Below are 46,993 nucleotides of genomic sequence, written 5' to 3'. Positions count from 1 at the left end.
CCGCCGGGCAATTTAAAAAGTTCAGTAAATACTGAGCTTTTTTTGTATTATTTTTCGACTCTATACTAAATGTGGTGGTGGCCATTGTCACAACAATCATGTTGCCGTTTCGATGAAGTTACCTGGCTCGAGCCATGCCCCTGCAAAAAAATACTGCGATAAGCGACCGTAGGGAGCATGAGCAGATGTTGCACCTGTGCCCTGCGGGTGAAAGCGAAGCATTTTGATGTAGCGATGATAAATGTATTCGTTAAAAGGGTAATAAGTGGATGGTGTAAAACATTACACCACCACATTTGAAACAGAATCATTAATAATACAAAAGCCAAAAAACCGAGAACATCGCAAGATGTCCTCGGTTTTTTCATTACTCTTCTATATAATTGGTAGCTCGTTGTGCTGAATTTAAGCCAGCGATATAGCCGGTGGAGAAGGCAGCAGTAATATTAAATCCTCCAGTATAACCATGAATGTCTAGTACTTCTCCACAGAAATAGAGTCGATCCATTATTTTGGAAGCCATTTCACTTGGTACTATTTCTTTTAAGGAAACGCCACCACCTGTAATAAATGCTTTTTCTATTGGTAATGTACCATTGACGTTTAACTCAAAATTTTTCATGTTATGAGCTAAGCTTATGACTTTCTTTTTCTCTAAGTGATGATAGGTTGTTGATGGATCAAGTTGTGCAAGTTCCATTAAATATAGTAAGACACGTTCTTGTATCATCGGTTTCCAAACCTGTTTAACCGATTTATTAGGTGATTGTTTGGATGCAGACATAAGTTGCTCTACTAATTGTTGTTCATTTATATCAGGGAAACAATCTATTGAAACCTTTAACTCATCAACTTTATGTTTTTTCAAAGCTTTAACAACGTATTGGCTTAACCTTAGTGCCGCTGGACCAGAAACGCCTTCATGTGTGAAGAGGAGATCCCAACGGTGAGTTTTTATTGGTTTACCATTTGGTTTTAGTGCCGTTATCGTTACATCTCGTAATGAGATCCCTTGTAATATCTTTTGTTTTATGAAAGGTTCATTTGATGTCATCGGAACTTCTGTCGGATATAAATCGGTAATTGTATGTCCTGCTTTTTTTGCCCAGGCATAACCTTGTCCTTCACTGCCGGTATGTGGTACTGATTTTCCTCCTACTGCAATGACAACAGAACTTGTTTCTATTTTTTCTCCATCATCTAATATAATCGTGTGATGATCTTCACCATAATGTATGGCATCAACTTTCGTGTTAAGCTTAGTGTTAATATCGTGTTGGTCGATTTGTTCTAATAGCCTGTTGACGACAGTGATTGCTTTATCATTCACTGGGAACATTCTACCTTTATCTTCTTCTTTTAGTTTAACTCCAAGAGATTCAAAGTAATCAATAATAGAATAATTGTTAAAGATCGAAAATGCACTGTATAGAAATTTTCCATTTCCAGGAATGTGTTCAATTAGTTCTTTATCAGGTAAGACGTTAGTTACATTACAACGTCCTCCACCGCTGATTGCTAGTTTTCTACCTAGTTTTTTCCCTTTTTCTATTAATAAAGTGTTTGCCCCATGACGGCCAGCTGTAATTGCAGCCATTAAACCAGAGGGTCCACCACCGATTACAACAACATCATATTTCAAATTTATTTCATACCCTTCTGCTCGTTATTTTTCTCCCTTCTATATGATAAAATAAAAGAGTTAGAAAGAACAATAATTGTAGGTGAAAATATGTCACAGTCAAATATATTAAGAGGCACGATGATGTTAACAGGTGCCAATTACTTATCAAAAGTACTAGGGTTATTATATGTTATACCATTTTTCGCTTTAGTAGGTGATACTGGAGGAACTTTGTATTCATACGCCTATAACCCTTTCCAAATATTTTTAACCATCTCATCTTTAGGCATACCTATGGCCATGTCTAAATTTGTTGCGAAGTATAATGCTTTGGAAGACTATCGGACGAAGGAAGTTATGTTTAAATCAGGTTTGTTTTTTATGTTTATAACAGGTTTGGTTTCATTTTTAATTATGTTTTTAAGCGCAGAGTGGTTAGCACGTATATTTGTCCCAGCAGATGGCAATTTCTCGAATTCATTAAGTGATGTGACGTTTGTTATTCAAATGGTTAGTTTTGCTTTACTTATTGTCGCTCCAATGAGTATCGTAAGAGGTTATTTCCAAGGACATGGTTCAATGGGGCCTAGTGCGATCTCGATTGTTGTCGAACAAATTGTGAGAATCGTTTTCTTATTAGCTGCAGGTTTTGTTGTGTTAAGAATTCTCGATGGTACGATCACGATGGCAGTTGGACTAGCTGCTTTTGCTGCATTCATTGGTGCGCTTGCTTCTAGCCTTGTATTAACGGCAATCTATCGAAAGCGAAAGCCATCAATCGAACGACAAGTAAATCAATCACGTAAGCGTGCTCCGAGTATTCCTCGGCGTGATATGTATCAAGAATTACTTTCATATGCAGGTCCATTTATATTAGTTGGAATAGCTACACCGTTATATCAATTAGTTGATCAAGTTACATTTAATCGAACAATGAGTAGTATCGGTCTTAGCGAAATTTCTGAGTCACTTCTTTCAGTCATTATTGTCTATGGTCATAAATTAGTGATTATCCCTGTTACGCTTGCAATTGGGTTAGCAATGGCATTATTACCGTCGATTACACATGCTTTTACACAAAATAATCATCAGGAGTATCAAAATTATATAAGTAAGGCATTCCAAATTGTTATGCTTTTAATTTTACCTGCATCTGTTGGTTTAGCCCTTTTATCAGACCAGGCTTATGGTACTTTATATTCACCTGAGGAAGTTGTCTACGCTGGGTCCATCTTAGCAGTGTATGCACCAGTGTCACTATTTTTTGCACTTTTTACTGTCAGTGCTTCGATGTTACAAGGTGTTAATAAGCAGAACTTCACATTAATTAGTTTAGGGATCGGCCTTTTAGTTAAAATAATTTTAAACGTACCACTCATAACCGTTTTACAAGCAGAAGGTGCTGTTATTGCGACAGGGATTGGTGTGTTAACGGCTGCAACGTTAAATGTCGTTAAGTTATACAAAGAAACGAAATTTGAGTTAAAGCCGTTGTTAAAAAAATCGTTGCTCATCATTATTTTAACGGCAATAATGGCGATCATTGTTGTCATTACGAACTGGCTATTAGGATTGCCATTTACTGACGGTACGCGTCTACAATACTCAACCCAATTATTTGGCTCTGTAACCATTGGTGCCTATGCTTATTTATGGTTAGCATACAAGACAACTTTACTACAACATTTACTTGGAGAAAGAGTTAACCGCTTTTCAAAACTGTTTATATAGGAGTATGATTTATGCGTTTAGATAAATTGCTAGCAAATGAAGACTTCGGCTCACGTAAAGAGGTTAAAAAATTAATTAAAAAAGGATCAGTTCAAGTTGATGGGGAAGTCATTAAAGATGTTTCCCATCATGTTGACCCTAATCAATCTGAAGTCGTTGTGAATGGAAACGTCATTGATTATCGAGAATTTGTTTACATTATGTTAAACAAACCTAAAGGTGTAATCTCTGCAACAGAGGACTCAAGACATGAATGTGTAACAGATCTATTAGACCCGTTTTATGATAAATTTAATTTATTTCCAGTTGGAAGGTTAGATAAAGATACAGTTGGCTTATTATTATTAACGAATGATGGAGAATTAGCTCACCAGCTTACATCTCCAAGGAAAAAAGTCGATAAAATATATGAGGCAACTATTAATGGGGTTGTTACAGAAGAAGATGTACAAGCTTTTAAAGAAGGTGTCATATTAGATGATGATTATGTAACGAAACCTGCTGAACTAGAAGTAACAGAAACAACTGATGAACACTCTTGGGTCGTTGTGACGATCTCAGAGGGAAAATTCCACCAAGTTAAACGTATGTTCCAAGCGAGAGGCCACGAGGTGCGATTTTTAAAACGACGTCAAATGGGAAGCTTATCATTGGATGAACAGTTACCATTAGGTGAATACCGCGAGTTAACCGAGCAAGAATTAGACCAATTAAAAACATAAAAGTGGTGATTTCTAGTGAACCATTATTTCATTGGTATCAAAGTGCCAAACCGAGTGGCATTGACCTTATCTCAATGGCAACAACATATCAAGCCTTATGTTAGTTATCGAGGGTGGGTTCATGAGTTAGATTTTCATCTTACGTTAAAGTTTTTAGGGCCTGTTTCAGAACAAAGTGTGGCTCAATTAGAAGAGTACCTTCAAGATATTACGGTTCCTCAGTTTGACATAAGCATTAATGGACTTAGCTATTTTGGTAAAAAAGAGCAACCGAGAGTATTGTTTGCAAAAGTTCAACTTGTAGAGCCGTTGAGTGATTTAAAAGAAAAAGTCGAAAAAGCAGCTGCAGCGCTTAATTTTGATCAAGACAAACGGTCATACAAACCACATATTACACTAGCTAAAAAATGGAAAGATAAAACGGTTTTAAGTACAAGTTTAAACAATAAGATTAATGATCCGATCAATCATTTTAGAGTTGAAGAGTTTCAACTGTTTAAAATTCACCCGCAAAATGAACCGAAATATGAAATCGTCAAAACTTTTACATTAAAGGAAACAGGTGAATAACATGGCACAGTTAGTCAAATTACAAGATTATATATCACGCTATGAAACAGATGTGTATCGTTACCCAGGACAATTCATTCGCCTAAAAAAAGAAAATTACGATGCCATTTATAATCAGTGGTATAACCAACAAGAACCGGTCGATGAAGAGGTTAATTACGAAGAAGAACAACCGCGTTGGAAGAATTGGTTTAAGCGTCATCATGAACCTGTAGAGGAACCAACAACTAAATTACCAAAAACTGAAGAAGAGTTGAAAGTGGAGTTTCTCGACAAAACATATCAATTTCAATTGAAGTGGGCTTCTAGTACATTACAAGAAGTATCATTTCTTGATCGAACGTATGAAATAGATCAGCGGCTCAAATATTTTTTAACTCGATTTCCTGACACTTATTTATTGATGTATTTCCCAATTTTTAAATTAAAGCATGCTCTCTTAGAAGCAGAAATCATTTTAATTACGCCAACTGAAGTTCTATGTATTAATTGGCTTGATGATGAAAGTAACAGTGTGTATGAGCCAGTAGATCAGCGAAAATGGCTTAAGAAAACTGATGAAACTGAGAGGATGATTGTTAACCCTAATATTGCTTTGAAGCGTATGGAGAGTACAGTAAGAACGATGCTAGATTATCATAATGTAAGCTTTGATATTAAAAAGTTAGTTTTTACTAGTCAAGGTGTGATTCATTATAATCACTTACCTTATCAAACAGAGTATGTTGATCGTGAAAACTATCAATCTTGGTTTCAATCAATGCGAGAAAGCAAAAATCCATTGAAACATAATCAGTTAAAAGTAACAGAGACTTTGTTATCTTATACTCAAACAACATCTATTAAAAGGCCTGAATGGGAAGATGTTGAAACTGATGAACAGTTTTGATGTGTTATTCACAAAAAGTATTCAAGTGTCGTTAAAGTAAACTTGAGGAGATCGAAAAATGTATGCATTTATTATTAATTATAAAGCAGGAAGCCAAAAAGCTTCTTCTGTCTATAATTACATAAAGGAAAGACATCATAACAAAATCTCACAACATAAAACTTACTATACACAGTATGAAGGGCATGCAACAGAGATTACTAAAACGATTGTGAATAGCGGTGAAGTCCAAACAATTATAATTATTGGTGGAGACGGAACAGTATACGAAGTTTTTAATGGCCTAAAAAATAACGACATTGCCATTGGTCTTATTCCAACTGGTTCTGGCAATGATTTTGCTAGAGGTTGTGGAATGGAACTGAACCCATATAAACAAGCTGATTTACTATTTCAACAACCTGAAAGCATGCTCTATTGGCTTGGAGAATATGAAGTTAGTGGAAATCAATATGTATTCGCTTCAAGTATTGGCTTTGGTTTTGATGGTGAAGTGGCCCAAACAGTTGATCAGTCTTCGTTTAAAAAATGGTTGAACATTTTCCGTCTAAAGCAACTAATTTACGTTTATGGCCTTATTAAAAACGTATTTACATACAAACCGAAAAATTTGTCTTTAAATGTAGATGGTGAATGTATTAAAATGGACAATACATGGTTAATCACGGTCAGTAATCACCCGTATTTCGGCGGTGGGATGAAAATAGCACCTAATGCTGAAGTGAATGATCAACATTTTACTATAACAACAGTTAGTAATATATCTAGAATGAAAATACTCTTACTATTTATAACGGTATTCTTCGGTAAACATACTAGCTTAAAAGAAGTAGATTGTTTTAATGGTTCAACGGTGTCTATTTCGAGTGATACCCCGTTAATTTACCAAGCAGATGGCTTTACGGACGAGGTTGATCAATGTCATATTCGTAAACACTTACAATCATTTTGTATTTTAAAATAAGTTTATTTTTATATTCTCTTGAAAAAACATACTAAAATAGGTTATTCTATTCTAGTCTGACTATTTAATAGAACTTGGACGACACGCAATAAAGTAGGTGAGTGAACGATGGAACAAGTACTAGGTTCCGATTGGTTAATAACGCCAGCTGGAGGAAGCTCGGGAGAAGCATATTTAGCTGAAAATAGTGACCAACAGAAATTATTCTTAAAAAGGAATTCCTCTCCGTTTTTAGCGATATTATCTGCTGAAGGGATTGTACCTAAACTCGTTTGGACGAAACGTTTAGCGGATGGGGATGTTATAACAGCGCAAAAGTGGTTAGAAGGACGCGTATTAACTAAGCCAGAAATGCAGCAAGATGAAGTCGTTCAACTAATTAGTAAAATTCACCACTCATCTGAAATTTTACACCTATTTATGCGCATGGGTAAGAAGCCGCTAGAACCTTGGCATTTACTTGTTAATCTACATGAAAAAAGTAAAAAACTATCAATTTCAGAAACTAGTATTGTGAAACAAACCGTTCAGTTTTTGACGAATCATATAAGCATTGTTGAAAACCATAAAAAGGTTGTGTGTCACGCAGACCTTAACCACGAAAATTGGTTATTAGGAGAAGATGACCATTTATACTTAATCGACTGGGATAATGCAGTATTAGCTGATCCGGCAATGGACTTAAGTATGTTACTATATCAATACATTCCAAGGTCTAACTGGGAACAATGGTTAGATCAATACGGCATCCAGCTAAATGATCATTTACTCGCTCGTTGTCAATGGTATATGACAGCACAGTCGTTATCATTTTATTTATGGCATTTAGAACGCGGTGATGACGAAGAAGCAGAGAAATGGAAACAGCAATTAACTAGCAATCAGCAATTATTTATAAAATATTAATCTATATCTATATCCTTGATTAATCTTGGATATAGATATTTTTATTGTATAATGGAAAATGAGACAAACATGAAAAGAAAGGTGTCATTATGAGACTACGAAATAAACCTTGGGCTGAAGGATATATTAAAGAAAATAGTGCAATAGTTGAACAAACACCATATGAACGAAAAGGTAGCTGGAATTCAATCTTCGATAAAGAGCAGCCAATCGCTTTAGAAATTGGAACAGGTAAAGGTCGCTTTATAGAAGGAATGGCGATGAAAAATCCTGACTTTAATTTTATCGGAATTGAACGCGATAAAAACGTTATAGTAAGTGCAATTGACAAAATAAAAGAACAGGAAATAATCAACGCGAAGTTAATGCATGAAAATGCACAAGATTTGCGGGATATGTTTGCTGAAAACGAAGTAGATCGTATTTATTTAAACTTTTCAGATCCGTGGCCTAAATCACGCCATGAAAAAAGACGCTTAACTTATCACACATTTTTAGAGCAATATAAAAGTGTTTTACATGATGAAGGTCAAATCATTATGAAAACGGATAATCGCAAGTTATTTGAATATAGCTTAGTTAGCTTTTCGCAGTTTGGAATGAAACTTGAAGATGTCACCCTAGATTTACACGCCTTAGAAGATGAGACAAATGTTATGACAGAGTATGAAGAGAAATTCTCTAACAAAGGACAGCCAATCTACCGTTGTATTGCATCTTTTAAATAAATGATATTGTATACAAAAGGGTGAGTGTATGGAACAATTAACAATTGGTCAGTTGACGTTAACATGGTTAAATGGCGGTGTGACGCACATGGATGGTGGTGCGATGTTTGGTGTTGTGCCAAAGCCACTTTGGAGCAAAAAATACCCACACAACGACTTGGAGCAAATTGAATTAAGATGTGATCCTATTTTAATTCAAGTAAATAACCGTAACATTTTAGTAGATTCAGGTGTTGGGTTCGGGAAGTTAAATGAAAAGTTAAAACGTAACTTTGGAGTTTTAGAGGAATCTCACGTCGTTTCATCATTGGAAGTTTTAAACTTAACGGTACATGATATTGATACGGTTTTAATGACACATTTACATTTTGACCATGCAAGTGGCTTAACCTACATTAATGATCAAGGTGAGCTTGCTTCAACTTTCCCTAATGCAACAATTGTAACATCAGAAATTGAATGGGAAGAAATGAAGAATCCTAATATGCGTTCAAAAAACACGTATTGGAAAGAGAATTGGGAGCCGGTGCAACATCAAGTTGAAACTTTTCATGGCTCATATGAAGTGTTTCCTGGCTTTACAATGAAGCATACAGGTGGTCATAGTAATGGGCATTGTGTCATTCATTATGATGGTCATGAAGAATCTTTCGTTCATATGGCTGACTTAATGCCAACACATGGACACCAAAATCCACTTTGGGTATTAGCTTATGATGATTACCCTGTTACGAGTGTGCATGAAAAGAAAGAATTGTTAGAAGAAGCATACGAGAAGAATCGGTGGTTTATTTTTTATCACGATGCTTATTATCGTGCAATTCGCTTTGATCAAGAAGGACAAATTGAAGAGAAGTTAGAACGTAAGCGATACGAATATACTAGTGAATAAGTAGAAACCCGAGCATGACCAATATACACGGTCGATGCTCGGGTTTTTTGGGTATAAAATATTTGTTGAGGTAGCTGTACAATTTCACTTAAAAGGTAGGGTGCTTTTAACTAACCGTTGGTATAATGTGAACCGCTCTCGGTGAAAGCTTTTACCTACAGGGAACAAGTATAATATCTGTTTAAACTCCCTACGGTTGTTGTTTAGGCACTGTTTTCTATGCAGGGGGCACGGTTTCAGTTAATTCGGGTGAGATGTTAATCCCAGTCGTTGGGCACAGGGCGTGGTTTTAGCCGAACTGGCGTAGCCTTATCGTACGTCAAATTCAGCTTTGGGAAAAGGATGAGGTTAAAAAATGCATAGGAAAGAATCAACTAAAATAAAATTATGTAGTCACTTTTGTGTTAGGTGAGCTGTATTAAGCGGAATCAAAATGCGTAGACTCCAGCGGGAATAGCACGTGTCTCGAGACCCCACAGGCCCCGTTCTTTGGGCCGAGGAGGCTCGAGCCGTGCCCGCGGAAAGCGAAGCATTTTGATGTAGCGATTATAAATACATGAATTAAAAGGGTAATGTAATAAGTAGATGAGATGTTATAAATATCTACACCACCACATTTGAAATAGAATCATTAGATTAAATAAGAGTCTAGTAATTGACCTGTTGATGCATCAACATAAAACTTATAATGTTGAGTCTGTCCATCAACTGTTCTAGAAATGCCACCTTGATAAGCTATATGTTCTTGCCCGTCTTTTTCATAGACTTCTTTTTCCATTAAGATCCAAGAGCCACTGATCGGCCCATCTTGTTTAAATAGTTCTTTAACGTGCTTTAAAGCGACTTCAGGCACGATCCATTGTTCTTTGATTTTTTTGCCAACATAAGCTCCGACAGTAGCCCCTACGGCTGCTGGTACGATTAGTTTATACCATTTCATGTTTAGACCACTCCAAAATTGTTTGTTTCTTACATTATAAGCTTAATAATCTAGAAATTAAAATAGCTTTCAGCAAACTATGATGGATTAATGTTAATTTTCTGTTAAAATAAATATAAGTAATCTAAAACTTGGAGTGATACATAATGAATCAAGAAACGAAAGATTTATTTAAGACTTTAACGGAACTACCAGGTGCACCAGGTCATGAGCATGAAGTTCGTCAATTTATGCGTCAAGAATTAGAAAAATATTCTGATGAGGTCGTTCAAGACAAGCTTGGTGGCGTATTTGGAGTTCGTCACGGTGAAGGACCTAAAGTGATGGTTGCAGGCCACATGGATGAAGTCGGTTTTATGGTAACGCAAGTAACGAAAAATGGTATGTTACGCTTTCAAACGTTAGGTGGCTGGTGGAACCAAGTCATGCTAGCACAACGTGTACAAGTCATGACTGACAATGGTCCGGTCGTTGGTGTAATTGGGTCAATCCCTCCACACAACTTAACACCAGAACAACGAAAGAAACCAATGGAAATTAAAAATATGTTAATTGATATTGGAGCAGATGATGAAGAGGACGTTAAAAGAATAGGCGTTAAACCAGGTCAGCCAATTATTCCTGTATGTCCATTTACAGAAATGGCTAATGAAAAGAAAATTATGGCTAAAGCTTGGGATAATCGTTACGGTTGTGGATTATCAGTTGAATTATTAAAAGAGTTACAAGGCGAAAAGTTATCTCATACATTATATTCTGGTGCAACAGTGCAAGAAGAGGTTGGACTAAGAGGTGCACAAGTTGCTGCTAATATGATTGACCCAGACATTTTCTTTGCGTTAGATGCTTCACCTGCTAATGATATGGAAGGTGATGAAAATGAGTTCGGTCAGTTAGGTAAAGGAGCATTATTACGTATTTTTGACCGTTCAATGATTACACACCGTGGTATGCGTGACTTTATTTTAGATACAGCTGAAACACATGACATTCCTTATCAATACTTTATTTCACAAGGTGGAACAGACGCTGGACGCGTTCATACTTCAAATGATGGAGTACCTTCAGCAGTTGTTGGGATTTGTTCTCGTTATATCCATACAAGTTCATCTATTATTAATATCGATGACTATGCAGCGGCTAAGGAATTACTAACTAAATTAGTTAAGTCAGTTGATCAATCAACAGTTGATTCTATTAGACAAAACGGTTAAATTAAAAAGAGAGATGAATAGGTCGTTAGTCCCTATTTCATCTCTCTTTAATTATGTTTATTGGAAAGTATAAGCTAGTACATCAATTGCTTGATCGGTTGTTTCAACAGTGACATTCGCTTTATTGGATAACTCTTTTAACGGATGGATTAAAGAGTCAGGACGAATTAGAATTAATGGTTTATTAAGTCCAATCGCAATACCAGCATCCATTGCGGTGTTCCACTGTTTATATGTTTCGCCAAAAAGTGCAATAACGGCATCTGATTTTTGCATCATTAATTCTGTTCTAAAATTATTAATACCAGAAGCGGCATCATCACGGTATAGGTTGTTAGGTTGTTTACCTAACACATTTTCACCTATATCATCAGATAGACTATGATTTTCTTGAGGTCCGTAGAAGTTAATGTTCAAACCTTTTTGTTCAGCTTTGTGTTTTAATTGTTCGCGCCAATCATCATGAATTTGTCCTGCTAAATAAATTGATAAGTTCATTGAATGACCTCCTTACAATTTTTTTGTTATATTTAATAATGAATAGATAGCTAGATTTTGTCAAATATATAAGCTTTATTTTTTAATATAATTGGTAGCGTAAATAGTGTTTAATCAGATAATTACTTTATGATCTTGGGGGGGAAAGAAGTTGAGTTATATTAAAGCTTTACTTCTGATGTTGACTGTTGCTGTTGTAGCAGCATGCTCGCCATCAGCAGAAGAAGCATTTAGCCAAGCTGAAAGTGAAGTGAGGAGTGTCGTCTTATCTTCAGAGGAAATAGAGACCAATTATTCATTTGATAGATTTGATGCCTATAAACCAGATGATTTTCAAGTTACAGACGCGAATCCTCACAATGTCGTTTTTAATGATGGTGGTCAACCATATGTATTATTCGTAAACGAGTTTGAAGCACCTAACAGTCAATGGTTTTATAATCGTATATCAGATGAGGGTGTATATTTAAGAACAATTGAAACTGAAGATGCATTTGCATACATTCATGCGATTGAGCATGGCGATGACCAATACGAGGTTCATTTAGGCATTGGTGGCATAAAGATGTCTACCATCACGAGTCTAAGCCAAGTTGAAGACGATGCGAAACTTATGATCGAAATTATTAGCTCAGTTGAACAAATAGAAGAAGATGAAGGTGAAGATGAAGAATAACTACTGTCGGAGGTTAGTCCTGTGAAAGCATTTTTACAGAAAAAAGGCGTTAATCCATCGTTTCATCAATATTTTATTACCGCATTAAGTTATATGGCATTAGGGTTGTTTGCTTCTTTAATCATCGGTACGATTATTCAGACGTTAGGAAGTGAAGTACCTTTCCTACCTGATGCATTTGTACAAATTGGTGATTTTGCTACTCAGCCAATCATTTATGGTGGTGCTATTGGAATTGCTGTCGCTCATGGTTTAAAAGCACCACCTTTAGTATTATATAGCGCGCTTTTTGCTGGAAGTTATGCAGCAGATATTGGAGGGGGTCCTGCTGGAAGTTTTATCGCAGCATTGCTAGCTGTTGAAATAGGTAAGCTAGTGAGCAAAGAGACAAAATTAGATATCGTCGTCACGCCGTTTGTTACAATTTTAGTCGGTTTTTTTGTAGCCTCATTTGTAGGACCGCCAATTTCAGCCTTTTTGGAAGGTTTTGGTGCGATTATTAATTGGGCAACTGACTTAAGACCATTTTTAATGGGAATGGTTGTTGCTGGCTTAATGGGCCTAGCCTTAACAGCTCCAATCTCTAGTGTAGCGATTGCTGTTATGTTAGATTTGCAAGGTTTAGCAGCAGGGGCAGCGACAGTAGGTTGTGCAGCACAAATGGTTGGCTTTGCTGCAAGTAGTTATCGTGAGAATGGCATATCGGGTGTTGTATCACAAGGGATCGGAACTTCGATGCTGCAAATTGCTAACGTTGTTCGAAAGCCTATAGTTCTCTTAGCGCCAACAGTGGCAGGAATAATCTTGGCCCCCGTTGCAACCGTGTGGCTACATTTAGAAAATAATGCAATCGGTGCTGGTATGGGAACGAGCGGACTTGTTGGACCTATCATGGCATTTGAAACGATGGGCTTTTCATTAGAGTTATTAATAATCTTAATCATGTTGTTGATCGTTGCGCCAGCAATTATTAGTGTGTTTATTTCTGAATTGTTAAGGAAAAAAGGTTTCATAAAAGATGGTGATTTAAAGTTAGATGCTTAATTCTTCACCCCAATAAGCCGTTAGCTTTTCTCGGTCAGTAATACATGGTAAAATAATGGCTAGTGTGCTTCGATAAAGGGGGCAAAATAATGAAAATGACAAGTATTAAAATGAAAAAGAAGCTAGAAGAACAATTTAATCGTGATGAATGGAAGACGATTTTTGATAAAGATCAAGATACATTTAGAGTAGAGTGGAAGCATAGTGGACAAGGTGTAACCATTTCATTACCAGGTGTTATTTCCAAGTGGGAAAACCGAAAAGATGAAGCAGTCGATGAGCTTGTGTCACATATTACAGAAGCATTGAAAATCATGAATGAAGAACAAACATTAGAAGGGAAAGAAAATCAAATCTTTCCTGTCATACGTTCAGGTTCATTTCCGACTGAATCAAATGATGGTGTACCACTTGTGTATACTGAACATACAGCCGAAACAAGAGTTTATTATGCATTAGATTTAGGTAAATCTTATCGTTTAGTTGATGAAGAAATGATGAAAAGAGAAAACTGGGAGTATGAGCGTATACGTGAAGTTGCTATGTTTAATGTGAGAAGACTTCCAACAGACATGAAGCAAGATGAAGTCGCTGGCAACACTTTTTATTTCTTATCGACTAATGATGGTTATGATGCTAGTCGAATCTTAAACGAAGCTTTAATTGAAGAAATGAAAGCGAAAATTGAAGGCGAATTAGCAATCGGTGTACCACACCAAGATGTTATAATTTTTGCTGACATCCGTAACAAAGTCGGTTATGACGTGTTAGCTCAAATGATGATGCAGTTTTTTGCAGAAGGTCGAATCCCAATTACATCTTTACCTTTCTTATATGAAGGTGACCAATTAGAACCAATCTTTATTTTAGCTCAAAAAAAACGTGAAGATGATAAGGAGTAGAGAAGATGCAAGTAGTATATAACCGTGAAGGTATTGGAGATGTATTAGTTTTAACACTTAAACAAACAGAAGAGAAGATTACAACGACTTCTTACGGATCTGTGACACGTATTGCGATTGAAGATACAAATGAACCGGTAGCTTACAATATTTTCGGCATTTCTGATTACTTAGAAGTTAACCGTTATGATCTGCTTAACATTAATCAAAGCTTTGTTGACCAATTAGAGACGATTTTTAAAGAAAATGGACTTGATGAAGAACTTCATATTGATGTATCACCTAAGTTTGTCGTTGGTGAAGTAGATGAAGTGAGTAAACATGAAGACTCTGACAAGCTAAATGTTTGCCAAGTAAATGTTGGCGATGAACAATTACAAATCGTATGCGGTGCTCCAAACGTGGCAGAAGGTCAAAAGGTTGTTGTAGCTAAAGTTGGGGCTATTATGCCGAGTGGAATGGAAATTAAAGATTCCAAACTAAGAGGTGTACCATCAACTGGAATGATTTGTGCAGCTAGAGAGTTAAATTTGCCAAATGCACCTCAAGAAAAGGGGATTTTAGTATTAAACGACCAAGAAAAAGCTGGCGAACCATTTCAAGTGACTATGTATGAAGTGTAATGTTGTTTGATTGATTAATATTAGTGGATGAGGGGTCTACGATGAAAGAATTCGAATTAAAGCAACAAGGTAAAATTAAACGCTTAACAAATAAAACCTTCAAGTTTGATGATCGAATCAAAGACGGTTGGTTCTCAGCAGTATATTTTTTAAAAACAAAGAAAATTGTTGAAGAACACCTTGCTGACAATGTTGTAACAATGCAGTTCTTCCAAAAGCAAGATGCAGTTTTATGTGGTACAGACGAAGCAATTGCTTTATTACACAGGTTTGCCGACAACCCAGAGGACCTAGAAATCTATTCATTACAAGACGGTGATAAAGTTAGTCCATATGAGTCTGTATTAACTGTGACGGGCCGTTATCAAGACTTCGGCTACTTAGAAGGTATAGTTGATGGGATTTTAGGTAGGAGAACGTCTGTAGCGACTAATGTATATGAGGTAGTTAACGCTGCAGGTATTTCTGGTAAACAAAAACCTGTCATTTTCATGGGTGATCGTGATGATCATTATACTCAGCAAGCTGGTGATGGATACGCTGCATATATTGGTGGTTCAACTGCCCAAGCGACTCATGCTATGAATGAATGGTGGGGTAAGCAAGGTATTGGAACGATGCCACATGCTCTTGTTCAAATGTTTAAAGGTGACATTGTGAAAGCCACACAGGCGTATAAGGAAACGTTTCCTGATGATGAATTAATTGCTTTAGTTGATTATAATAATGATGTCATTACAGATTCACTAAAAGTAGCACGAGAGTTTAAAGATGAATTAAAAGGTGTGCGTGTAGATACTTCTAAAAACATGGTTGATAAGTATTTCTTTAGAAATCAACATCTGATGGGTTCATTTGATCCAAAAGGTGTTAATCCCCAACTTATTTTTGCTTTACGTAAAGCGTTGGACGATGAAGGGTTCAACCATGTGAAAATCGTGGCTAGCGGTGGGTTTTCTGAAGAGAAAATTAAACGTTTCGAGTCATTACACGTCCCAATTGATATGTATGGGGTAGGAAGCAATTTACTTAAAATGAAAATCGGCTTTACCGGGGACAATGTGCTTCTAAATAATGAACATGAAGCTAAGCAAGGTCGTAAGTTTTCTCCAAATCCACGGTTAGAAAAAGTTGATTATACGGGCGAATGATTGTGTTTTCAATCATTCGCTTTTTTATGTGGGTTAGCATAATTGGATTACGTGTTTTCATAGGTTTTAAACAGAAGAATTAGGAAATAATATTAGTAATTAGGTTATTATTATCAAATGTAAATAAAACGTAATATAGATGTTATAACAATTGTCAAAATACATACTGGATAATCGTAATAATTCTGCTATAATGAAAAAAGCAATTTCATAAAATAGACATATACTAATAACAGAATGAAGACAAACGGGGGTTCGATTCATGTCGACTTACCATTTTATTGGCATAAAAGGAACAGGAATGAGTGCATTAGCACATATCTTGCATGATTCAGGTAAAGTTGTGCAAGGCTCAGATATTGAAAAAACCTTTTTCACAGAAGAAGCTTTAAGACAAAAAGACATCAGTATTTTCCCATTTAGTGAAGATCATATTCAAGAAGGTCAAATTGTAATCGCTGGTAATGCGTTTAATGACGAACATGAAGAGATCGTTCGCGCTAAACAATTAGGTGTCCCATTTTATCGTTATCATGAGTTTTTAGGAGAGTATATACAAAATTATACGAGTATCGCAGTAACTGGAGCACACGGAAAAACATCGACAACTGGTTTATTAGCACATACGTTAAGTGAAAATGTCCCAACTTCATACTTAATTGGCGATGGAACTGGACGTGGTCGTGCAGACAGTCAATACTTTGCATTCGAAGCTTGTGAATACCGCCGACATTTCTTGGCATATGAGCCTGACTATGCAATTATGACTAATGTGGACTTTGATCACCCAGATTATTTTAAAGATCTAAATGATGTGTTTGCTGCATTTCAAGAAATGGCATTAAAAGTTAAAAGAGGAATTATCGCGTGTGGTGATGATGAGAAGCTTCAAGAAATCCAAGCAAAAGTACCGGTAGTATATTACGGTTTCTCTGATGAAAATGACTTCCAAGCAAAGAATGTCAAAGAATCAGAAGAAGGTACGACGTTTGATGTTTTTGTAAGAGGAACTTTTTTCGATACGTTTATCATTCCAACTTACGGTAATCATAGCGTACTAAATGCTTTGAGTGTCATTGCTTTATGCGACTATGAGAAGTTTTCAACAGAACAAATTAAAAGGATCTACACTTTTGAAGGAGTTAAGCGCAGGTTTACTGAAACACAGTGGAAAGATGGCCAAATCATTATAGATGATTATGCACATCATCCAATTGAAATCGACGCAACGATTGATTCTGCGCGTAAGAAGTATCCGAATAAAGAAGTCGTCGCTGTGTTTCAGCCACACACGTATACGAGAACACGTAAATTTTTAGATGAGTTTGCTGAAAGTTTATCTAAAGCAGACCACATTTATCTATGTGATATATTCGGTTCGGCACGTGAAAAGGTCGGTAACTTAACGATTAGTGATCTACAAAAGCGAATTGAAGGCTCAGAAGTCTTACCAGAAAATAACACTGAAACATTACAACACCATAAAAACAGCGTTATTTTATTTATGGGTGCAGGTGATATTCAAAAGTACCAAGAAGCTTTCAAAGCTTTAGCGTAATTAAATGAACCAGCTAGTGAACTTATAAAAGTGCTAGCTGGTTTTTTGTTGTTGCATGCAAGGGTTTATCGGCGTTCGCGGGAGTGTTATCAGCGCTCGCAGCAGATTTATCAGCGATCACAAAAATTTATCAGCGCTCCACTCAAAAATAAAAAAGGGAGTGAGCCTCAGCTCACTCCCAATCATTATGCTTTTAATTGATCGGCATTTAGTCCTTCTAATTCCGGAATGACGAAACGGCCATCTTTTCGAATTAGTTCACCGTCGAAATACATTTCGCCGCCACCGTAGTCTTCACGTTGAATATTAACCATATCCCAGTGAATGGAAGAATCATTCCCGTTATAGGCATTTTCATAGGCTTGTCCAGGTGTGAAGTGGAAACTACCATCGATTTTTTCATCGAATAAAATGTCTTTCATCGGGTGTTGAATATAAGGATTGATCCCAATTGCAAACTCGCCAATATAACGTGCACCTTCATCTGTATTAAACACTTCTTGAATTCGTTTAGAGTCATTCGCTTGCGCGTCGACAATCTTACCATTTTCTAATGTTAACTGAACGTTTTCATATGTGAAGCCTTGGTAAGGTGAAGGTGTATTATAAGTAATTGTTCCGTTTACTGAGTTTCGAACTGGTGCCGTATACACTTCACCATCAGGTATGTTCATTTCTCCTGCACACTTAATGACGGGTATATCTTTAATAGAGAATGTTAAGTCAGTACCAGGGCCAGTAATTTTAACTTCATCAGTTTCTTCCATTTTCTTAACTAAAGCGTCCATAGCTTTATTCATTTTCTCATAGTCTAATGTACAAACATTGAAGTAGAAGTCTTCAAAGGCTTCTGTACTCATTTCTGCTAACTGAGCCATTGACTCATTTGGATAACGTAGGACGCACCATTTTGTTTTTGGTACGCGGATCTGTCTATGAACATTCATAACAGTTTGGCCAAAGATTTTATTCTTTTCGCTTGGTACATCAGAGAGTTCATTAATATTATCACCAGAGCGAATGGCTATGTAAGCATCCATGTCTTCCATAACAGTAGCTTCGTATCGCTCCCAAGCTTGCATTTGTGTTTCATTTGCACCTTTTAGTAGTGTGCGCATAATCTTAGGATCTTTTAATTCTACAAATGGGTGTCCACCTGCTTCGTATGCTTTTTCTACAATGGCAGCTACTAGCTCTCTTTGAATTCCTGTATTTTCGATTAAAAGCTTTTCACCTTCTTGAAGTTTAACAGAATAGTTTACGAGCAAATCTGCTAGTTTATTAATACGTGGGTCACGCATAATTCGTTCCTCCTCTACAAAGCGTTGTATGTTATGATACCATTATACTTAAATAAGAAAATAAATTCACTAATAAGTTTGACAAGAATAAAATCCGGGTATAGATTAAATATAATAAGTATTAATGGAAGGGGCTGAATCAGTTGAATTTATTACATATTGCTGCACTTATCGCTGCTATTGCTTTTGCTATCGGATTTATTGTACTTGTATATTACATTGTAACCACATTAAAGTCAGTTAGACGTACGTTACACCATACGGCGAACACGATGGAAGGCTTCGAGAAACAAATGGAAGGCATTACGAAAGAAACCGAGTTGTTATTAAATAAAACAAACAGACTCGCAGAAGACATAACAGGTAAAACTGAAAAAGTAGATGTTTTATTTGATGGGATAAAAGGAATAGGATATACTGTGAATCAATTTAATGATTCATTACAGAAATTGTCTGATGAATTACAGGAACAAGCTAATGAACATGCCGCCCAAACTTCTCAAACGATTAAATGGGGAGAGGCTGCAATTCATTTGTGGAAGAAATATAAAGACAAATAAAACAAGGGTCTAAGGAGGAATTGGAATGAGCGAAGAAAAACAAAGAACAGAAGAGAACATTAATAGTAAAGACTTTATGATTGGTACATTAATTGGTGGTATTGTCGGAGCATCAGTTGCATTATTATTTGCACCAAAATCAGGTAAAGAACTAAGACATGATATTAATACAGGAGCACAACAAGTTAGAGAACGTGCAGATGAGTGGAAAGACGTAGCTTATGAAAAAGGTACAGAATTCCAAGAACGTTTTTATGAGACTAAAGAACAGCTTCAAGATAAAGTGAACGAACTGAAAGATCAAGCATTAAACGAAGGCGAAGATGTTGCACAAGATATCGCTGATGCAATTGAAGAAGCAACAGAAGAATTAGAGCGCCAAGAAGCAAATGAACTGTATGAACGCTCTCAACAAGGATAAATATAATAAGGGTTGTTAGTTGACAAAACTAACAACCCTTTTATATTTTAGTTTTAGTGAGACAAAAAAATTAGGGGGCAACAATCATGACAGTAAAACAAATTACGGCTCAAGATGAGTTAAAGAACATATTAGAACAAGAAGAAGCTTTATTACTTAAGCATAGTTTAACTTGTCCTATTAGTAGTGACGCTAAAAATCAATTTGAGAAATTCACTGGACAAACTGAACTACCGGCTTATATTATTCATATTCAAGAGAATCGAGAACTTTCAAGCTTAGTTGCAGAACACTTTGATATTAAACATGAATCACCACAAGTGTTTTATATTAAAAATGGCGAAGTTAAATTCCATGCTTCTCATTTTGATATTACAGCTAAGAAGTTAGAAGAAGTAACAAAATAAGCATACAAAATAGACGCCAATATGTGCTGCACATATTGGCGTCTATTTATTCTTTATTACTATTGCGTTCTTGAATCGCCTGTAACGCTTTTAAACGCTCAGAGTCCTCTTGGAAGTATTCAACTAAGTCACCTATTCTGAAGATACTATCCCAACTTAAGTGATGTTCAATTCCTTCCACTTCTTCATAAATACTATTTTCTTCCGTACCGATAATTTCAAGAAACTGTTCTAACAATTCATGTCGATAGACTAACCGTTTTCCGATCTTTGTACCTTTATCTGTTAAAACAATCCCTCGATATTTTTCATAGTGAAGATAGTCTTTTTCGTCTAATTTTTTGACCATTTTCGTAACAGACGATGGGTGGACAGATAGACGTTCAGCTATATCTGAAGCTCTCGCATATCCTTTTTGATCAATTAATATGTATATTTGTTCAATATAATCTTCCATACTAGGAGTTGGCATGTTGTACCTCCAAATGAATAGTTCATTACCTATTATTTTAGCAAACAAAAGCCGATAGCAAAAGTTTTTTCCTTAAGCTATCGGTTTTATAAATTTGTTATGAATGTGATTGAGTCATTTCTACCCATTTAATATTTAATTGATCTCCGTCAAAAATTGGTTCTGTAAAGCCGACCTCTTCGCCATTTCGATATAACTTAAAGTGTTTACCTTTTGTCTCATTCATATCAATATCGATAAAACGAAACAAGTCTTGGAAAATAAATTGTTGTTCATGTTGTTCTTTAACCTCGATTTGATCATTTGGATGAATTAGTGCGTCTGTGCTCAATGGTTGATCTTGACGAGTGATCGTTGATAATTGGTACGATAGATTAACTGGTTGACCATCATATATAACGGTTATAGAATCTTGTAAATTAACTTCTAAAAGCTCTAATAAATCATGCACTATAATATGATCAGTTAATTCATAATTAATTTGGTCAAAGTCTTTAATCGTTGTATCAAGTTGTGCAGGCTTGGCGTTATGATATAACGTTAACATTTGATCCTTTATGAAGTGACCTTTACCGTTCACCTTTATTTTAAAGGGGTGCACCTTTTCATGTATGCTAGAGTCAACGTGTTTTAAAAGGACATCTTGAACTGTTGTTTTCGGTTGCCAGTATATTTCGTCACCATCTTGAAGTAAATCACCGAAGTTAGCTATACGACGATTTAACTTTACTTCTTGTGGCATCTTTATTTTTTCATTATTAAGTCGAATCGTTAGGTCTTCTAAAGGTCCAGTTAAATCTTGGACTGTAACGTTAGGTGTTTCACCATCTTCACCTCGTATAACTTCGATTTCATCACTGTGAGAGATGGAATCTTGGATTGAGGCTAACTTTCCATTAATCTTAATCGTTGGTGCAGTTCCATATGTTCCTGGAAGTGTGATCGATTTGCCGTTAAATGTAACGACGATTCCCATACCTGGTTTTCCGTAAAGTTTTTTAAGTTCTATTCCAGCTGCAAGTAAGCAATCACCAATCGTTAACTGCTTAATATCGAATAATCGGACCATTCGTTCATTAACCGTTACACTGATGTAATGGACTGGACTTTGTTGTGATGCAATAGCAATCCCAATAGGTGTTACATATTCAGGACTACTTGGTAACTGCTCTTGCCCTTTTAAGTCTTTAATTGCTTCAATGCCACGTACTGCTACTCTATTTGTAGGTAGTTGTAGCTTTTCTGCTATGAATTTTGTTAAATTTGGTGTTAAACTACCGCCACCAACTAACATAACCGCTTGTGGTGACTGCTTGTTAAGCTCAATCACTTGGTTACATATAGAATCAGCTAATTGATCGACTGCATACTGAATTTCTTTTGTTGCATCTTCAATTGAAACTTCAGAAGTGAAGCCTAATATATCTTCAATTTCCATTTTATTTTCTTCTACTAATTGCCTTTTTGCTTCTTCTGCCTGATGGAAGTCTAGTAAATATTGTTGACTTAATGCTTCTGTAATTTCATCTCCAGCTTTAGGAACCATTCCATAAGCAATAACCGTTCCATCCTTTGTGATCGCTATGTCACTCGTTCCAGCACCGATATCAACTAATGCAACGTTTAATTTTCTCATAGATTGTGGGATCAATACTTGAATTGCGGCAATTGGTTCTAATGTTAAAGCTTGCATTTCTAATCCAGCTCGTTGTAACGCTGACAATAAAGACTCGACAACAACTTTAGGAAGGAAGGTCGCGATAATATCCACTTGAGCTTGTTCACCTTGTTGGTCGATTAACGAGCCGATCTCTTGTTCATCTAAGTGGTAATGTAAAACTGAATAACCAACACAATAGTATTGTGTACTAGAGGCTTCTTCCTCCTGTTCAGCTAGTTGATATTGAGCTTGTTGTACCGCTGCTAATTCTAAATGAAATATATCATCAGATGTCATTAACGGTTGTTCGGAAATGTTAACTGTAACAGAACTATTCATTGTCTTTAAAGCACGCCCGGCAGCTGCAACGCACACTTCATTTAGTGTGCCATGCTTGGCTTCTAGTTCATTTTTAACTTCTTGAATAACATCTGATACAGCAATAATATTATGTATTTGTCCATCTACCATAGAACGTTCTTTATGCTCGCGTGAAACCATATCAATAACACGATAGACATCATCTTCTTTTTGTAAGATTAGACCTACGACAGTACGTGTTCCAATATCTAGTGCAAATAAATGGTTCATACTAGACCACCTCTTTATTAAATACAATATTCAAAGCTTTAAGCTGAGAGAATGACAAGTCTTCAGTCGTTCGATATAATGATTGTATATTATCACTTTGAATCGTTGAATTTAGCGAATTTTGTATAAAAATAACGTAATTAAGGTTAATGTACCATAAAAGTTAACGTATATAAACTAAATTTGGAGGCACGCTTTCATGAGTAATCATTTAGATCAATTAAGAGAAGAGCTCGATCAAGTTAATATAAAAATTTTAGAACTAATTAATGAACGTGGTCGTCTCGTTAAAGAGATTGGTGACATTAAAACATCTCAAGGAATGAAAGCATATGATCCTGTAAGAGAGCGTGAGATGTTAAATCATATTGTAGAACAACATGAAGGCCCTTTTGAATATTCAACTATTGAGCATTTATTTAAAGAAATTTTTAAAGCGGCTAAAGAACTACAAGAGGATGACTATCAAAAAACGTTGCTCGTCTCTCGTGAGAAAAAGCCTACCGATACGGTTGTTAATGTAGGTGATGTATCAGTTGGGAATGGTCAATCTCAATTCGTAATGGGACCATGTTCTGTCGAATCTCAAGCACAAGTAGACACAGTGGCTAAATCTGTGAAAGAGCAAGGTGTTAATATTTTAAGAGGTGGTGCATTTAAACCACGTACTTCTCCTTATGACTTTCAAGGATTAGGAGAAGAAGGTCTTAAAATATTAAGAAATTCTGGTGATCGATACGGCTTGAAAGTTGTAAGTGAAATTACGAATCCTAAAGATATCGAAGTCGGTTCACAGTATTTAGACATTATTCAAATAGGCGCACGCAATATGCAAAACTTTGATTTATTGAAAGAAGCAGGCAAAGTGAACAAACCGATTCTGTTAAAACGTGGATTAGCGGCTACAATTAACGAATTTATGAATGCGGCGGAGTATATTGTTTCACAAGGTAATAGTGACTTAATTCTTTGTGAAAGAGGTATTAGAACATACGAAACAGCAACTAGAAATACGTTAGATATTACAGCAGTACCTGTATTAAAACAAGAAACTCACTTACCAGTTATGGTTGATGTGACTCATTCTACAGGGCGTCGAGATCTACTTTTACCTGCGGCTAAGGCAGCGCTAGCAGTAGGAGCTGATGGTGTGATGGCAGAAGTACATCCAGACCCAGCTGTTGCTCTATCAGATTCACAGCAACAAATGGATATCCCAACGTTTGAATATTTCATGGAACAATTAAAACAACCTAATGTAACAGCTCATAACATATAAATAGTTTTGTTTAAAAAAGGTCGTAGCGTAGTATACACTTCGATCTTTTTTGTTTTGTAGCCAAACATTTATTGAACCTTGAACGTTTTTCTTTTATAATTGCATAATTGTTCGGCCGTTTTGGCGAGTTTAATGGTGTTTAACGAAATGACTATGCGGTTAGAAAATTCAATGGAATAAGTTCAATTAACGTTATGAATGGACTATGTTTTCATGTATAATAAGAGAAAATTATGGATTTCATAAACATGAAAAAATAGGAAAAACTATTATTATATGTTGACTATTTTAGCTCTGTAAAGCCTTACAGAGCTTTACTAAAAGTTTATTTTACAAGGAGTCGTTGAAAGATGGGTGTAACAATATACGATGTAGCCAAAAAAGCTAATGTATCAATGGCAACAGTATCTCGAGTAATTAATGGAAACACAAACGTAAAACCGACAACTAGGCAGAAGGTGTTAGATGCTATTAATGAGTTAGGGTTTAGACCGAATGCCGTTGCACGTGGTTTAGCAAGCCGTAAAACGACATCAGTTGGTGTTATTATTCCTGATATTTCGAACCTTTTCTTTGCAGAACTTGCACGAGGTATTGAAGATATAGCATCAATGTATAAGTATCACATTATTTTAAGTAGTTCAGATCAGCAGAAAAATAAAGAGCTTGATTTACTTGATAATATGTTAGAAAAACAAGTTGATGGTGTAATTTTTATGGGGTCATCAGTTACAGATGAACATATTGAAGTATTTAAACGTGCTAATGTTCCCGTCATATTGGCAGCTACGGTTGATGAATCTCAATCATTAGCTTCAGTTAATATTGATTACTACCAAGCAATGAAAGAAGCGGTTCAGTTTTTAGCTGAACATAACGATGAAGTAATTGGCTTTGTCACATCTCCATTGAATGCAACAATTAATGAAATGAAAAGACAAGGTTATGAAGATGCATTGAGTGATAAGGGATTAAATTTTAATCAGGATTTAATTTACGCTGGTGACGATAGTTATAATTCTGGAATTGAAGCGGCTAATTATTTTCTAAGCTTACAAAAACGTCCAAAAGCAATTATTACGTCTTCAGATGAAATGGCGCTTGGTGTTATTCATGGAGCGCAAGACCAAGGTGTTAAAATCCCTGAAGAAATTGAAGTGATTGGTTTTGACAATACGAGGTTAGCTAATATGGTTCGACCGACTTTAACAAGTGTTTTACAACCGATGTATGATATTGGTGCTGTTTCAATGCGTTTACTTACAAAATTACTTCGTGGTGAAGAAATTGAACAAGAACAAGTAACATTACCTCACAGAATTGTAGAAAGAGACTCAACAAAATAAAAAATATGTCGATATTCATGGTAGACAGGTTAATAGAAATAGGGTGAGAGGTAATGAAAAAAAGAGATTTATTAACACCGATTGGAATAGCCCTTGGTGCAACCATGATTTTGTTTGGAATTTTCTTTAATGACGGAATTTCAGGTGTCAGTTCATTTGTTCAAGTTAGTTCATTTATCGTTGTAATCGGGGGATTGTTAGGAGCATTATTCGTTAACTTCAATCTTAATGAGATGAAGCTTTGTGCTAGAGTTTTTAAAGAAGCATTCAAAGATGATGATTACAACCTTAAAGAATTAATTCAATTGTTCATTTCATTATCTGAAAAAGCTAGGCGGGAAGGGCTACTAGCTTTAGAAAGTGAAGTTGAACAACTAGATGATCAATTCATTAAAAAAGGCGTGTACTTGGCTATTGATGGTATAGAGCCTGAAGTAATTAATGACATTATGAATGCAGAAATTGCAGCAATGGAAGAACGCCATAATAAAGGGCGGTCCATTATTGAAAAAGCGGGTGAATACGCGCCAGCTTGGGGAATGATCGGTACTTTAATTGGTTTAATTTTAATGCTTAACCATTTAGATGACCCAGGTACTATTGGTCCGAGTATGGCCGTTGCCTTATTAACAACTTTCTACGGAATGCTTCTAGCAAACTTGGTTTTCCTTCCAATAGCAGGTAAATTAGTTTCTAGAACGGAAGAAGAAGTGTTCATGAAACAAGTAATTGTTGAAGGTGTTTTAGGCGTTCAATCTGGTCAGAATCCGAAAATTTTAGAGGAAAAATTAAGTGCATTTTTGTCAAGTGAAGATTTGAAGGAAAAGAATCAAGAGGATTTTGAGGCAGAGGAGATTCAAAATGAAACCTAAAAAAAGAGCGCAGCCTAAACGTAGTGCTCCTATTTGGATGGTTACATATTCTGATATGGTGACATTAATTTTAGTGTTTTTTATTTTACTATTTTCAATGTCACAGATTGATGCAGTGAAATTTAATGCTGTAGCTGAATCTTACAGACAAAATGTTATTTTTGACTTTATGCCTTCTGCTGTTCCATTAGAAGATCCAACAGACTATGAAGAAGGTGATATGCCTGAAGAAGATGAGGACGAGGATGTGGCAGAAGAGGAAGAAGTCACCGAAGCAGAGGATCAGGAAAACTTAGAACAATTGTATGAAGAAATTCAAGATTACTTAGATGAACATGAGTTGAATGATGTTATTACAGCGAGCCAAACTGATCGTGGTGTCGTTTTAGTTTTACAAGAAAGAGTGTTATTTAGTTCGGGTGAAGCTGAGCTCATTGATGATTTTCTACCATTTTTAGATAAAGTTGCAGTACTGTTAAATAATATTCCAAATGATGTAGAAGTCGAAGGGCATACAGATGATGTGCCGATTGATACTTACCGTTTTCCATCTAATTGGGAACTATCTACAGCAAGAGCTAGTAGTGTTATACGATACTTTATTGATCAACACAGCTTAGATCCGACGCGCTTTCAAGCTACAGGGTTTGCTGAGTTTAAACCAGTCTCAGATAACGCAACAGAAGAAGACCTACAAAGGAATCGTCGTGTCGAAGTAATTATATTAGAATTAAACCAGGACTAACAAATAATAGACCGATTAACTGTTAAATAGTTAATCGGTCTATTTTAGTTTACAACATATATTTTTGTTCATTGCGTATAGGTTCGAGTAACTTATTAACGAGAATTGCATTTTTCTCCGTAATCTCTTCTTTTCTTGGAATCGGTTCATAAATACTGGATTCATCATGCCATGTTGTCGGTAAATTGACAGGGCTCTCGTTTTGCCACTGATCAAGCCAGCGTTTTGGAACTGAGCCTGAGAATGTTTTGCCATGGTTATTAGCTACAGACCAAATTTGCGCCCATGCTCTAGGTACGACTCGCCAAATATCATAACCACCACCACCTAATGCAACCCATTTACCGTCACAATACTCATTAGCTAATTGATAAGCTAACTTTGGAATTCCTTCATAAATTTCCATCGTACAACACAAATGAGATAACGGGTCATAGACATGTGCATCTGCGCCGTTTTGAGTTACAATTATATCTGGCTTAAAGTGTTCTGTAATTTCCGTTAGAGACTCTTTATAAGCGTTCAAAAATGACTCATTTTCAGTAAAAGCATCGATTGGAATATTAAATGACGTTCCGTAACCGTCGTTGTGTCCACGCTCATTAATGTTACCGGTTCCAGGAAATAAGTACCTACCTGTTTCATGAATCGATAAAGTACAAACGTTTGGGTCATCGTAAAAAATCCACTGCACACCATCACCGTGATGGGCATCTGTGTCGACATAAAGTACTTTGTAGTCAAATTTCTCACGAATATATTGAATAGCAATAGCCGCATCATTATATATACAAAAACCAGAAGCTTTACGGCGGAATCCATGGTGCAATCCGCCACCAAGGTTTAATGCTCGTTTAGTTTGACCACTTAATACGGCATCTACAGCTGTTAATGTGCCTCCGACTAGCTGGGCTGCAGCTTGGTGCATATCTTCAAAGATCGGCGTATCTTCTGTTCCTATTCCATACTCTAAACTCTCTTCTTGAGCTAGTTTATTATCACTAGCTCGTTTAACAGCATCAATATACTTTCTGTCATGCACTAGAGCAATCTCTTCATCTGAAGCAACTCTAGGTGTTATAATTTGTTGATCATTTAGAGCATTCATAGATTTTAGTAAATCATATGTTAGTTCTACACGTTTTTGATTAAAAGGATGATTATCACGAAATTTATAATTTTTGAAGGCTTCAGTATAGACAAAAGATGCTTCATTAGTCATTTCGAAAGCCCCGGTATGTTTGGCCATATAACTTCATAGCCATGTTGTTTTAGTTCATCAATTAACGGCATAGGATTCATGGTCTGAATGCGTAGAACGATAATTTTTTCGTGATAACTATCCTGATACGGGTAAATAAAGACTGATGATATGTTTGTATTTCGATCACTTATAATTTTTGTAACGTTAGGTAAAACACCAACTTTGTTTGGTACTTTAACTTCAATTTGTGAGCTTTGTTCATGAATCCCTGTTAGTTGAATTAGACGATAAAGTAAGTCTTTTTCTGTAACAATACCGACTAGCTGATTGTTTTTCGTTACAGGGACACATGCAATTTCATGCTCATAAAATATCGTTGCTATATCTTCTATGAAATCTAATGGATGTACTGTAATTACTGGTGTTGTCATTATTGATGAAACTTCATGCTGTAAGATCTGTCTGTTTTGGTTTTCTTCAAGAATTGATGGTGCTGCATCTCGAATGTCACGGTCTGACAATATTCCTACTACTTGTTCATTTTCACTAACGACAGGAATGTGCCTAATCTTATGTTTGTTTAGTAGTTCTAATGCTTCTTCTATACGATCATTTGAATTAATTGTTACAAGTGGTTCTGACATAATTTCTTCTACTAACATAATCTCACCTCACTATAACCAGTAATCGTTTCGCCCCATAAAACGAAGGGAATCAAACGTTTTAACTGAAGATTTGGGTACGTTTTTGCCAATTCGAACGAGCAAACAATTGGCAGGGTGTGAAATAATCTCTGGATCATCTGTGGACATTGGCTTAAGTCCACCTTTTCCCATCATCTTCTCCATAATTTTTCGATATTCCCACACGTTAAGTCCTGTTGATTTCATATCCCAATGCCAATAATATTCAGTTGTAATAATAATATAATTCTCCATTTGTGGGTCTTTCATGGCTACTTTCAATATAGAAGAACCGACACTCATACCACGGTATTCATTCGATACTTCAATGGCACCTAGTTCAATTAAGTCTTCCATTTTTATTTCTGACCACCGCTCTAGTGGATCAGGGTGCAAAAAAGTAGCATACCCAATTATTTTGTTCTCATCTCGTGCCACAACGACACGGCCTTCTTCAAAATCAGCAATTGATTTGACCGCTTCATATTGTTTTTTCGGTGGACGAAAAGCTGTAAGGCCCTCATCGAAATAATAGTCGTCTAACTGACTTGAAGTTAGTGGACCTTCTACTATGACGGATTTTCCGTCTTTTTTAATTGTTTTTTGATGATATATTTTTGGATGTTTCAATGGGACACCACCTAAAAATCATATATATCAACATTATAACATGGAATAAGATTGGACTAATATATATAAAAGCCACTGATTTAAATAATCAGTGGCTTAGAAAGTCTTATCTATTCATCATTTTCATCGTCGTCATCATCTTCACCGTTTTCATCGCTATCATCGTTATCTTCATCTTCGTCTTCGTCATTATCTGAATCATCTTCATCGTCGTTGCCATCTTGTTCATCACTAGCTTCTTCGTCTTCCTCGTCATCCTCATCGTCTTCTTCACGAGCTTCATCGTTTTCTTCCTCTTCTTCGTCCTCTTCATCTTCAATTGTACCGTAGATGATCGAGTCAGATAATCCAGATTCGTGACCATATAGGCTTACAGATGATACAGCGTATGCATATCCTTCTGATGGTAAATCATATTCTGTTTCAGTTGTATGACCAACCTCCTCAAAATCACCATCTTCTTCATCTGATATATAGATACGGTAACCAATCACTTGACCGTCAGCTTGGCTCCACGTAAGTGTGCTACCTGAAGTTGATAGGTTGCTAGGAGAGTCAGGTGTTCCGTCGTCTTCAAGTTCATCATCACTAGCAATCATTAAGTCAGACCAATCACCACTACCTAATACATCTTCAATGTCAACTGGATTAGACCAGCCAGAGCCTAGACGGTATGTTGATCCCCAACCAAGTTGATCAATAAAGTCTTGGTCAATCGACATTCCTTCGCTTGTGAATTCTTCAGGTGTTTCTTCAACAGCCGCAAAACGTTCGCCATCAATTTCTACAAAACGGCCTGTCGTGAAACTGTCATCCTCTTCTGAAGGAGCATGTTCAATGTTGAATAAATCGGTTTGGACTAAACCTAATTCTTCACACATATCACTTGGTAAATTTCCAGATAGTGCACAATAGCTTCTAGACACGATTCCTCCTGGCGTTGAAAAACGGTCACTTGGTGTGACAAGATCCGATTCAACATCAGCAGCACCGTTTACGAGTTCTGACCAGAATCGTAAGTTATTTGAGCTATAATTATCTTGATTAAGGGTTAATTGGGCTCTGTTTTCATCATTATGTCCATAATATCCCATCCAAGTACCTACAGTGATGTTAGGATTAGAGGCGACAAACCATGCATCTTCAAAGTTATCAGATGTACCAGTTTTTCCAGCCCAATCTACACCAGGATTATTTAAGAAGTTATTAATACTAGTGGCTGTACCGTTATTAATAACATCTCGCATCATATCGATCATTAAATATGATGTTTGAGGTGAGAAGACTTCCTCTTCTTCAGGTTCATGTTCATATAAAGTTTCTCCGTCACGGTTAACAATTTTATCAATCATGTAAGGTTCTACGTAGTTACCTTCATTAGTAAATGTAGCATAAGCAGCAACATTTTCTTCGACAGTTAAATATGGAGAACCACCCAGTACGTTGGAAGGTACATTTTCACCACCAGAGATTCCCATACCATCTAAAAATCTTGTTGGGTTACCATCTTGTTCAATAATATTTATCATTAATCTTGCTATTGGAATATTATCAGAATCAGCTAAAGCTGAGCGTGCGTCAACGAGTCCACTAGGTTGACTATAATCAATAAAGTTAGTTGGTGACCAAGGACCACCACTAGCATGATATTCAAATGAAACATCCAATAATGGAGAACCAGGTTGAATCATACCTAATTCCATACCTACTGCATAACCGAACAATGGTTTCATTGTACTTCCAGGTGGGCGTGTGTCACGGGTTGCGTTATTAACCTCACGACGTTCAAAATCCCTTCCTCCGACGAATCCTAAGATTGCTCCAGTGTTATTTTCCATCATAAGTGCTCCAGCTTCTACAGGGACTTCTTCTTCAACTCTTTCACCTGTATCTGGGTCTTCATAGCGAATAGTCTGTGTTGTTCCGTAATTTTCATAAGCATTTTTAATCTCTTGGAATCGATCATGAATATCTTTGTTAATCGTCGTATGAATTTCTAAACCATCATGTCTTAACTGATGACGAGCTAAATCTTCATAGTGGCTTTCTGTAGCACCAACATTTTGGTACTCTTCTAAGTCACCAGCTTCTTCGGCTAGCTTTTCAGCAAGTATCTCTGTGGCACGCTTTTCTACTTCATCACCAACCCACGGATATTCATCACGAATTGATTCTCTTTTATCTGTAAAGTCACCAACGAGATCATATTCTAACGCTTCTTCATATTCTTCTTCAGATATTTTTTCAGCGGACAGCATACGGTTTAAAACGGTTTGCATACGGTTTAAGCCAGGCTGTAGTTGTTCTTCTTCTTTAATAGTACCACCAACTCCATATGGTGTATAAGCATAAGGGCTTTGCGGTAAGCCAGCGATATACGCAGCTTGTGGTAAGTTAAGCTCATCAGCATCAACGTCAAAAATACCTTGTGCTGCAGCTTGAATACCAGCTACGTTTCGTCCAGTTGAATCACGTCCAAATGGCACGACATTTAAATAAGCTTCTAAAATGTCTTCTTTTTCAAAGAAGTTTTCCATACGAAGTGCAATGAAAATTTCTTCCGCTTTACGTTCAAATGAAACTTCATCTGATAAAATTTGGTTTTTAACTAATTGTTGAGTTAGCGTACTACCACCAGTCTGGGTAGCTGCACCTGTAAATTCTTGATATAAAGCGCGCATAATCGCTTTAGGTACAATACCGTCATGTTCTTCAAAGTACTCATCTTCTGTTGCAATCAAAGCATCAATAAATACGTCAGCAACATGCTCTGTTTCAATTTCTTCGCGGTGGATGTCACCACGTACAGGACCTAAGTATACGTCATTAGCAAAATAGATATCAGATGTTTCTTCATAGTTATAAACCATCTGCTCCATTTCTTCAGCTTCACTTACTTCAACATCTTCTACAAGGGATGCCATGTATCCTAATCCTAATCCACCTGCAAAAAATGCCGCTATTAGACCAATGATTAGGAAGAATAGTGCGACATTCCATACAATATCAAGTGAAATTCTATTAATCTTAGGGAATTTACCACCTTGGAAAAATGCAAGGAATCTATTTTTTGAATTATTATGACTCATTTCCGAACCTCCTAAAATATCGACTATATTATAGCACAGATTAATTAATAGGCATATTGTAAATATTCTTTTAAAGTTGCATTTTTATTGAACTTATGATAAAAATAAATATCATAAAATGAAACGTGAATACGACATGCAACGAGTAGTTGAAGTAGGACTATGTCCAATGCAACAGAGAGCTAGTGGTTGGTGGAAACTAGTGCAAGGCATAGAACGAATTACGACTAGGAGCATTCTCTTGTAAAGAGACGGGTAATACCGTTAACTAATGAAGTGGTGACTGCACAGGTGTAGTTACAACTAGGGTGGTAACGCGAGTCCCTCGTCCCTATGTGGATGAGGGGCTTTTTTGTATTTTATAGACTAACTTTAGGAGGAAGAAACGATGAATATTATTGAAGATCTAAGAGCGAGAGACTTAATAAATCAAATGACAGATGATGAAGGGTTAGAAAACCACCTTAATGAAAGCCGAGTTACATTGTACTGCGGATTTGACCCTACAGCTGATAGTTTACACATTGGACATTTATTACCTATTTTAATGTTAAAAAGATTCCAAGAGGCAGGGCATCGTCCGATCGCATTAGTCGGCGGAGGTACAGGATTAATCGGTGACCCAAGTGGTCGTAATGAGGAACGCCAGTTAAATGAAGAGAATGTTGTCCAAGAATGGGTTAAAAATATTGAAGACCAACTATCTAGGTTCATTGACTTTACAGATGATCAAAAAGGGGCAAAGGTAGTCAATAACTATGATTGGCTGTCTAAAATGTCAATAATCGATTTATTAAGAGATGTCGGTAAGCATTTCAGTGTTAATTATATGTTAGCGAAAGACTCGGTTGAATCAAGAATTGAAAACGGCATCTCATACACAGAATTTACTTACATGTTACTGCAATCTTTAGACTTCTTACGTTTGAATCAAGAAGAAGATGTCTCTCTACAAATTGGTGGTAGTGACCAATGGGGGAATATTACAGCTGGACTTGAACTGATTCGACGTACTAGTCAAGAAGGAGAAGAGGTTAAAGCATACGGATTAACAGTTCCTCTTATTACGAAGGCTGATGGGTCTAAATTCGGTAAAACAGCAGGTGGCGCGATTTGGTTAGATGAGAAGAAAACGAGTCCTTATGAGTTTTACCAATTCTGGGTTAACGCTGATGATCGTGATGTCGTTAAGTTTTTGAAATCCTTTACTTTCTTACCGTTAGAAGAGATTGACGAACTAGCAAAAGAAGTTGAGGAACGTCCTGAACAACGTGTAGCGCAACGTCGCTTAGCTGAGGAAATGACGAAAATGGTTCATGGAGAAGAAGCTTTGAACCAAGCACAGCGCATTACTCACGCATTGTTTAACGGAGACATTAAAGAATTAACGAAAGAAGAAGTTGAAGTTGGCTTTAAAGATGTTCCGACTTTTGAGCTTGAAGAGAGTGAAAAGGGCTTAATTGACCTGTTAGTTGAAGCAAATATTTCTTCTTCAAAACGCCAAGCACGAGAAGATATTTCAAACGGTGCGATCTACATTAATGATGAAAGACAACAAGATTTAAAATACTTCATTGATGAAAATGATCGAATTGATGACGCTTTTACAATTATTAGACGTGGAAAGAAAAAGTACTTTTTAATTAAGCATGTATAATGAAAAACAGGCTGTCCTAAATAGTCAAAATTGACTTTCAGGACAGCCTGTTTATTTTGTTAGTCTATTGTACCTAAAAGCTCTTCAATCTCATTCATAATTTGACCTGCACCTTCCCAGTCACCTCTTGAAAGTGCATTTTGATAATCGTCAAACAATGTTGATAGTTCATTCAAAGTGTCTTCTGCATCACCAGGAATGCCTGGTAATTCTGTTTCAGTATCTTCTTCAAAGTCTATATCTTCATCAATGTCTGCATCTTCATCGATATCACCAATTTCATCATCCATATCAATATCATCATCGACATCTGGCATATTACCAGGTACACCTGCTTCAATTAACTCAAGAATACGCTCTAACGATTCTTCGAAAGTAGCTTCCATTACGATGTAATCTCCATAAGCAACAATGACTTGTTTTACTTCTGGTAGAGAAGTAGCGTTGGACGATTCGATATATATTGGTTCAACATACATTATGGTATCTTCAATTGGAATCGTTAATAAATTACCTCTAATAACACTCGATCCACCTTGAGACCATAAGTTCAACTCTTGTGATATTCGACTGTCTTGGTTAATACGGTTCTCGATTTGTTGTGGGCCATAGATGTTACGCTGTTTAGGAAATTCATATACCATTAAGTCTCCGTAATTTTCTCCATCGTTACGAGCACCAATCCAGGCAATCATATTTTGTCTATTTCTTGGTGTATAAGGTGTCATTAAGACAAATTCTTCAAAATCATTTCCTGGTAGTTGCATCGTAATATAGTATGGCTCCATTGTTATATCATGCTCAAAGTAACGTTCTGTCGCAAATTCCCATGCATCTTCACGGTTGTAGAACACTTCTAAGTTACTCATATGATAAGTTCCATACATATCCGCTTGAATTGTAAATAAATCAACTGGATAACGGAAGTGTGATTCAACATCTTCTGGAATATCATAAGTGAATAGGTCTGGGAATATGTTCTCGTACGTCTGTAATAACGGGTCATCATCTTCAACGACAAAGAAGTCAACTTCACCTGTATAAGCATCCACCATGACTTTAACTGAGTTTCTAATGTAGTTATGGTTTCCGTCATAAGCTTCAGAGTATGGATAGTTTCCTTCTCGTAAGTAAGCATCTATAATCCATGCTAAACTTCCATCTTCTCGGACGAAAATGTAAGGATCTTGATCATACGTTAGAAATGGTGCAATTCGTTGAACGCGATCCATAATGTTACGAGTGGCTAGTAATTGACTCTCTTCATTCAATTGATCTGACACTAACATTCTAAATGACCCTTCATCTAAAGAAAATAATAAACGGTTAAGGCCACTTAGTGATACACCTGAATCAGCACTATAGCGATATGACATATTTTCATCACCAGTTGGGTAATCAAATTCATCTACTTCAGTATTAACGATCACGTTGTTCGAATGCTCTTCACCGAAATAGATTTGAGGTCGTGTTACTTCAATGTCACCTTCAGGCGGTAAGTCTTGTAAAATATACTCTGGTTGACCTTGTTCCGTTAATTCATTAACATGACTCATCGTTACACCATAGCCGTGAGTATAACGTAAATTCTCGTTCACCCAAGTTCTAGCTTGGTCAGGTAAGTCTGAAGTATTTAACTCTCTAGCACCGATAAATACTTGTTGGTACTCTCCATCAATGTGATAGCGGTCTATATCGACATCGTTAAACTGATAATAATTTCTAAACGTTTGTAGTTGATTGTACACATCAAGAATTGGTCTTGAATCATTAATTCTGACATTGTCGATTGTCAGCTGATTTCGTTCAATCATATCAGCATCTAATGATTGGTTTCCTGGGTGTTGTTCGGTAGAAATATCATCAAGGTCATAAGCTTCTAGCGTGTAATCTAGGTTATGTTGTAAATAAGGCTGTTCACGGTGAAATTCATTCGGTGAAACAACATAGTTTTGTACGGCAGCTGATACTAATTGACCAGCTAACGCAACTGTTATATATAGCGCGATAGGAATAGCCATCCAAATTAAATTACCTTTAATTAATGCGACAATTAGCATGATCACTCCAAGAATCGCGACACCAGCTAAAATATAAGCTTTAGGAATATTAATGACATCATCTGTATAACTTAACCCGTGCACAACACTTGTTTGAAACACGTTAACTTGATTCGTTAATAACGTGTTATAAGGATCAAGTAGGTGATTAGCAGCTAAAAATACTCCAATCAATGAAATGCTAATTCCTAAATGCAACTGAGCTAAACGACTCTCACGATACATATTAAAGACGGAATAAGCTAATGCGACAATGACTGTCATAAATATTGTTAAGCCTAGCAATAAGTTTACAATCAGTTCTAAGAAAGGTAGCAAGAAAATGTAAAATGAGATATCTAAATTAAAATAAGGATCAGTTTGTCCAAAAGTCTCATAGTTTAATGCTTTTAACGTTGGCTCCCATCCAATACCTTGTACCATAGATGTACCGATCAAACCGAATACAATTGAAATACTAAATACAATAGCATAAGCTGATTTTTTATTTAGTAGTATGTTCGGTATCATGGAATGGTTTAAAAAGTGTATATACGATTTATGGATCCAATATAAAGTTATATAAGCAACAACGAAATATAGCACAAACCCAACACCACCAAGTGCGGCACGACTGAATAGGACTGTTGTAAACACTTGTTCAAATCCAAGTGAACCCATCCAAATATATTCAGTAATCCAGCTTAAGCTTAGTAGCCCGATTACAATAATGGGTATGATTATAATCGCTAACCACTTAATAGGTGTTAGGAATTTCTTTAAGTTTTCTTTTTGTTTTCTGTTTAACTTCGCATGGAAGTCTTCCTCTCTCCCCATCTAATCCCCCTCTATAATTATTCCTATAAAATTATATCAAATAAGTGCTTTGGATTATAGTTAAAGACAACTATATTTTCATAATAAATTGCACATAATAAAATTGGTTCAATTTAATCAGTTTTATCTATATCAATTTAGGTAAATGTTTTAGTACAATGATACGCACACTTTTCTATTAGGAGCATAATAACTATGGTTGAAGCCAAAAAGATATTAAGTCAATTAGAATATGAACATATATCAGAAACTGTTGACCGTATCAATGTGGTTAATATTGTTGATGATTCGCGTAAGGTGAAAGAGGGCTCAATTTTCGTTGCTGTAAAAGGTTATGCTATTGATGGCCATGAATTTATTGAAGAAGCGGTTAACAAAGGGGCGATCGCAGTAGTTGGTGAGGAGAGTCTCAATCATCTTACCGTCCCATATATAAAAGTGAAAAGTAGTCGTAAAGCGTTAGGAGAGCTAGCGAAGCAATTCTATGACAATCCATTAAAAGGGAAAACCGTAATAGGCGTTACTGGAACTAATGGTAAAACGACAACGAGCCACTTAATTCATTATTTACTAGAACAAAGTAATATGAATACTTCCTTGATTGGTACAGCAAATTGTATTATAAATTCTACTGTTTATGAGAATGCTCAAACAACTCCGAGTGTTTTAGAGTTGTATAAGCATTTCTATAATAGTAAAGATGATGTCATCGTAATTGAAGTTTCATCTCATGGTTTGGCACAACACCGTTTAGCGGGTGTGGAGTTTGATTATGCGGTATTTACAAATTTAACGTATGAACATTTAGATTATCATGAAAGTATGGAAGACTATTATCAAGTAAAGAAAAAGTTATTTAACCAACTCAAGTCTCATGGTCAAGCAGTAGTGAATGTTGATAATGAATGGGGAGCACGGTTGTGCCGAGAATTGAATGCAAAAGATTTAAACTGTACAGGCGTTGGGAAACAGTTAAGTTCAAATGTTGTGATGAAAGACTTAGTGAGCGTTGGTGAACCTAGTGTTACCGTGCATTATAAACATAAGTCTTATCAATTAAATTGGCAGATGCTTGGTATACATAACTTATATAACCTCGCTCTAGCCTATACGACAGTAGATCTCATTGTAAAATCCCCAGCACAGTTAAAAGAAATCGTGTCTAATTTCCCTGGAGTCCCAGGTAGATTTGAACAATCTAAGTTACCAACAGGATCAAAAGTTGTTGTCGATTATGCACACACACCTGATGCGGTAAAAGAAGTCCTACTAACAATCAATGAAGCTAAACCAAATAAACTAATTCATGTACTTGCTTTTAAAGCGAACCGTGATGAGAGTAAAAGAGAAGATATGGTTAAACATTCATTGGAGCAAAGTGACTTAACAATATTGACTACAGGTGATTTAGATCATTTAACAGAAAATGAAATGAATGAAGAGCTTCATAAGTATCAAATTGAGTTTGGTTCAGATCAAATCAAAGTATTGACTGGGCGGGTTAGCGCAATTAAAGAAGCGGTTTTGAAAGCAGAAGAAGGTGACTGGGTCGTCATCACAGGCCAAGGTCATAAAAGTTACCAACAATCTAATGAACTTAATACGAATACAGACCAAGAAACGATTGATTATTTAAAGAAGCTATTATCAGTAGAACAGTCTTATTAGTATTAAATAACTAATAAGACTGTTTTCTTTTTAGTAACTAACAAAATTTTGAATATTCTCATATTCAGTATTTGAGTATTAATGGTATAATATCCCCAAAAAAGAGGTGATAAGTGTGAGGAAAGTTGTAATTTCGGGCCTTGTTGTTGTGATTATAACTACCCTGTTAATTATTATTTTTCAAGGTGAGCCTAATTCTGAAGAAGTTCAGGATGCAGATCTACATAATGAAGATGAAGGTGCGAGTGAAGAGGACGAAGAAAGTAAATTAGTCGACTTTGAGTATGACCCATCAGATTTTATGATCAGAGCTTATCGCCCATTGATGAGAAGTGATATATTCGAGGAAGATGGGGAAGGCTGTTATGAAGTTGATGAAGTTATTGAGCGGGGAGATTGTTTTTTAGAGGTGATTAATGACCATTTATCTTTTGATTTAAACTACGATCAAACACAGTTTTATTTTCCAATCCAACAAGAGCGGGATGATTGGGAAGATGTTTTTTATTTCGAAGTTGGTGATGAAGGTGACTTGGTCGATTTAGAGCTTTTAGATTATGCTGAAGAATATGAGGACGAGTTTGCGGGACCACAAGATGATTTAGCGAGAGGGAAAGAAACGTTAATGGCGTATTGGTATGTGTTCTCTTCGGTCATCCCAAACGAATTCAGGCCTACATTAGAGCGAGTATACTGGTTAGATGCACAAGAACAACAGTTATTAGCGATCTATAGACCACCTGATGACTCTGAAATTCTTAGTTTAGTTCTTTCACAATATGTCGGAGATTATGATACTCCTGTGAAAGTAATTTTAATTCATGAATTTGGTCATTACTTAACACTTAATAGTAGTGAAATTGATTATAGTAATGGACTTTATGAAGATGACCCTTCCTTATGCGAAGAGTATCTCACTGTTTATGGTTGTGCAAAAGAAGATAGTTATATGAATCAATTCGTTGGTTTATTCTGGTCAGACCTGCTAGAAGAGTATGAAGCTATTGACTGGAGTGAAGAATCGGATGACTACCGAGAGTTCTTTGAGAAGAATGAAAACCATTTCTTTAATACGTATCAAGGCACAGCACCTGAAGAAGATATTGCTGAAAGCTTTGCGTTTTTTGTATTTTTAGACAGCGATAGAGTTGAAACAGGAGATAGAGTGAAATATGACAAGGTTAGTTTCTTCTATCAGTTCGATGAGCTTGTTGAGTTAAGAACTGAGATTTTAGAGAACTTTTATAACTTATCATTAGAAGATGGGAATAGGTATTAAGATAACAAAAAACATCCAAACCATCGAATGGTTTGGATGTTTTCGTTGTAAGTCTTATCTTGAGTACCACTCAACGATAAGAGCTTCATTAATTTCTGAAGAAAGCTCAGAACGTTCTGGGTAGCGGTTGTAAGTAGCTTCTTTCTTATCCGCATCTAACGTAATATATTCAGGTACGAAGTTGTTAACTTCTAGTGCTTCGTTGATGATGTCTAGGTTTTGTGATTTTTCACGAACACCAATTACAGTACCTGGCTTCACACGGTAAGATGGGATGTCTACACGACTACCATCTAAAGTGATGTGACCATGAGTTACAAGCTGACGAGCTTGACGACGAGTACGAGCTAAACCTGAACGGTATACTAGGTTGTCTAAACGTGATTCTAAAATAATCATGAAGTTTTCACCATGTACACCGCGCATTTTTGCTGCATCGTCAAAAATACGACGGAATTGACGTTCAGTTAAACCGAACATATAACGAAGTTTTTGCTTTTCTTGTAACTGAAGACCATATTCAGTAAGTTTTTTACGCTGAGTAGGACCATGTTGGCCTGGAGCGTAAGGGCGCTTTTCTAATTCTTTACCTGTACCTGAAAGAGAAATGCCGTAACGGCGAGATTTCTTCCAAAGAGAGCCTGTGAAACGTGCCACGAGCGTCTCCTCCTTTTTTTATTTTATTTGCATAAAATAAAAACAGTATACCGTGTCCCGGACTATGCGCATTTTGCTTTCATGTACCTTCGCTCCAGCAGCAGAGAGTTACGCGATACACCTCATTTCCTAGAGGTACAAAATGCAAGACATAGCAAGTCCACCGAGGCTGCCTTTTATTTTACACAAAAGATATTATATGATGTATTAAGTTTATAGTCAAGGATTTAACTATAAAACTTATAATTAAATGTGTTTCTTTAGCGTTTCAACAAATTTCTCTAAATACTCTTGATCGACTTCATCAAAGCGATTTTTAATCGGGGCATCGATATCTAGCACACCAAAGATCTCATCGTCTTTAATAATTGGAACAACGATTTCAGATTGGCTTTGAGCATCACAAGCAATGTGTCCAGGGAATTCATGTACGTCTGGTACTAGTTGAGTAGATCGTTCTGCTGTAGCTGTACCGCAAACGCCTCGTCCATTAGGGATTTTGACACAAGCTGGAAGGCCTTGGAATGGACCTAATACAAGCTCTCCGTTTTCCATTGTGTAAAAGCCAACCCAGTTAACATCGTTTAGAAACTGATTTAATATTGCGCTCGCATTGGCTAAGTTAGCAGTCACGCTATCTTCACCTTCTAAGAGTGCATTTAGTTGATTGATCAGTTGTTCGTAATTTTCTTCTCTCGTTCCGTTGTAATGCTGTACTTCAAACATAGAAAAATCTCCTTTTTTGTTTAATTTTTAAAAGGTTTTTTGCTAAAATCGTCGAATAATAGGTTATAAGAGGTGATTGCATGTCAGAACTAACTAGTAAAGATAAGATCATGCAAGCAGCTAGTCAGCTGTTTTATTATAATGGTTTCAAAGGAACATCGACACGTGCTATTACCGAACAAGCTAATGTCAATGTATCTTTGATTAGTTATTACTTTAAAAATAAACAAGGTCTACTGGAACAAATGACGGTCGACTATTATGAGAATTATTTAGCAATACTAGATTATTTGATGGAGCATCAACCAATTGATACACCAGAAAACTTGTATCAAGTAATTGAGGAAATTATACATTATAAGGAACGCCATTTTCAATTCACTTGTTTCATTCAACGAGAATTATCTTTGGATAACATTTTTATTAGAGAGCTGTTTTCAACTTATGTGGCAAAAGAGACTTATTTCTTTAAGTGGATTGTCGAACAAATAACAAAGCAATATAATTTTAATACAATGGAGAAAGAAGCTTTTTACATACAGTTTAAAAGCCTGATCAATGCACCATTTACATTCGGCAATGAGTGGAAGAAAGACTATGATTGGGATGCTAGTCGTCCTGTTTTTGTTAATGCTTACATTGATGTATTAAAAAAATGGTTTATTTAATCAAATGTTTGCCGATATACTCGTTAGACATAATTTCTTATAAATTTACAATTATTTTAGCAAATCGCGTTTTAAACATGATATTATATGGTATATAAGTATATGTTCGGAAATGATTTGTGAGGGGGGCTTTCGATGGAGTACATCATAGGTATACTAGTAGTTGTTATTGCTTTTATATTAGTTGGCGTTATTATGAGAAGGAAAGTGTATAACAGTGTGGACAAGCTAGAGCAATGGAAAGTCCAACTGATGAGTCGCCAAGTTGCTGATGAATTAGGGAAAGTTAGACATTTAAATCTAACTGGCGAAACAGAAGAACTGTTTGAGTCTTGGCGTAATGAATGGGATGAAATAAATGATTATGTGTTTACTGAAGTAGAAGAGTTTTTGTTAGATGCTGAAGAAGCAGCTGAAAAATATAAATTTGGCAAAGCATCCCGTACATTAAAAACAGTAGAACAAAAGTTGTATAAGGTTGAACAAACAATTGATGACATATTTGAAGAAGTTGATCGTTTACTTCATTCAGAGCAAGACAGTCGAGAAGAAGCGGAAAAGCTCCACCCTCGTATTAGTGAAGTTCGTAAAAAAGTTCTTCAAAATGGATATCAACTCGGTAAAGCTGAAGTAGTATTTGAAGTTGAATTAGATGATTTACAAAACGATATGAACCAGTATGAGGAATTGACAAACTCTGGGAATTATACAGAAGCTCAAGAGCTAATACATAATGTGAAATCTCGTTTACACGAATTGGATCGTAAAGTTAACGTGTTCCCAGATCTATATCGAATGTGTAAGCACACATTACCTGAAGAACTAGATCAACTACAAAATGGTGTTAAAGAAATGAAAGATGATGGGTTTAGAGTTCAACACCTTGGGGTGGAGAAAGAAATTCAAACTCATCACGAAACATTGCTTGCAATAGTAGAACAGTTGAATAAAGGGATCGATGACGGCGTTGAAAACCAAATCGAACAAATTAGGTCGAGAATGATTGAGATTTATGACCAACTTGAAAAAGAAGCGTTTGACAAAAATTTTGTTATGCAAAAGCAGCCGTTACTTGATGAGAAAGTAGATAAAGCTAATGAATCTTTTGCAGCAACCAAGGAAAATGTAATGGCTGTAAAAGAGAACTATCACTTAAAAGATGAAAAATATGAAGAACAGTATGAGCTTGAAAAAAATCTAGACCAGTTGAGTAAGAAGGCAACAAGAATCAAGTCAATGATTACACATGAAGAACAACCTTACTCTTCTATTAGGTTAGACCTAGAAGAGTGGCAGAAAGATTTTGAAGCTTGGGAAGAAAAGCAATCTAAGTTTGACGCTCACCTTTACAATTTAAGAAAAGATGAGTTGAACTCTAGAGAGCAAATTAATGATCTAAAACAAAAAATAATTAACGTCCGTCAAAAATTACAAAAAAGTAATTTACCTGGAATACCGAATTATATTATTGATTTAGTTAATCAAGCACGTGATCTAATTGAGCAGTCCAATGAAAAAGTAAATGAGCAACCGCTTGATGTGGATGAGGTATCCAGAGTGTTAGAAGAAGCGGATAAATGTGTCGCTAGGGCAGTAGAACAAACTAATCTAATCTTGGAACAAGCTGAGTTTGCTGAATATGTCATTCAATATGCAAACCGTTATAGAAGCAGTTATCCTGTGTTAGCTGCAAAAATTGCAGAAGCTGAAGACCACTTTAGAAGAAATGATTATGAAACAGCTTTAGAACAGGCTAGTCAAGCATTAGAAGAAGTGGAACCTGGTGCTCTCAAAAAGATTGAGGATCAGCTAAAGTTAACTGCATCATAAATAGGAGTGATGTAGATGGAACGAATAATTGTCGTGTTAAGTAGTGTTTTATTTTTAGCGACTTGGGCGGTTGTTATTGTGATGTGGGTCGATGTCAACCAACCGACATATACTGCTAAAAATCATCATATTTCCAAGGAAATAACGTTAAGTTATAAAATGAGCGACAAAGCATTGGTGTTAAATGCTAATTTAAGTACGCATGAACCGAGCGAGAGTGAAGAGCATGGCACGTTAAATAATGAAATTAGACATGAATTAGAATTAATTGATGATTCATCTCTTGACCCTTGGAGAGGTTATTTTAGTACTGAAGAACAAAATGTTTCAATTGATGATTTACTTCAAATATTTGAAGAAGTTGATGAAGCCGTCTCAGAATTTTAAGAGGTGGCTTCATCTTTTTACACCTACCAATTAATTGAATATTAATCCTTTATTATGGTATGATTACTCGATGGATACTGACTAAAAGGGGTTTATCGAACCGATGATATATTTAGACAATAGTGCTACTACAAAACCTCATGAAGATGTTTTAAAGACGTTTCACACCGTGTCTTCGAAATATTTTGCAAACCCTTCATCAATTCATCGAATGGGTGGTCAAGTAGAAGACTTGTTAACAAAATCACGTCAACAAATAGCTGACTTATTAGGAGTTGGATCACAAGAGGTTGTCTTCACTTCAGGGGGCACTGAAAGTAATAATTTAGCAATCAAAGGCGTAGCAGAACAATATAAAAATCGTGGAAAACACATAATTACGACTCAAATTGAACACCCATCAGTATTAGAAACTTGTCGCCATCTTGAGCAAATGGGTTATGAGATTACTTATTTGCCAGTAAACGACAAGGGTGAAGTGTCAGTAAATGATGTTAAAGAGGCGATTCGTCCAGACACTATTTTAATTACAATTATGCATGTGAATAATGAAATTGGAAGTGTTCAACCAATAGAGAAACTAGCTGAAATAGTTGAACAATATCCTACTGTGTTATTTCACGTTGACCATGTTCAAGGTTTTGGTAAAATTACGATCCCTTATGGTCATAAAGGAATCGATTTAATAACAATTTCAGGTCATAAAATTCATGGACTTAAAGGTTCTGCGTGCTTAATAAAAAAGCAACATATCAGCCTATCACCATTACAACATGGTGGCGCTCAAGAAGATCGTGTTCGACCTGGGACGGAAAATGTAGCTAATGCAGTCTCCTTAGCTAAGGCGATCCGTTTAGCATTGGAAGAACAAAAAAACTATCATCAACTTCAAGAATTAAATCAAACTATAAGAGAAGAGCTTAAGAATTATCTTCAAGTTACAATTAATTCTCCAAAACACGGCGCACATCATATTTTAAACTTTTCTGTTCAAAACTTTAAACCAGAAGTGTTAATCCATGCTTTTAGTGATGAAGGGGTAGTTGTTTCAACGAAGTCAGCTTGTTCTTCCCGTCAAAATGAAGCTAGCCATGTTTTAAAAGCATGTGGGAAAACAGATGAAGATGCTTCAGCAGCAGTTAGAGTAAGCATGAATGCTAATCAAAGCCAAGATGATATTAATGCTTTTATTTCTGCTTTTAAAAAGATTATGTCCAAGTATGAAAAAGTAATGGGGTAATAATATGAAATACGATCACATTTTAATTAGATACGGTGAACTAGCATTAAAAGGAAAGAATCAAAAGTTCTTTATCAATACACTACGTTCTAACGTTCAAAGGGCGTTGAAAGACTACCCAGATTTATCAATTAAAGGTAAACGCGATCACATGTACATTTTGTTAGATGGGCGTGATCCTGATCCAATAGTTGATAAGTGTAAAGATATATTTGGGATTCAGTCATTTAGCCTTGCTATGAAGGTAGTAAATGATGAAGAAAAAATAAAAGAAGCTGCTTTGGAAGCCTTAAGGTTAGAAAATGGGCAAACCTTTAAGATCACTTGTAAGAGATCAAATAAAGATTTCCCGGTTCGTTCTCAAGAAATGAATCAAATTTTAGGTGGACATCTATTAAGAAACTCAGAGGAATGGACAGTAAATGTTCGTGAGCCTGATGTAGAGATTAGAGTGGAAATTCGTCATGATGCCACTTATATTACTGCGCGCAATATTCCTGGTAAAGGTGGTTTACCTGTAGGTTCTACTGGTAAATCGTTATTATTAATGTCAGGTGGGATTGATAGTCCTGTAGCAGGTTATTTAACGATGAAGCGTGGCGTGAAAATAGAAGCGATTCACTTCCATTCTCCTCCATTCACATCTGAGCGTGCTAAACAAAAGGTTGAAGACTTAGCTCAAACGTTAACTAAATTTGGTGGAGAAGTGAAATTACACTTAGTTCCATTCACTGAAGTACAACAAAAAATCTTTAAAGAGGCACCTGAAAACTATGGCATGACGATTATGAGGCGTCTCATGTTACGTATAAGTGAACAAATTGCTCAAAAAGAAGAGATTTTATCACTGACAACAGGAGAAAGTTTAGGTCAAGTTGCCAGCCAAACGATGGAAAGTATGCATACAATCAACGAAGTAACGAATTACCCTATTATTAGGCCGTTAGTTGCTATGGATAAATCGGATATAATTGATATATCAAAAGAAATTGAAACGTATGAGATTTCGATCCGACCATATGAAGATTGTTGTACAATTTTTGTACCTAAACAACCTAAAACGAGACCAAAACGTGAAAAAGTAAATCAATTTGAAGCCCCGATTGATTTTAC

General features: G+C 36.1%; 43 protein-coding genes and 1 other annotated feature (1 of these 44 running past the window's edge). Of the genes, 30 read left to right on the top strand and 13 right to left on the bottom strand.

The genetic code is table 11. The annotated features are described in order from the left end of the window. Nucleotides 1-367: 367 nt before the first annotated feature. A complete protein-coding gene (locus AHA02nite_RS08595; protein WP_146816342.1) occupies nucleotides 368-1,642 on the bottom strand; it encodes a BaiN/RdsA family NAD(P)/FAD-dependent oxidoreductase in 1,275 nt (424 codons plus the stop codon). A 90-nt stretch (nucleotides 1,643-1,732) separates the two neighbouring features. Between AHA02nite_RS08595 and AHA02nite_RS08590 the strand changes: the two genes are divergently transcribed. The 8 genes from AHA02nite_RS08590 (at nucleotide 1,733) to AHA02nite_RS08555 (ending at nucleotide 9,026) form a co-directional block, all read left to right on the top strand. Next, entirely contained in the window at nucleotides 1,733-3,355 is a 1,623-nt protein-coding gene (locus tag AHA02nite_RS08590) for a putative polysaccharide biosynthesis protein (protein ID WP_146816340.1), read from the top strand. Nucleotides 3,356-3,366: 11 nt separating this feature from the next. Then, a complete protein-coding gene (locus AHA02nite_RS08585; RefSeq protein ID WP_146816338.1) occupies nucleotides 3,367-4,077 on the top strand; it encodes a pseudouridine synthase in 711 nt (236 codons plus the stop codon). Between the two features lie 15 nt (nucleotides 4,078-4,092). Beyond that, the gene (thpR, locus tag AHA02nite_RS08580) at nucleotides 4,093-4,647 is read left to right on the top strand and encodes an RNA 2',3'-cyclic phosphodiesterase (RefSeq protein WP_146816336.1); all 555 of its coding nucleotides are present in this window, start codon (nucleotides 4,093-4,095) and stop codon (nucleotides 4,645-4,647) included. 1 nt (nucleotide 4,648) lies between these two features. Next, complete coding sequence (locus tag AHA02nite_RS08575) at nucleotides 4,649-5,536, top strand: NERD domain-containing protein (RefSeq protein WP_146816335.1); 888 nt, start codon at nucleotides 4,649-4,651, stop codon at nucleotides 5,534-5,536. A gap of 58 nt (nucleotides 5,537-5,594) precedes the next feature. Continuing rightward, a complete protein-coding gene (locus AHA02nite_RS08570) occupies nucleotides 5,595-6,500 on the top strand; it encodes a diacylglycerol/lipid kinase family protein (RefSeq protein WP_146816333.1) in 906 nt (301 codons plus the stop codon). Between the two features lie 108 nt (nucleotides 6,501-6,608). Then, nucleotides 6,609-7,406, top strand: coding sequence for a phosphotransferase family protein (locus AHA02nite_RS08565; protein ID WP_146816331.1), 798 nt, complete (start codon nucleotides 6,609-6,611; stop codon nucleotides 7,404-7,406). Nucleotides 7,407-7,495: 89 nt separating this feature from the next. Continuing rightward, complete coding sequence (trmB, locus tag AHA02nite_RS08560; RefSeq protein ID WP_146816329.1) at nucleotides 7,496-8,134, top strand: tRNA (guanosine(46)-N7)-methyltransferase TrmB; 639 nt, start codon at nucleotides 7,496-7,498, stop codon at nucleotides 8,132-8,134. A gap of 28 nt (nucleotides 8,135-8,162) precedes the next feature. Further along, nucleotides 8,163-9,026, top strand: coding sequence for a YtnP family quorum-quenching lactonase (locus AHA02nite_RS08555; RefSeq protein WP_146816327.1), 864 nt, complete (start codon nucleotides 8,163-8,165; stop codon nucleotides 9,024-9,026). A 631-nt stretch (nucleotides 9,027-9,657) separates the two neighbouring features. On the opposite strand, the gene AHA02nite_RS08550 is transcribed toward AHA02nite_RS08555, so the two are convergent. Next, nucleotides 9,658-9,966: a PepSY domain-containing protein gene (locus AHA02nite_RS08550; protein ID WP_146816325.1), complete on the bottom strand. Its 309-nt coding sequence runs from the start codon at nucleotides 9,964-9,966 to the stop codon at nucleotides 9,658-9,660. A gap of 146 nt (nucleotides 9,967-10,112) precedes the next feature. On the opposite strand from AHA02nite_RS08550, the gene AHA02nite_RS08545 reads away from it, so the two are divergent. After that, nucleotides 10,113-11,180: a M42 family metallopeptidase gene (locus tag AHA02nite_RS08545; protein WP_146816323.1), complete on the top strand. Its 1,068-nt coding sequence runs from the start codon at nucleotides 10,113-10,115 to the stop codon at nucleotides 11,178-11,180. Nucleotides 11,181-11,237: 57 nt separating this feature from the next. Here AHA02nite_RS08545 and AHA02nite_RS08540 read toward each other — a convergent pair whose 3' ends face one another. Beyond that, nucleotides 11,238-11,678, bottom strand: coding sequence for a YtoQ family protein (locus AHA02nite_RS08540; protein ID WP_146816321.1), 441 nt, complete (start codon nucleotides 11,676-11,678; stop codon nucleotides 11,238-11,240). 151 nt (nucleotides 11,679-11,829) lie between these two features. Here AHA02nite_RS08540 and AHA02nite_RS08535 point away from each other — a divergent pair, with 151 nt between their 5' ends. The 6 genes from AHA02nite_RS08535 to murC all read left to right on the top strand — a co-directional run bounded on the left by AHA02nite_RS08535 (nucleotide 11,830) and on the right by murC (nucleotide 17,632). Then, nucleotides 11,830-12,354, top strand: coding sequence for a hypothetical protein (locus AHA02nite_RS08535; protein WP_146816319.1), 525 nt, complete (start codon nucleotides 11,830-11,832; stop codon nucleotides 12,352-12,354). A gap of 21 nt (nucleotides 12,355-12,375) precedes the next feature. Continuing rightward, nucleotides 12,376-13,398 (top strand): PTS transporter subunit IIC, encoded by a 1,023-nt coding sequence (locus AHA02nite_RS08530; RefSeq protein WP_146816317.1) that lies wholly within the window; start codon nucleotides 12,376-12,378, stop codon nucleotides 13,396-13,398. An 89-nt stretch (nucleotides 13,399-13,487) separates the two neighbouring features. Beyond that, nucleotides 13,488-14,300, top strand: a complete 813-nt coding sequence (locus AHA02nite_RS08525; protein ID WP_017185898.1) for a DUF1444 domain-containing protein — start codon at nucleotides 13,488-13,490, stop codon at nucleotides 14,298-14,300. A gap of 5 nt (nucleotides 14,301-14,305) precedes the next feature. Further along, nucleotides 14,306-14,923, top strand: coding sequence for a YtpR family tRNA-binding protein (gene ytpR, locus AHA02nite_RS08520; RefSeq protein WP_146816315.1), 618 nt, complete (start codon nucleotides 14,306-14,308; stop codon nucleotides 14,921-14,923). 41 nt (nucleotides 14,924-14,964) lie between these two features. Continuing rightward, nucleotides 14,965-16,074 (top strand): nicotinate phosphoribosyltransferase, encoded by a 1,110-nt coding sequence (locus tag AHA02nite_RS08515; RefSeq protein ID WP_146816313.1) that lies wholly within the window; start codon nucleotides 14,965-14,967, stop codon nucleotides 16,072-16,074. A gap of 262 nt (nucleotides 16,075-16,336) precedes the next feature. Then, nucleotides 16,337-17,632, top strand: a complete 1,296-nt coding sequence (gene murC / locus AHA02nite_RS08510; protein ID WP_146816311.1) for a UDP-N-acetylmuramate--L-alanine ligase — start codon at nucleotides 16,337-16,339, stop codon at nucleotides 17,630-17,632. Between the two features lie 185 nt (nucleotides 17,633-17,817). On the opposite strand, the gene AHA02nite_RS08505 is transcribed toward murC, so the two are convergent. Beyond that, nucleotides 17,818-18,933 carry an aminopeptidase gene (locus tag AHA02nite_RS08505; RefSeq protein ID WP_146816309.1) on the bottom strand — a complete coding sequence of 372 codons (1,116 nt, stop codon included), beginning with the start codon at nucleotides 18,931-18,933 and terminating at the stop codon, nucleotides 17,818-17,820. A gap of 143 nt (nucleotides 18,934-19,076) precedes the next feature. Here AHA02nite_RS08505 and AHA02nite_RS08500 point away from each other — a divergent pair, with 143 nt between their 5' ends. The 3 genes from AHA02nite_RS08500 (at nucleotide 19,077) to ytxJ (ending at nucleotide 20,321) form a co-directional block, all read left to right on the top strand. Then, complete coding sequence (locus tag AHA02nite_RS08500; RefSeq protein WP_146816307.1) at nucleotides 19,077-19,493, top strand: DUF948 domain-containing protein; 417 nt, start codon at nucleotides 19,077-19,079, stop codon at nucleotides 19,491-19,493. Nucleotides 19,494-19,518: 25 nt separating this feature from the next. After that, entirely contained in the window at nucleotides 19,519-19,914 is a 396-nt protein-coding gene (locus AHA02nite_RS08495; protein ID WP_146816305.1) for a YtxH domain-containing protein, read from the top strand. 86 nt (nucleotides 19,915-20,000) lie between these two features. Beyond that, a complete protein-coding gene (gene ytxJ, locus AHA02nite_RS08490) occupies nucleotides 20,001-20,321 on the top strand; it encodes a bacillithiol system redox-active protein YtxJ (protein ID WP_146816303.1) in 321 nt (106 codons plus the stop codon). Between the two features lie 46 nt (nucleotides 20,322-20,367). Here the strand turns inward: ytxJ and mntR are convergent, their stop codons facing one another. Both mntR and AHA02nite_RS08480 read right to left on the bottom strand, forming a co-directional pair. After that, nucleotides 20,368-20,793 carry a transcriptional regulator MntR gene (gene mntR / locus AHA02nite_RS08485; protein WP_146816301.1) on the bottom strand — a complete coding sequence of 142 codons (426 nt, stop codon included), beginning with the start codon at nucleotides 20,791-20,793 and terminating at the stop codon, nucleotides 20,368-20,370. Nucleotides 20,794-20,890: 97 nt separating this feature from the next. Next, the gene (locus AHA02nite_RS08480; protein WP_146816299.1) at nucleotides 20,891-23,044 is read right to left on the bottom strand and encodes a cell division protein FtsA; all 2,154 of its coding nucleotides are present in this window, start codon (nucleotides 23,042-23,044) and stop codon (nucleotides 20,891-20,893) included. A gap of 199 nt (nucleotides 23,045-23,243) precedes the next feature. On the opposite strand from AHA02nite_RS08480, the gene AHA02nite_RS08475 reads away from it, so the two are divergent. The 4 genes from AHA02nite_RS08475 to motS all read left to right on the top strand — a co-directional run bounded on the left by AHA02nite_RS08475 (nucleotide 23,244) and on the right by motS (nucleotide 27,286). Further along, on the top strand, nucleotides 23,244-24,323 hold the full coding sequence (locus tag AHA02nite_RS08475) for a bifunctional 3-deoxy-7-phosphoheptulonate synthase/chorismate mutase (RefSeq protein ID WP_146816297.1): 1,080 nt from the start codon (nucleotides 23,244-23,246) through the stop codon (nucleotides 24,321-24,323). A 350-nt stretch (nucleotides 24,324-24,673) separates the two neighbouring features. Continuing rightward, entirely contained in the window at nucleotides 24,674-25,669 is a 996-nt protein-coding gene (ccpA, locus tag AHA02nite_RS08470) for a catabolite control protein A (RefSeq protein WP_146816295.1), read from the top strand. Between the two features lie 53 nt (nucleotides 25,670-25,722). Then, complete coding sequence (motP, locus tag AHA02nite_RS08465) at nucleotides 25,723-26,541, top strand: flagellar motor protein MotP (protein ID WP_146816293.1); 819 nt, start codon at nucleotides 25,723-25,725, stop codon at nucleotides 26,539-26,541. Continuing rightward, complete coding sequence (motS, locus tag AHA02nite_RS08460; protein ID WP_146816291.1) at nucleotides 26,531-27,286, top strand: flagellar motor protein MotS; 756 nt, start codon at nucleotides 26,531-26,533, stop codon at nucleotides 27,284-27,286. The genes motP and motS overlap by 11 nt, the downstream gene beginning before the upstream one ends. A gap of 49 nt (nucleotides 27,287-27,335) precedes the next feature. Here the strand turns inward: motS and AHA02nite_RS08455 are convergent, their stop codons facing one another. From AHA02nite_RS08455 to AHA02nite_RS08440, 4 genes are all read right to left on the bottom strand, one after another. Next, complete coding sequence (locus AHA02nite_RS08455) at nucleotides 27,336-28,508, bottom strand: acetoin utilization protein AcuC (protein ID WP_146816289.1); 1,173 nt, start codon at nucleotides 28,506-28,508, stop codon at nucleotides 27,336-27,338. After that, complete coding sequence (locus AHA02nite_RS08450) at nucleotides 28,505-29,152, bottom strand: acetoin utilization AcuB family protein (protein ID WP_146816287.1); 648 nt, start codon at nucleotides 29,150-29,152, stop codon at nucleotides 28,505-28,507. The genes AHA02nite_RS08455 and AHA02nite_RS08450 overlap by 4 nt, the downstream gene beginning before the upstream one ends. 12 nt (nucleotides 29,153-29,164) lie before the next feature. Beyond that, nucleotides 29,165-29,803 (bottom strand): GNAT family N-acetyltransferase, encoded by a 639-nt coding sequence (locus AHA02nite_RS08445; protein WP_146816285.1) that lies wholly within the window; start codon nucleotides 29,801-29,803, stop codon nucleotides 29,165-29,167. Between the two features lie 110 nt (nucleotides 29,804-29,913). After that, a complete protein-coding gene (locus AHA02nite_RS08440) occupies nucleotides 29,914-32,892 on the bottom strand; it encodes a transglycosylase domain-containing protein (RefSeq protein WP_146816283.1) in 2,979 nt (992 codons plus the stop codon). A 132-nt stretch (nucleotides 32,893-33,024) separates the two neighbouring features. Next, nucleotides 33,025-33,228, top strand: a binding site (T-box leader). 52 nt (nucleotides 33,229-33,280) lie between these two features. Between AHA02nite_RS08440 and tyrS the strand changes: the two genes are divergently transcribed. After that, nucleotides 33,281-34,549, top strand: a complete 1,269-nt coding sequence (gene tyrS, locus AHA02nite_RS08435) for a tyrosine--tRNA ligase (RefSeq protein ID WP_146816281.1) — start codon at nucleotides 33,281-33,283, stop codon at nucleotides 34,547-34,549. Nucleotides 34,550-34,608: 59 nt separating this feature from the next. Here tyrS and AHA02nite_RS08430 read toward each other — a convergent pair whose 3' ends face one another. Next, complete coding sequence (locus tag AHA02nite_RS08430) at nucleotides 34,609-37,425, bottom strand: UPF0182 family membrane protein (protein WP_146816279.1); 2,817 nt, start codon at nucleotides 37,423-37,425, stop codon at nucleotides 34,609-34,611. 195 nt (nucleotides 37,426-37,620) lie between these two features. Between AHA02nite_RS08430 and AHA02nite_RS08425 the strand changes: the two genes are divergently transcribed. Then, nucleotides 37,621-39,093 carry a UDP-N-acetylmuramoyl-L-alanyl-D-glutamate--2,6-diaminopimelate ligase gene (locus AHA02nite_RS08425; protein ID WP_146816277.1) on the top strand — a complete coding sequence of 491 codons (1,473 nt, stop codon included), beginning with the start codon at nucleotides 37,621-37,623 and terminating at the stop codon, nucleotides 39,091-39,093. Between the two features lie 115 nt (nucleotides 39,094-39,208). Beyond that, nucleotides 39,209-40,372: a hypothetical protein gene (locus tag AHA02nite_RS08420; RefSeq protein WP_146816275.1), complete on the top strand. Its 1,164-nt coding sequence runs from the start codon at nucleotides 39,209-39,211 to the stop codon at nucleotides 40,370-40,372. A gap of 54 nt (nucleotides 40,373-40,426) precedes the next feature. On the opposite strand, the gene rpsD is transcribed toward AHA02nite_RS08420, so the two are convergent. Together rpsD and AHA02nite_RS08405 are read right to left on the bottom strand one after the other, a co-directional pair. Then, entirely contained in the window at nucleotides 40,427-41,029 is a 603-nt protein-coding gene (rpsD, locus tag AHA02nite_RS08415; protein WP_017186691.1) for a 30S ribosomal protein S4, read from the bottom strand. Between the two features lie 246 nt (nucleotides 41,030-41,275). Then, a complete protein-coding gene (locus tag AHA02nite_RS08405; protein ID WP_146816271.1) occupies nucleotides 41,276-41,755 on the bottom strand; it encodes a GAF domain-containing protein in 480 nt (159 codons plus the stop codon). 80 nt (nucleotides 41,756-41,835) lie between these two features. On the opposite strand from AHA02nite_RS08405, the gene refZ reads away from it, so the two are divergent. From refZ to thiI, 5 genes are all read left to right on the top strand, one after another. Further along, nucleotides 41,836-42,423 carry a forespore capture DNA-binding protein RefZ gene (gene refZ, locus AHA02nite_RS08400; RefSeq protein WP_146816269.1) on the top strand — a complete coding sequence of 196 codons (588 nt, stop codon included), beginning with the start codon at nucleotides 41,836-41,838 and terminating at the stop codon, nucleotides 42,421-42,423. A 135-nt stretch (nucleotides 42,424-42,558) separates the two neighbouring features. After that, nucleotides 42,559-44,253, top strand: coding sequence for a septation ring formation regulator EzrA (gene ezrA, locus AHA02nite_RS08395; RefSeq protein WP_146816267.1), 1,695 nt, complete (start codon nucleotides 42,559-42,561; stop codon nucleotides 44,251-44,253). A 15-nt stretch (nucleotides 44,254-44,268) separates the two neighbouring features. Then, nucleotides 44,269-44,640, top strand: coding sequence for a hypothetical protein (locus AHA02nite_RS08390; RefSeq protein WP_146816265.1), 372 nt, complete (start codon nucleotides 44,269-44,271; stop codon nucleotides 44,638-44,640). A 103-nt stretch (nucleotides 44,641-44,743) separates the two neighbouring features. Further along, the gene (locus tag AHA02nite_RS08385) at nucleotides 44,744-45,880 is read left to right on the top strand and encodes a cysteine desulfurase family protein (RefSeq protein ID WP_146816263.1); all 1,137 of its coding nucleotides are present in this window, start codon (nucleotides 44,744-44,746) and stop codon (nucleotides 45,878-45,880) included. 4 nt (nucleotides 45,881-45,884) lie between these two features. Then, nucleotides 45,885-46,993 carry the 5' portion of a tRNA uracil 4-sulfurtransferase ThiI gene (thiI, locus tag AHA02nite_RS08380; protein ID WP_146816261.1) on the top strand. Its footprint extends 94 nt past the window's final position, so only the first 1,109 of its 1,203 coding nucleotides appear in the window; the start codon lies at nucleotides 45,885-45,887; its stop codon lies off the right edge, out of view.

Source organism: Alkalibacillus haloalkaliphilus (genome assembly GCF_007991275.1).
GTDB classification, from domain to species: Bacteria; Bacillota; Bacilli; order Bacillales; family Alkalibacillaceae; genus Alkalibacillus; species Alkalibacillus haloalkaliphilus.
This window is presented reverse-complemented; position numbering and strand designations above follow the sequence as displayed.

Bases quoted from the DNA above. Each gene is read 5' to 3' on its own strand.
- AHA02nite_RS08440 (WP_146816283.1), bottom strand. From the start codon at position 32,892: ATGAGTCATAATAATTCAAAAAATAGATTCCTTGCATTTTTCCAAGGT.
- AHA02nite_RS08480 (WP_146816299.1), bottom strand. From the start codon at position 23,044: ATGAACCATTTATTTGCACTAGATATTGGAACACGTACTGTCGTAGGT.
- ytpR (WP_146816315.1), top strand. From the start codon at position 14,306: ATGCAAGTAGTATATAACCGTGAAGGTATTGGAGATGTATTAGTTTTA.
- AHA02nite_RS08515 (WP_146816313.1), top strand. From the start codon at position 14,965: ATGAAAGAATTCGAATTAAAGCAACAAGGTAAAATTAAACGCTTAACA.
- AHA02nite_RS08550 (WP_146816325.1), bottom strand. From the start codon at position 9,966: ATGAAATGGTATAAACTAATCGTACCAGCAGCCGTAGGGGCTACTGTC.
- AHA02nite_RS08385 (WP_146816263.1), top strand. From the start codon at position 44,744: ATGATATATTTAGACAATAGTGCTACTACAAAACCTCATGAAGATGTT.
- ccpA (WP_146816295.1), top strand. From the start codon at position 24,674: ATGGGTGTAACAATATACGATGTAGCCAAAAAAGCTAATGTATCAATG.
- AHA02nite_RS08545 (WP_146816323.1), top strand. From the start codon at position 10,113: ATGAATCAAGAAACGAAAGATTTATTTAAGACTTTAACGGAACTACCA.
- AHA02nite_RS08565 (WP_146816331.1), top strand. From the start codon at position 6,609: ATGGAACAAGTACTAGGTTCCGATTGGTTAATAACGCCAGCTGGAGGA.
- tyrS (WP_146816281.1), top strand. From the start codon at position 33,281: ATGAATATTATTGAAGATCTAAGAGCGAGAGACTTAATAAATCAAATG.
- AHA02nite_RS08450 (WP_146816287.1), bottom strand. From the start codon at position 29,152: ATGTTAGTAGAAGAAATTATGTCAGAACCACTTGTAACAATTAATTCA.
- AHA02nite_RS08585 (WP_146816338.1), top strand. From the start codon at position 3,367: ATGCGTTTAGATAAATTGCTAGCAAATGAAGACTTCGGCTCACGTAAA.
- AHA02nite_RS08590 (WP_146816340.1), top strand. From the start codon at position 1,733: ATGTCACAGTCAAATATATTAAGAGGCACGATGATGTTAACAGGTGCC.
- AHA02nite_RS08455 (WP_146816289.1), bottom strand. From the start codon at position 28,508: ATGACTAATGAAGCATCTTTTGTCTATACTGAAGCCTTCAAAAATTAT.
- mntR (WP_146816301.1), bottom strand. From the start codon at position 20,793: ATGCCAACTCCTAGTATGGAAGATTATATTGAACAAATATACATATTA.
- ytxJ (WP_146816303.1), top strand. From the start codon at position 20,001: ATGACAGTAAAACAAATTACGGCTCAAGATGAGTTAAAGAACATATTA.
- AHA02nite_RS08570 (WP_146816333.1), top strand. From the start codon at position 5,595: ATGTATGCATTTATTATTAATTATAAAGCAGGAAGCCAAAAAGCTTCT.
- AHA02nite_RS08505 (WP_146816309.1), bottom strand. From the start codon at position 18,933: ATGCGTGACCCACGTATTAATAAACTAGCAGATTTGCTCGTAAACTAT.
- AHA02nite_RS08475 (WP_146816297.1), top strand. From the start codon at position 23,244: ATGAGTAATCATTTAGATCAATTAAGAGAAGAGCTCGATCAAGTTAAT.
- AHA02nite_RS08425 (WP_146816277.1), top strand. From the start codon at position 37,621: ATGGTTGAAGCCAAAAAGATATTAAGTCAATTAGAATATGAACATATA.
- trmB (WP_146816329.1), top strand. From the start codon at position 7,496: ATGAGACTACGAAATAAACCTTGGGCTGAAGGATATATTAAAGAAAAT.
- AHA02nite_RS08525 (WP_017185898.1), top strand. From the start codon at position 13,488: ATGAAAATGACAAGTATTAAAATGAAAAAGAAGCTAGAAGAACAATTT.
- AHA02nite_RS08555 (WP_146816327.1), top strand. From the start codon at position 8,163: ATGGAACAATTAACAATTGGTCAGTTGACGTTAACATGGTTAAATGGC.
- motS (WP_146816291.1), top strand. From the start codon at position 26,531: ATGAAACCTAAAAAAAGAGCGCAGCCTAAACGTAGTGCTCCTATTTGG.
- AHA02nite_RS08575 (WP_146816335.1), top strand. From the start codon at position 4,649: ATGGCACAGTTAGTCAAATTACAAGATTATATATCACGCTATGAAACA.
- ezrA (WP_146816267.1), top strand. From the start codon at position 42,559: ATGGAGTACATCATAGGTATACTAGTAGTTGTTATTGCTTTTATATTA.
- refZ (WP_146816269.1), top strand. From the start codon at position 41,836: ATGTCAGAACTAACTAGTAAAGATAAGATCATGCAAGCAGCTAGTCAG.
- AHA02nite_RS08430 (WP_146816279.1), bottom strand. From the start codon at position 37,425: ATGGGGAGAGAGGAAGACTTCCATGCGAAGTTAAACAGAAAACAAAAA.
- AHA02nite_RS08405 (WP_146816271.1), bottom strand. From the start codon at position 41,755: ATGTTTGAAGTACAGCATTACAACGGAACGAGAGAAGAAAATTACGAA.
- AHA02nite_RS08495 (WP_146816305.1), top strand. From the start codon at position 19,519: ATGAGCGAAGAAAAACAAAGAACAGAAGAGAACATTAATAGTAAAGAC.
- AHA02nite_RS08390 (WP_146816265.1), top strand. From the start codon at position 44,269: ATGGAACGAATAATTGTCGTGTTAAGTAGTGTTTTATTTTTAGCGACT.
- murC (WP_146816311.1), top strand. From the start codon at position 16,337: ATGTCGACTTACCATTTTATTGGCATAAAAGGAACAGGAATGAGTGCA.
- motP (WP_146816293.1), top strand. From the start codon at position 25,723: ATGAAAAAAAGAGATTTATTAACACCGATTGGAATAGCCCTTGGTGCA.
- AHA02nite_RS08540 (WP_146816321.1), bottom strand. From the start codon at position 11,678: ATGAACTTATCAATTTATTTAGCAGGACAAATTCATGATGATTGGCGC.